This is a genomic window from Paenibacillus sp. Y301, assembly GCF_059445505.1.
The window spans coordinates 287,862-345,532 of the sequence record NZ_JCAIUL010000003.1 but is presented as its reverse complement, the minus strand read 5'-3'; the positions used below and the strand labels follow the sequence as shown (position 1 = coordinate 345,532).

50 protein-coding genes and 3 pseudogenes (1 of these 53 only partly in view) are annotated in these 57,671 nt (G+C 42.6%); 19 read left to right on the top strand and 34 right to left on the bottom strand.

Translation table 11 applies throughout. The features are described from left to right. From AC1D69_RS08055 to AC1D69_RS08030, 6 genes are all read right to left on the bottom strand, one after another. A protein-coding gene (locus AC1D69_RS08055; protein WP_495455607.1) for a LutB/LldF family L-lactate oxidation iron-sulfur protein crosses the window boundary here: on the bottom strand, nt 1–934 show its 5' portion. The gene continues 584 nt to the left of window position 1, outside the view; 934 of the gene's 1,518 nt are visible here — the first part of the coding sequence; its start codon is at nt 932–934; its stop codon lies beyond the left edge, outside the window. Next, a complete protein-coding gene (locus tag AC1D69_RS08050) occupies nt 931–1,659 on the bottom strand; it encodes a (Fe-S)-binding protein (protein ID WP_495455606.1) in 729 nt (242 codons plus the stop codon). The genes AC1D69_RS08055 and AC1D69_RS08050 overlap by 4 nt, the downstream gene beginning before the upstream one ends. 115 nt (nt 1,660–1,774) lie before the next feature. Further along, nucleotides 1,775–2,533 carry a DeoR/GlpR family DNA-binding transcription regulator gene (locus AC1D69_RS08045; protein WP_495455605.1) on the bottom strand — a complete coding sequence of 253 codons (759 nt, stop codon included), beginning with the start codon at nt 2,531–2,533 and terminating at the stop codon, nt 1,775–1,777. A 21-nt stretch (nt 2,534–2,554) separates the two neighbouring features. Next, nucleotides 2,555–4,030: a rhamnulokinase gene (locus tag AC1D69_RS08040; RefSeq protein WP_495455604.1), complete on the bottom strand. Its 1,476-nt coding sequence runs from the start codon at nt 4,028–4,030 to the stop codon at nt 2,555–2,557. Further along, on the bottom strand, nt 4,027–5,247 hold the full coding sequence (gene rhaI / locus AC1D69_RS08035) for an L-rhamnose isomerase (protein ID WP_495455603.1): 1,221 nt from the start codon (nt 5,245–5,247) through the stop codon (nt 4,027–4,029). The genes AC1D69_RS08040 and rhaI overlap by 4 nt, the downstream gene beginning before the upstream one ends. A 36-nt stretch (nt 5,248–5,283) precedes the next feature. Beyond that, a complete protein-coding gene (locus tag AC1D69_RS08030) occupies nt 5,284–7,353 on the bottom strand; it encodes a bifunctional aldolase/short-chain dehydrogenase (RefSeq protein ID WP_495455602.1) in 2,070 nt (689 codons plus the stop codon). Nucleotides 7,354–7,569: 216 nt separating this feature from the next. Here AC1D69_RS08030 and AC1D69_RS08025 point away from each other — a divergent pair, with 216 nt between their 5' ends. Next, nucleotides 7,570–8,820 carry a methyl-accepting chemotaxis protein gene (locus tag AC1D69_RS08025; protein ID WP_495455601.1) on the top strand — a complete coding sequence of 417 codons (1,251 nt, stop codon included), beginning with the start codon at nt 7,570–7,572 and terminating at the stop codon, nt 8,818–8,820. Between the two features lie 75 nt (nt 8,821–8,895). On the opposite strand, the gene AC1D69_RS08020 is transcribed toward AC1D69_RS08025, so the two are convergent. Next, nucleotides 8,896–9,951, bottom strand: coding sequence for a DUF4349 domain-containing protein (locus tag AC1D69_RS08020; RefSeq protein WP_495455600.1), 1,056 nt, complete (start codon nt 9,949–9,951; stop codon nt 8,896–8,898). A 276-nt stretch (nt 9,952–10,227) separates the two neighbouring features. Between AC1D69_RS08020 and AC1D69_RS08015 the strand changes: the two genes are divergently transcribed. Continuing rightward, on the top strand, nt 10,228–10,872 hold the full coding sequence (locus AC1D69_RS08015; RefSeq protein WP_495455599.1) for a metal-dependent hydrolase: 645 nt from the start codon (nt 10,228–10,230) through the stop codon (nt 10,870–10,872). Between the two features lie 132 nt (nt 10,873–11,004). Here AC1D69_RS08015 and AC1D69_RS08010 read toward each other — a convergent pair whose 3' ends face one another. Next, nucleotides 11,005–12,774 carry a flavocytochrome c gene (locus tag AC1D69_RS08010; RefSeq protein WP_495455598.1) on the bottom strand — a complete coding sequence of 590 codons (1,770 nt, stop codon included), beginning with the start codon at nt 12,772–12,774 and terminating at the stop codon, nt 11,005–11,007. 174 nt (nt 12,775–12,948) lie between these two features. On the opposite strand from AC1D69_RS08010, the gene AC1D69_RS08005 reads away from it, so the two are divergent. The 3 genes from AC1D69_RS08005 to AC1D69_RS07995 all read left to right on the top strand — a co-directional run bounded on the left by AC1D69_RS08005 (nt 12,949) and on the right by AC1D69_RS07995 (nt 16,722). After that, nucleotides 12,949–14,574, top strand: coding sequence for a sensor histidine kinase (locus AC1D69_RS08005; protein ID WP_495455597.1), 1,626 nt, complete (start codon nt 12,949–12,951; stop codon nt 14,572–14,574). Further along, nucleotides 14,549–15,346 (top strand): response regulator transcription factor, encoded by a 798-nt coding sequence (locus tag AC1D69_RS08000; protein WP_495455596.1) that lies wholly within the window; start codon nt 14,549–14,551, stop codon nt 15,344–15,346. The genes AC1D69_RS08005 and AC1D69_RS08000 overlap by 26 nt, the downstream gene beginning before the upstream one ends. A 392-nt stretch (nt 15,347–15,738) precedes the next feature. Then, the gene (locus AC1D69_RS07995) at nt 15,739–16,722 is read left to right on the top strand and encodes an aldo/keto reductase (protein WP_495455595.1); all 984 of its coding nucleotides are present in this window, start codon (nt 15,739–15,741) and stop codon (nt 16,720–16,722) included. A gap of 335 nt (nt 16,723–17,057) precedes the next feature. On the opposite strand, the pseudogene AC1D69_RS07990 reads toward AC1D69_RS07995, so the two are convergent. Further along, a pseudogene (locus tag AC1D69_RS07990) lies at nt 17,058–17,267 on the bottom strand (transposase); the annotation flags it as partial. A 258-nt stretch (nt 17,268–17,525) separates the two neighbouring features. On the opposite strand from AC1D69_RS07990, the gene AC1D69_RS07985 reads away from it, so the two are divergent. The 4 genes and pseudogenes from AC1D69_RS07985 to AC1D69_RS07970 form a co-directional block, all read left to right on the top strand. Next, nucleotides 17,526–18,302: an ABC transporter permease gene (locus tag AC1D69_RS07985; protein WP_495455594.1), complete on the top strand. Its 777-nt coding sequence runs from the start codon at nt 17,526–17,528 to the stop codon at nt 18,300–18,302. Further along, a complete protein-coding gene (locus AC1D69_RS07980) occupies nt 18,299–19,099 on the top strand; it encodes an ABC transporter permease (RefSeq protein WP_495455593.1) in 801 nt (266 codons plus the stop codon). Before AC1D69_RS07985 ends, AC1D69_RS07980 begins: the two co-directional genes overlap by 4 nt. Nucleotides 19,100–19,130: 31 nt before the next feature. Beyond that, on the top strand, nt 19,131–20,135 hold the full coding sequence (locus AC1D69_RS07975; protein WP_495455696.1) for an ABC transporter ATP-binding protein: 1,005 nt from the start codon (nt 19,131–19,133) through the stop codon (nt 20,133–20,135). Nucleotides 20,136–20,331: 196 nt separating this feature from the next. Then, a pseudogene (locus AC1D69_RS07970) lies at nt 20,332–20,523 on the top strand (helix-turn-helix domain-containing protein); the annotation flags it as partial. Nucleotides 20,524–20,644: 121 nt separating this feature from the next. On the opposite strand, the gene AC1D69_RS07965 reads toward AC1D69_RS07970, so the two are convergent. Both AC1D69_RS07965 and lacZ read right to left on the bottom strand, forming a co-directional pair. Next, nucleotides 20,645–21,526 carry a sugar phosphate isomerase/epimerase family protein gene (locus AC1D69_RS07965; RefSeq protein ID WP_495455592.1) on the bottom strand — a complete coding sequence of 294 codons (882 nt, stop codon included), beginning with the start codon at nt 21,524–21,526 and terminating at the stop codon, nt 20,645–20,647. An 81-nt stretch (nt 21,527–21,607) separates the two neighbouring features. Beyond that, on the bottom strand, nt 21,608–24,775 hold the full coding sequence (lacZ, locus tag AC1D69_RS07960) for a beta-galactosidase, LacZ type (RefSeq protein ID WP_495455695.1): 3,168 nt from the start codon (nt 24,773–24,775) through the stop codon (nt 21,608–21,610). Nucleotides 24,776–24,865: 90 nt separating this feature from the next. On the opposite strand from lacZ, the gene AC1D69_RS07955 reads away from it, so the two are divergent. Further along, nucleotides 24,866–25,699, top strand: a complete 834-nt coding sequence (locus AC1D69_RS07955; RefSeq protein ID WP_495455694.1) for a helix-turn-helix transcriptional regulator — start codon at nt 24,866–24,868, stop codon at nt 25,697–25,699. A gap of 95 nt (nt 25,700–25,794) precedes the next feature. Here AC1D69_RS07955 and AC1D69_RS07950 read toward each other — a convergent pair whose 3' ends face one another. The 5 genes and pseudogenes from AC1D69_RS07950 to AC1D69_RS07930 all read right to left on the bottom strand — a co-directional run bounded on the left by AC1D69_RS07950 (nt 25,795) and on the right by AC1D69_RS07930 (nt 30,783). Beyond that, nucleotides 25,795–26,823, bottom strand: a complete 1,029-nt coding sequence (locus AC1D69_RS07950) for a Gfo/Idh/MocA family protein (RefSeq protein ID WP_495455591.1) — start codon at nt 26,821–26,823, stop codon at nt 25,795–25,797. 66 nt (nt 26,824–26,889) lie between these two features. Continuing rightward, nucleotides 26,890–27,456, bottom strand: a pseudogene (locus AC1D69_RS07945) (SGNH/GDSL hydrolase family protein). A gap of 171 nt (nt 27,457–27,627) precedes the next feature. Further along, the gene (locus AC1D69_RS07940) at nt 27,628–27,885 is read right to left on the bottom strand and encodes a hypothetical protein (RefSeq protein WP_495455590.1); all 258 of its coding nucleotides are present in this window, start codon (nt 27,883–27,885) and stop codon (nt 27,628–27,630) included. Then, entirely contained in the window at nt 27,882–28,916 is a 1,035-nt protein-coding gene (locus tag AC1D69_RS07935) for a TIR domain-containing protein (protein ID WP_495455589.1), read from the bottom strand. The genes AC1D69_RS07940 and AC1D69_RS07935 overlap by 4 nt, the downstream gene beginning before the upstream one ends. Nucleotides 28,917–29,151: 235 nt before the next feature. Next, nucleotides 29,152–30,783, bottom strand: coding sequence for a catalase (locus tag AC1D69_RS07930; protein ID WP_495455693.1), 1,632 nt, complete (start codon nt 30,781–30,783; stop codon nt 29,152–29,154). Nucleotides 30,784–31,040: 257 nt separating this feature from the next. Here AC1D69_RS07930 and AC1D69_RS07925 point away from each other — a divergent pair, with 257 nt between their 5' ends. Beyond that, nucleotides 31,041–31,367 (top strand): iron-sulfur cluster biosynthesis family protein, encoded by a 327-nt coding sequence (locus AC1D69_RS07925; protein WP_495455588.1) that lies wholly within the window; start codon nt 31,041–31,043, stop codon nt 31,365–31,367. Between the two features lie 15 nt (nt 31,368–31,382). Here the strand turns inward: AC1D69_RS07925 and AC1D69_RS07920 are convergent, their stop codons facing one another. From AC1D69_RS07920 to AC1D69_RS07910, 3 genes are all read right to left on the bottom strand, one after another. Beyond that, nucleotides 31,383–32,180 carry a Nif3-like dinuclear metal center hexameric protein gene (locus AC1D69_RS07920; protein ID WP_495455587.1) on the bottom strand — a complete coding sequence of 266 codons (798 nt, stop codon included), beginning with the start codon at nt 32,178–32,180 and terminating at the stop codon, nt 31,383–31,385. Between the two features lie 240 nt (nt 32,181–32,420). Beyond that, nucleotides 32,421–33,110: an LrgB family protein gene (locus AC1D69_RS07915; protein ID WP_495455586.1), complete on the bottom strand. Its 690-nt coding sequence runs from the start codon at nt 33,108–33,110 to the stop codon at nt 32,421–32,423. Then, nucleotides 33,107–33,511: a CidA/LrgA family protein gene (locus AC1D69_RS07910; RefSeq protein WP_495455585.1), complete on the bottom strand. Its 405-nt coding sequence runs from the start codon at nt 33,509–33,511 to the stop codon at nt 33,107–33,109. The genes AC1D69_RS07915 and AC1D69_RS07910 overlap by 4 nt, the downstream gene beginning before the upstream one ends. 254 nt (nt 33,512–33,765) lie before the next feature. Between AC1D69_RS07910 and thiD the strand changes: the two genes are divergently transcribed. Further along, the gene (thiD, locus tag AC1D69_RS07905) at nt 33,766–34,578 is read left to right on the top strand and encodes a bifunctional hydroxymethylpyrimidine kinase/phosphomethylpyrimidine kinase (protein ID WP_495455584.1); all 813 of its coding nucleotides are present in this window, start codon (nt 33,766–33,768) and stop codon (nt 34,576–34,578) included. 180 nt (nt 34,579–34,758) lie between these two features. Here the strand turns inward: thiD and AC1D69_RS07900 are convergent, their stop codons facing one another. Both AC1D69_RS07900 and AC1D69_RS07895 read right to left on the bottom strand, forming a co-directional pair. Next, entirely contained in the window at nt 34,759–36,492 is a 1,734-nt protein-coding gene (locus AC1D69_RS07900; RefSeq protein ID WP_495455583.1) for an ATP-binding cassette domain-containing protein, read from the bottom strand. Further along, nucleotides 36,482–37,333, bottom strand: coding sequence for an ATP-binding cassette domain-containing protein (locus tag AC1D69_RS07895; protein ID WP_495455582.1), 852 nt, complete (start codon nt 37,331–37,333; stop codon nt 36,482–36,484). The genes AC1D69_RS07900 and AC1D69_RS07895 overlap by 11 nt, the downstream gene beginning before the upstream one ends. A gap of 120 nt (nt 37,334–37,453) precedes the next feature. Here AC1D69_RS07895 and AC1D69_RS07890 point away from each other — a divergent pair, with 120 nt between their 5' ends. Beyond that, nucleotides 37,454–38,074, top strand: a complete 621-nt coding sequence (locus tag AC1D69_RS07890; protein WP_495455581.1) for a biotin transporter BioY — start codon at nt 37,454–37,456, stop codon at nt 38,072–38,074. A gap of 112 nt (nt 38,075–38,186) precedes the next feature. Further along, nucleotides 38,187–38,948 carry a hypothetical protein gene (locus tag AC1D69_RS07885; RefSeq protein WP_495455580.1) on the top strand — a complete coding sequence of 254 codons (762 nt, stop codon included), beginning with the start codon at nt 38,187–38,189 and terminating at the stop codon, nt 38,946–38,948. 106 nt (nt 38,949–39,054) lie between these two features. Here AC1D69_RS07885 and AC1D69_RS07880 read toward each other — a convergent pair whose 3' ends face one another. The 5 genes from AC1D69_RS07880 to AC1D69_RS07860 form a co-directional block, all read right to left on the bottom strand. Further along, nucleotides 39,055–42,525, bottom strand: a complete 3,471-nt coding sequence (locus tag AC1D69_RS07880) for a glycoside hydrolase family 2 TIM barrel-domain containing protein (RefSeq protein WP_495455579.1) — start codon at nt 42,523–42,525, stop codon at nt 39,055–39,057. Between the two features lie 173 nt (nt 42,526–42,698). Further along, complete coding sequence (locus AC1D69_RS07875; protein WP_495455578.1) at nt 42,699–43,700, bottom strand: SPFH domain-containing protein; 1,002 nt, start codon at nt 43,698–43,700, stop codon at nt 42,699–42,701. Nucleotides 43,701–43,721: 21 nt separating this feature from the next. Further along, nucleotides 43,722–44,513: a TPM domain-containing protein gene (locus tag AC1D69_RS07870; protein WP_495455577.1), complete on the bottom strand. Its 792-nt coding sequence runs from the start codon at nt 44,511–44,513 to the stop codon at nt 43,722–43,724. Next, on the bottom strand, nt 44,510–45,541 hold the full coding sequence (locus AC1D69_RS07865; RefSeq protein WP_495455576.1) for a TFIIB-type zinc ribbon-containing protein: 1,032 nt from the start codon (nt 45,539–45,541) through the stop codon (nt 44,510–44,512). Before AC1D69_RS07865 ends, AC1D69_RS07870 begins: the two co-directional genes overlap by 4 nt. Before the next feature lie 27 nt (nt 45,542–45,568). Next, nucleotides 45,569–46,270: a PspA/IM30 family protein gene (locus AC1D69_RS07860; protein ID WP_495455575.1), complete on the bottom strand. Its 702-nt coding sequence runs from the start codon at nt 46,268–46,270 to the stop codon at nt 45,569–45,571. 170 nt (nt 46,271–46,440) lie between these two features. On the opposite strand from AC1D69_RS07860, the gene AC1D69_RS07855 reads away from it, so the two are divergent. Then, nucleotides 46,441–46,806 (top strand): hypothetical protein, encoded by a 366-nt coding sequence (locus AC1D69_RS07855; protein ID WP_495455574.1) that lies wholly within the window; start codon nt 46,441–46,443, stop codon nt 46,804–46,806. A gap of 66 nt (nt 46,807–46,872) precedes the next feature. On the opposite strand, the gene AC1D69_RS07850 is transcribed toward AC1D69_RS07855, so the two are convergent. Further along, on the bottom strand, nt 46,873–47,943 hold the full coding sequence (locus AC1D69_RS07850; RefSeq protein WP_495455573.1) for an SGNH/GDSL hydrolase family protein: 1,071 nt from the start codon (nt 47,941–47,943) through the stop codon (nt 46,873–46,875). Between the two features lie 72 nt (nt 47,944–48,015). Continuing rightward, nucleotides 48,016–48,927, bottom strand: coding sequence for an ArsR/SmtB family transcription factor (locus AC1D69_RS07845; protein ID WP_495455572.1), 912 nt, complete (start codon nt 48,925–48,927; stop codon nt 48,016–48,018). 167 nt (nt 48,928–49,094) lie between these two features. Between AC1D69_RS07845 and AC1D69_RS07840 the strand changes: the two genes are divergently transcribed. Next, a complete protein-coding gene (locus AC1D69_RS07840; RefSeq protein WP_495455571.1) occupies nt 49,095–50,585 on the top strand; it encodes a glycoside hydrolase family 43 protein in 1,491 nt (496 codons plus the stop codon). Nucleotides 50,586–50,857: 272 nt separating this feature from the next. Here the strand turns inward: AC1D69_RS07840 and AC1D69_RS07835 are convergent, their stop codons facing one another. Next, nucleotides 50,858–51,022, bottom strand: a complete 165-nt coding sequence (locus AC1D69_RS07835) for a helix-turn-helix domain-containing protein (protein WP_495455570.1) — start codon at nt 51,020–51,022, stop codon at nt 50,858–50,860. Here AC1D69_RS07835 and AC1D69_RS07830 point away from each other — a divergent pair. The 3 genes from AC1D69_RS07830 (at nt 50,991) to AC1D69_RS07820 (ending at nt 52,977) form a co-directional block, all read left to right on the top strand. Then, the gene (locus AC1D69_RS07830; protein WP_495455569.1) at nt 50,991–51,209 is read left to right on the top strand and encodes an MFS transporter; all 219 of its coding nucleotides are present in this window, start codon (nt 50,991–50,993) and stop codon (nt 51,207–51,209) included. The two genes, AC1D69_RS07835 and AC1D69_RS07830, sit on opposite strands and share 32 nt — an antisense overlap. A 225-nt stretch (nt 51,210–51,434) precedes the next feature. Next, nucleotides 51,435–52,328: an SDR family NAD(P)-dependent oxidoreductase gene (locus AC1D69_RS07825; protein WP_495455568.1), complete on the top strand. Its 894-nt coding sequence runs from the start codon at nt 51,435–51,437 to the stop codon at nt 52,326–52,328. A gap of 55 nt (nt 52,329–52,383) precedes the next feature. Beyond that, complete coding sequence (locus AC1D69_RS07820) at nt 52,384–52,977, top strand: TetR/AcrR family transcriptional regulator (RefSeq protein ID WP_495455567.1); 594 nt, start codon at nt 52,384–52,386, stop codon at nt 52,975–52,977. Nucleotides 52,978–53,122: 145 nt separating this feature from the next. Here AC1D69_RS07820 and AC1D69_RS07815 read toward each other — a convergent pair whose 3' ends face one another. From AC1D69_RS07815 to AC1D69_RS07795, 5 genes are all read right to left on the bottom strand, one after another. Continuing rightward, the gene (locus tag AC1D69_RS07815; RefSeq protein ID WP_495455566.1) at nt 53,123–53,359 is read right to left on the bottom strand and encodes a hypothetical protein; all 237 of its coding nucleotides are present in this window, start codon (nt 53,357–53,359) and stop codon (nt 53,123–53,125) included. 6 nt (nt 53,360–53,365) lie between these two features. Then, complete coding sequence (locus AC1D69_RS07810; protein ID WP_495455565.1) at nt 53,366–53,836, bottom strand: hypothetical protein; 471 nt, start codon at nt 53,834–53,836, stop codon at nt 53,366–53,368. A gap of 194 nt (nt 53,837–54,030) precedes the next feature. Next, a complete protein-coding gene (locus tag AC1D69_RS07805) occupies nt 54,031–55,194 on the bottom strand; it encodes a pyridoxal phosphate-dependent aminotransferase (RefSeq protein WP_495455564.1) in 1,164 nt (387 codons plus the stop codon). Beyond that, on the bottom strand, nt 55,188–56,126 hold the full coding sequence (locus tag AC1D69_RS07800) for a D-alanine--D-alanine ligase (protein ID WP_495455692.1): 939 nt from the start codon (nt 56,124–56,126) through the stop codon (nt 55,188–55,190). Before AC1D69_RS07800 ends, AC1D69_RS07805 begins: the two co-directional genes overlap by 7 nt. A gap of 13 nt (nt 56,127–56,139) precedes the next feature. Continuing rightward, the gene (locus AC1D69_RS07795) at nt 56,140–57,591 is read right to left on the bottom strand and encodes an aminotransferase-like domain-containing protein (RefSeq protein WP_495455563.1); all 1,452 of its coding nucleotides are present in this window, start codon (nt 57,589–57,591) and stop codon (nt 56,140–56,142) included. Nucleotides 57,592–57,671 lie beyond the last annotated feature (80 nt).

The following is a 57,671-nucleotide window of genomic DNA, read 5'->3' as shown; positions in this document are numbered from 1 at the left end:
TCAGTAGTTCTTGGAATTCCGGATCACCCAGTTGTAAGGAACGTCCATTATCCAGAATAATAATATGCATTTCATCGGGTCCATCCGCATCTTCTTTCCTTCGTGGCCCCGTTATGCCAGACATATACACCGTTAATTTCTGCCCCGTAGCCGATCGTGGGAGTAATGTTGCCATCACTTCTAGATCACTCCATGACGGAATAATCCGCTCCATCCCCATCAATGTAATCTGTGTTGAAGGAACGGTCGACACCATGCGCGCATTGCCTTCATTCTCGAATAATACGATTGACCCTGTCTCTGCAATAGCGAAGTTACATCCTGTCATCCCGATGTCTGCTTCAAGAAATTTCTCTCGTAATTTCTTCCGTACGAATCCAGCAAGAATGGATGTGTCCGGTAGAAGCGTCTCTCCGGCTTCTTTCGACAATAGGTCTGCAATCTGATATCTATTCTTGTGAATGGCTGGAATAATGATATGTGATGGCGTCTCTCCGGCTAACTGGATAATATATTCACCAAGATCACTCTCAACCACATCTACTCCGATGGATTCAAGAGCATGATTCAAATGAAGTTCTTCTGTCACCATAGATTTGGACTTCACGACGCTTGCGGCCTGTTTGTGTTCAGCAATCGCTAACGTAATCTTCACAGCTTCTTCAGCCGTATCTGCAAAATGAACATGAACCCCATTCGCTCGAGCTTGATTCACAAATTGATTCAAATAATAATCCAGATGAGCAATCGTATGTAAGCGAATTTGTCGCCCGCGTTCCCGCCACTCTTCCCAGTTCCCTTGTTCCTCTGAAGCCCTTTTTTTGCCATCCCGTAGTCGCTCTGTTGTGAATTTGACTGCCTTCCTTAGAAAGTCGTCATTTAAAGCGAGTCCAGCACGCCCTTTGACTGTAGATGTAGATGCTGCCTTGTTCATGCATGCTTCACCCCTTCATATAGCAACTCCGCTAAATGCATGACACGAATCGGTCTATTCCGATAACGTAAATGACCAGCAATGTTCATAAGACAGGCCATATCAAGGCCGACTAATACTTCCGCTTCACTTTCCAACACATGATCACCTTTCTCCATAACCATCGCACCGGATATCTCAGACATCTTCACTGCAAAGGTTCCTCCGAATCCACAACAGTCTTCAGCGAAGGGTAGGGGAACGAGCTCCATCCCTTTGACATGATGCATTAAGCTCATCGGCTCTTCCTTAATGCCGAGCAACCGACTCCCATGACAAGAAGGATGATATGTTACTTTATGTGGGAAAGTAGCCCCCACATCAGTAACCCCTAGTACCTGCACGAGGAATTGGGTAAACTCATAGGATTTGTCCTGTAAACTCCTAGCCTTCTGTAGAAGTATGGGGTCTTCTTCAAATAACTTAGGATAATGATGAATCATTCCTATACACGATCCTGAAGGTGCGATAACGAAATCACTATCATCAAAAGCCGCAAGAATCGTCTTAGCCGAATCACGTGCTTCCTTCCAATAACCGCTGTTGAATGCAGGTTGACCACAACATGTCTGAATAGAGGGAAATTCAAGTAGGACACCGTATCTCGCTAATAATCGAGCTATAGCTTCCCCTATTTGAGGATACACAGCATCACTTATACAGGTTATAAACATACTCACTTTCATCGTCGCACCTCACTTTCATGCCATCAATCTAGATGCTGAACCCTTATGATGTTATGGATCTTTATAGATCATGGATTCCCAAGCCATGTGCTGCAGGTGTTGTCAATCCATCATATTAAACGGTTGTCACCAGGATAGAACGTTCATTTAACTGCTGAAGAAGTGTTCGATCTAATCTCATATCTGTAATCATCTCACTAACTCCATCAAGATCTACTACATGGGTGAACGATTGTAATCCGAACTTACTAGAATCCGCCATCAGATAGACCTGATCTGAGATACTAATCATTCGTTGTTTCACCTGTGCTTGTAATTCATTCGACTCACTAATTCCCCGTTCTAAATGAACCCCTTTGCAGGAAAAGAAACATTTATCCACATGATAGACCTCTAGTGAACGCTCAGCCGACGGACCTACAAATGATAGGGACCTTTGAGCAAGCAATCCACCTGTAGAAATGACTTGGATCTTTTCTTTACCGCTCAGCTCCATCACGACTTTGATTGAATTAGTTAGAACAGTGAGAGGGATATCCGGTAGATTGGCAGCCATATACCACGCCGTAGTACTCGCATCAAGAAGGATTCGATCATTTGGCTCTATTCGATTAACGGCTTCCTGGGCGATTCTCCTCTTCTCGTCAGCATGCATAATCTCTCGTTCCCCATAGGGCGTCTCGGGGTGATGATCCTTGATATTTACTGCCCCACCATGAGAACGACGTAACCGACCTGACTTCTCTAATCGATCAAGATCTCGACGGATCGTCTCCTCTGTCACTCGGCATAACTCACTGAGTTCCGATACACGGATGCTCCCTCTATCATTCACCAAACCAACAATTTTCTCATATCGTTCTGCAACTAGCATAACTTACCTCTTTCTACTACTTTATTTAGGACACATCAGCGTTAATTGTCGAAAAGTACCATATGCCTCTTCCCATAGATCAGACTGTTCAGGCTCATAAATAGCGATCGGGAAAGAATCTCTGATCACGCGTCGGGCTTCCCATACATCGTTTAGATCCCCCTGAGCAATCCATTGCACTGCCATATTGCCAATAGCACTTCCTTCGGTCGGTCCTGCCCATACTGGCTTCCCTATTGCATTCGCCGTCCATTGACACAACAATGTATTATGAATGCCGCCTCCAACCATATGAAGTCCCTGAAAAGTGTTTCCGGACAAGCGTTCCGTTAATTCCAATACATATCGATATTTTAATGCAAGACTCTCCAAAATGCATCTCACCACGGCGCCAATTCCATCTGGACGACGCTGACCCGTCTGCACAGCGTATGTGCGAATTCGTTCAGGCATGTCTCCTGGAGACAAGAACCGTGCATCATCCGGATCAATCATCGTCAAGAATGAGGGCTCCTGTTGTGCGAGCAATACAAGTTCAGGGAAAGAATAAGAATAACCCTCTTGTTCCCATTTCCTTCTGCATTCTTGCAGAATCCACAGCCCCATAATGTTCTTTAACAATCGATAGGTACCGTAAGCGCCCCCTTCATTCGTGAAATTCAACTCAAGTGCCGTATCACTTAGTACAGGTTCCTGCACTTCCGTACCCATAAGTGACCATGTTCCACATATTAAATAAGCAAATGAATGTTCTAAAGTAGGGACAGCTACAACGGCAGAAGCTGTATCATGTTCAGCCGCAGTAAAGATAGGAATCGAGGACATCCCAAGCTCATCTTGTATGCTAGATCGTAACCCCCCCACATTCGTACCTGGCTGAACAACATCGCTGAACCATGACTCTTCAAATCCCAGTTGTTGAATCAGCGCATTGTCCCACTTTCCTATCCCTGGATTATAGAGTTGCGTAGTCGTAGCGTTGGTAAATTCATTGAAGATCTCGCCACTTAAGAAATACCGAAGTAAATCAGGAATCATTAACAGGTGTTTACCATCTCTTAGAATGGAAGAACCTGCTTGCTTAAGGGCTACTAACTGATACAGCGTATTAAAAGACAAGAACTGAACACCGGTCCGTCCAAATATCTCCTTCGCTGAAATCTGAGTCAATAGTCGTTCCATTGTTCCATTCGTATGGAGATCACGATAGTGGTAAGGATTACTGATAAGTTCTCCATGATGTCCGATCATCCCGAAATCTACAGCCCATGAATCAATTGCCAAGCTCTTGATCGTAATCCCCTGATGTTTCGCCTTCACCAATCCTTGCTTGATCTCATGGAATAAACGTAAGATATCCCAGTGGAGTCGTTCTCCTACCTGTACAGGGTCATTCGAGAAGCGATGAATTTCCTCAACTTCGATCAAGGTATCACTCAAACTGCCACTCATTGCTCTTCCACTACTGGCTCCAAGATCGTAAGCTAGCACTCTCACCAGCTTGCACCACCCTTACCCCTTACCTGAATGTCTTGTTCATAACTACTCTCCATATAAGCCTTCATCGGATTCAATGGTAGACTCTGCTCTTCCCGAATGGCATGAAGTAATGGAGTTACGTCGATTTCATATGCTGAGCGAACGGCATCTTCTGCCGCTAGAACGTCATTACGAGATTGGGCTTCCTCTATTTCATCATGATTGATTAGAAGTGCCTTCGCGAACTGAGTCTGTACATTCAGTACTGAACGAATCATTGCCGGAATCTTCTGTTCAATATTGTGACTCTGATCAATCATATATGCGATGTTATTCACAGTCTGAACAATACCAGCATCTTGCTCCTCTGACGCGCTAATAATTTGATAGAATATAAGGAATAACTCATAAGGATTAACCGAACCGACGATCAGATCATCATCTGCATATTTACGACTATTAAAATGAAATCCACCCAACCTTTTCTCATCAATAAGATACGCCACAATGTGCTCTATATTTGTCCCTTGTGCATGATGGCCTGTATCTACCAGTACTTCTGCTTGCGGGCCAAGCTTCATAGCCATATTGTATGCCATTCCCCAGTCCGCTAGATCGGTGTGGTAGAAGGCAGGTTCGAATGATTTATATTCAATGAGCATCCGCATATGAGGTGTTAATTTCTTATAAAGTTCTGACAAAGCCTCATATATCCACGCTTTACGCTTACGGATATGACCCTGTCCCGGATAGTTAGTGCCATCTGCGAACCATAGACTAATGTCTTTCGACCCTGTCTCCTTAGCGATATCAACACACTCTAATAAGTGATCTGTCGCTTTTCTTCGAATCTTAGCATCGGAATTTGTAACACTGCCAAGCATGTAATCTTCTTCTTGAAAAAGATTCGGGTTCACTGCTCCGATGCTAAGACCCAAGCCCTCTGCATAAGCTCGCAATTGGCTGTAATCGTCTACCTTATCCCAAGGGATATGTATAGCAACCGAAGGAGCAAGCCCGGTGAAAGCATGAACTTGCGCTGCATCCTCCAACTTTTCAAAAGGACTTCGAGGAACACCCTGTTTCGGATACACCTTAAAACGTGTTCCTGAATCCCCATATCCCCAAGAAGGTGTCTCTATACGAAGCGCTTTCAACTTACGTTTCACTTGATCAAGGTTAATCCCTCTAGCATGTTGCTGTTCCTCAAACAATACATACGCGCGGTCCATCATACTCTTCCTTCCTCTCTTTGATTCACTAGATATAATCTACCTTGTAAAAGCTGCAGGAACTCCGCCATCCACCGTTAACATACATCCCGTTGTTTTCTCAGACAGGGATGATGCAAAGAATGCAATTCCTTCTGCGATATCTTTCGGATAAATATTAACCAATAGCGTCGTACGTTTACGATAATAATCTTCTAACTCATTCGGTCCAATCCCATAAGCAGCTGCACGTTCATTACGCCAGTTGGAGTTCCAAATAGCTGATCCTTGTAGAATGGCATCGGGCAAAATAGTATTAACACGAATACCGAATTCCCCACCTTCCGCTGCGATACAGCGGGCTAAATGGGCTTCAAGTGCCTTAGCTGAACTATACGCGGATGCATTTTTGCCAGCATATATTGAATTCTTAGATCCAACAAATACCATGCTTCCTCCAATGTCCTGCTCTTTCATCAATTTAAAAGCTTCACGAGCCACTAAAAAGTACCCCGTGCCGAGCACTGAAATATTAAGATTCCATTCGCTCAAAGTTGTCTCATCAAATGGACTCGATGTGGCTAGACCCGCATTGTTCACAATAATATCTACTCCACCATACACCAACGCTACTTCAGCGAAAGCATTCAAAATATCTTCTTCCTTGGTTACATCCATTGGCACAGCGATGGCTCTGTTCTCACCATATTGCACGTTAATCTCCGCCGCTACCTTATGCGCACCTTCCAAATTGAGATCCGCTAGTACAACATGTGCGCCCTCAGATACTAATCTGCGGGCAGTTTCGCTCCCAATTCCACCCGCTCCCCCTGTGATAAAGGCTACTTTCCGCGAGAATTCCATCTCTGCTGGTGCTAGCGATAATTTATACAATTCAAGAGGCCAGTATTCTACATTGTAAGATTCACTCTCGCTAAGAGAGACAAATTGTCCAAGTGTTGTAGCTCCTCTCATAACAGCAATAGCTCGGTGATATAGAGCACCACTCACTTTTGAATTGGACCAGCTCTTACCTGTATTCATCATACCGAGTCCGGGAATAAGAATGACTCTAGGTGAGGAGTCGAACATAACATCACCTTCATGCTTGTTCTGTATGAAGTAAGATGTATATTGATCTCTATACTTGTTGATGCCTTCTATTAATTTCTCTTTTAATCCTTCCAAGTCATGTTCATTGGGAGACCAATCGATGAATAGCGGCACGACTTTTGTATGAACCAGATGATCGGGACACGCTGCACCGATTTGAGATAATCTAGCAGAGTCAAGACTGTTAACAAATTGCAGCACGTCCTCTGCATCATCGAATGTCAGAATCATTTTTTCCTCACGACTTACTAAGCCTCTTATAAGAGGTGCAATCTTAGAAATGATATTTTTACGTTCTATTTCAGGAAGTGCTTCCGTAACCCGTCCACCAAATATCTTGTCTTGGTTCACATGCTTCTCAATGTATGCTTCAGCTTCATTAATAACTTCAATCGTTTTGGCATAACAAGCTTCCGACGTATCTCCCCAAGTCACCAGACCATGTTTCTCCATCAGTACCAATTCAGCCTGTGGGTTGGCTAATACACCTTTCGCAATCATTTGAGACAATTCAAATCCAGGTCGAATGTAAGGAACCCAGACGAAGCGATCTCCATAGATTTGCCGTGCAATTTCTTTCCCGTTATCTGAACAACATATACTAATTATAGCGTCTGGATGTGTATGATCGACATGTTGATATGGCAAAAAGGCATGGAGCAATGTCTCAATAGAAGCCCTTGGGTGTTTCGAATCCAGCATACAATGGGTCAAATATTGCACCATTTCATCATCGCTCATATCTGTCTTTTCAAACAAAGGACGGATATCATCCAAGCGTAATCCCGTGAAATTCTGTGCTCTCATCGTTGCGAGATCTGAACCACTCCCCTTCACCCACATCACTTCAACTTCACGACCTCTGAAATCTGTGGTTATCGTCTTCATAGACGTATTACCACCACCCCAATTACACACTTGTCGATCTTCTCCGATGATATTCGAGCGATAGACGAGTTCATCTAACCCTGCATTTAAATTAACCGCTTTCATTTCATTCCACTTATTTAATACCACGGACAAATCACCTCCAAAGTTAAATGATGTTTTTTTATATTGTATTACATTTGTTTGTATTTGAATAGATATTAAATCGGACAAAAACAAACATATTATAGACTGATGCAGGTCTTTTATCCTATATTAAAGAGGAATAGACCTAATTATATAGACTGTTTATCCCATATGATGGTATTATATGAAAAACTAGTTATACATAGGAGGATGCTTATCATGTCTTGGTTATTAAAACTTCCACTTTCTCGACAAATTATTATTGGATGTTATCTCGTTGCGGCATTATTTTCACTTCCTGTCCTTGCAACTTTTATTGTGATTGGAGAAATACTCATTGGGATTATACTACTCATAGTATTGCTAGCTCTCACTTATCCTCTAGCTCTTTTTATTGAGAGAACGCTTTCATCATCTTTCGATGAGATCTCTATGGTTACTTCACGTATTGCCCAAGGTGACTTCCGGGAACGAGCTAACGAAACAGGTTCTATGATTAAATTAAATCAGTCCTTCAACAGTATGATTGATAAACTCACAAAAATACTCAATGAAGCATCTGGTATTACGAAACAAGTTATGGCAACTAGTCGAGGTATAACCGATAAGAATCAAGATCTTAAACTAGCTATGACACAAGTAGCACATTCATCAAATGAACTGGCCATTGGTTCCAATGAAATATCACAAGATATCGCAGGTATGACAGAATCCATTCAAGATATCGAAGAAAAGGTAAGTAATTATACGAATTCAACCAAATCTATGAATGAACGTTCAATACATACGTTACACCTTGTAGAAAGTGGTCGTCATTCTGTTGCTCAACAATCTGAAGGTATGAAGAAGAATATTCATGCTACTCAACAGGTGGCCAATACCATTGATGCACTCTCCAGAAACGCAAAGCGGATCACTACGATTACCAAGTCCATATCCGATTTAGCAGAACAAACAAATCTATTATCATTGAACGCTTCCATTGAGGCAGCACGGGCCGGTGAACACGGTAGAGGATTTGCCGTTGTCGCTCAAGAAGTTCGTAAGTTAGCCGAAGAGTCAGCTTCTTCTACCCAAGGTGTATTCAGCCTAGTAAGAAGTATAGAACAAGATGTACAACAAGCTATTGAACATATAAATATTAACGAAGAAGTCGTACGTCAGCAGAATGAAATGATTCATGAAGCAGAACAAATTTTTACACAAATTGTCCAAAGTGTTCAATATATTTCCGAACAGATCGCTTCCTTTTCCAATGAGAGCGACATGATGTTGGAAAGTGCTCATAAGATTTCTTATTCCATTCAGAATATCTCAGCAATTACCGAACAATCGGCTGCCGGAACACAGCAGGTATCTGCAACCATGAATGATCAGATGTCTTCAATTCAAGCCGTTGCTGATGAAGCTGAAGCGATGAACAATGCTGTTTTCCAACTCCAAAGAACCATTCACATTTTCAAGTTCTAAATAAATAATGAAGAGGCCCATTTCATTAATGGGCCTCTTTTTCATGCTGTATAGCTTATATTAGATTAATAGTGATCACTTAAGATCATCAGACGGGTCCTGAAAATCATCCTTATGCTTCGGTTGCTTCTGAACTCTATTTCTACGTGTCAACCATATAGCTATCCACACAACAATCCCTACCAGTAAGACAGGTAAAGCACCAAACAGAATAACAACTAACCACTGGAACAAGAGTGTAAGCACATCTATCGTTCCCTTAAGAGCATCGTTCGCGCGTTCCAATAGCGGTTCCTTCTCCTCTTTCACTATGGCTGGGTCGACCTTACCTTCCGGTTGATACAATCGAATTTCTATCGTAGAGTACGATACGTTTTTGTTAATGTATCGCATTCTCCCCTTGATTTGTTCAATATCCTCTTGGATTGCACCTAACTCATTCGCGAAAGTTACCAATTCAGTTGTCTTTGTTGCTTTTTTCATAAACTCTGTATACTGCGTCTCCATGAGTTCCTTTACTTTCAGACGAGATTCCAGATCTACATATTCCTCTGATACATCTTGACCTTTGATACTTTGTTGTAGCGACTCATGTGTTAATTTCTCTATATTATTTAATAACGATGCAAATCCATTCGCTGGCACTTTAAGTATAAAGGAGCCTCCGACCTCTTGTGTAGACTGATTCTCTGTAAATTCTACAATATATCCCCCCGAGAGGGAGACCAAATTTCTCACTTCTGACTGTGTCGTTGCGTAGTCCTTGACCTGCATCACTAGATTAGCGGTATATATGAGTTTCTTGTTCAGTGCCTCTGCCGTTGAAGCACTACTATTAAACCCAGCTAGTTGATCAACAGGTACCGCAGGTGTAGATGTTGTACCCGTCTGTTGGCCTGTCACTACTTCGGATTCGGATACTTTCTTTGCCAGAGAGGCAGATTCTACAGCTACATCCTTAGCAGTGACTTGTGAGTTTGCAGAAGCTTCCGTACTACTGTCTGCTTTGAAATCCGTCTGTTCTGCAGCATCGTTTAAATTCCCCGCTCGATCCGAATTAGATGCAGAACCACAGCTAGTTAGTAACAACATAGATAATAACAGAATGCAAATAAACCCCCGTTTACGCATGTGTTTTCTCCTCCCACTTCTCTTCAATTAACGCTACCAATTCCGATCAAGATCTTCTTAAATCTGTGATTCAGAGTCAGACGCGCTTTCTTAAAAGACGCTTACAATACTTGGAAGGTTGCACATCCTAATAAAGAATCATCTAGCTTTCTGAAATGAATGGATTCTCTTTAGAAATGATCTTGTTTCTATATAGGATCTGTGTGTATAATAATACAGCAAACATACGTTTGCATCTCAGATTTCAATTCAATTTTGTCAGTCACAGGAGGTTCTATGAAAGGTACCACACATCTTGCTATTGGAACAGTTATCGGTGTTGCTGCCGCCATGTATTATCCATTTACGGTCCAGAATGCAGCTATTTATATTGCAGTATCGGCTTTTTCAGCTTTGAGTGCAGATCTTGATGGACCCAGTATTCTAAGCTCGAGAATTGGCAAAGTCTCCAAACAACTTCGTCAACTCCTTGTCTGGGGCGGTGTCATATCCGTATCCGTGCTAACCTTTTTATTTCTATCTGAACAGTCATTTTATCCGGAGTATTCTATCGTGTGTTTAATTGCTTTACTATTTGGCTTCATTACCAAAGAGGGATTGATTCGTAATGCTCTGGTCAGTCTGATCGGTGGTTTAATCATGTATGGTGGTTGGTATTTTAATATGATGTGGTTAATCGGTCTTGGCCTATTTATTGCATGGGCACCTTGGTTGAGACATCGAGGAATGACCCACACCGTGTGGGCAGTATGTATATGGGGAATCATCAGTTATGGCATGGAACAGCAACTACAAGTTAAAGGCTTAATGGCTGTAGCGACCACTAGTTATCTTTCTCATTTACTTGCAGATACGTTAACACCACAAGGTGTGAAATGGTTGTCTCCCATTTATAAAGGATCTATAAAGTTGCACCTCTAATACTAGATATTCCTCGAAGCAGCTACTATTTCTTATGTGCTCTCTGTAGCAACAGGAGAACACACACAAATGGACTGGATAAGGAAATTCCCTTACCCAGTCCATTTTCAAATAAATGACGCTATATTTTATTTACTTTGCGACCTCTTGACCCGCAATTCGGCCAAAAGTAACAATGTCAGATATGGCATTTCCACCTAATCGGTTACCCCCATGAACCACACCAGTAACTTCTCCAGCGGCGAATAGCCCAGGAATAACAGTCCCTTCTTTCGTCAGAACATGGGCCTTCGTATCAATGACCAATCCACCCATCGTATGATGAACCGAAGGAATTGCTTTTTGAATATAATAAGGACCGCTTTCTAGTGAAATGAGCCCACCGCGATGATTGTAATCAAGATCTTTACCCGTCTTCGCATACTCATTAACCTTGCTCACAGTCTCCTGTAGCGTCTTTACATCTACATCGAAGAATTTTGCTGCGTCCTCAATGGTATCTGCCTTGTAGAGTAGACCATCCTTGATTAATTGTTCATACTCATCTTGATGCACTTCAATCGTTTTTCCGATATCAGCAATCTGCTGATTCCAGAATTGGTAAGCGTAGCGACCTTCTTGTGCCAGAATGGCCTGCGAAATCACATCGCGTCGTTCCAATTCTTCCACGAACCGCTTTCCACCTTGGTTAATCAGTATCGCGCCATCGAACCGGGAATCAGCCACAAGTGAAATTACACCTGTGATGGGATTACAGACTGGATAAGTTTGAATATTCTCCATATTCGTAATATCTGCATTGATTTTCTGAGCCATAATAATTCCGTCTCCAGTCGTCCCTGGCGTGTCTGTAGACATATAGGTTTCATCCATTTCCGGATTATATTTTTTACGCATCTCTATATTAGAACCAAATCCACCTGTCGCTATAATAACGCCTTTATTTGCATGAAAGGTTATCTTTTGATCGTTAGTTGTTGCTATGACTCCATCTACTTTACCACTCTCATCCGTCAGCAATTGCTCTGCCTTCATGTTCGTCTTGATCGCAATTCCTAGCTCATCCGCCTTGGTTTTAAGTTTGGTAATCATTTCCGTTCCCGTGTGACCGACAGGGATAAGTGCACGTTTGCGCGAATGTCCCCCGAACTGGAATAATTGATCCGGTAAGAACTCAACTTTTACCACATCATGTAACCATTCAGCTGATCCAAGCGCTTTCTCGGACAGAATCCTCACAATCTCGGGTTGGCCCAGGTTATCGCCACCCTTCATTGTATCCTCATAAAATAATTCAACACTATCATCGGTAATACCGAGCGCTTGTTGAACCCAGTTATTGGGGGCATTCATCTCCCCACCGGAGATCAGTGTATTACCGCCAATGGTTGGCATTTTTTCCAAGACAACGACACTTTTTCCGGCCTCTCCCGCTTCTAGTGCTGCACTTAACCCAGCACCGCCTGCACCGATAATAACTACATCATAGGTTTGTTCAGACTCACCAAGCTCCTTAGCACCTGTTGCTGTGCTACCTGTCGCTAACACAATGCCAGATTTAGCAATTGCATCCGCAATCGCATCTAAATACCCCTTACTTGTCTCACTAGATCCACTGATCACGTCGACTTCAACACTATTTGACTGCATCACATTTTCTTTCAATTGGGTGTATACAGGTTCTGACAGAACTTTGTTCTCCTTCTGCTCTAGCACCTTCACTTCGGTAATTCCTCCATTTACAAAGGTTACCTCCACTTTAATGTCACCATGCTTTCCATTACCAACTCCAATAGCAGTAGTCGTATCATCTGATGCATTCTTTGATCCACAAGCGACCATCGTGAATACAAGCACCAGCACCATCATAATTGAACATATTCTCCCCGTGTGTCTTCTCATAACTTCTCCCCTAATCCTGTTTATATTGAACGTTATACATTGTGAAAAATAGTACAAATATCATTTTAGGATATACCTTGCCAAATGTATTTACACATTTCGGCTTTTCTTATCCATTTCGGACAAGTGATTCTTCTCACTTCACATTGGGTGCCAATATGCTGTAATAATGGGATGAAATCTATACAACGAAAAATTACGTATTATACTGGAGGATGCTTTCTCTTATTATTTCTGGCGTTATTGGGTACCATTTGCTTGGAAATGGAACGAACGGTCGTGCCGCTCAACGAATCCCTAACCCAGCAGATCGTCAATGCCCGGAGCGAACAAATATCCTATTGGTTTCAGCAGAGGACCGGAGAAATCGAAATGCTCGCGACCCTCGCGGCGGATCACCAATGGACTCGGGATGAACTGTTACTCGAAAGTCGCAAGCTAGAACAACGACGTAGTCATGATTACGAGTCTATTCGGATCGTAAATCACAATGGCGTATCCTGGACGTCAGATAGCAAGTCCTTCTCCATCTTAAACCGAGACTATTATACAGAACTTATCTCTTCGGATGCCCCCTACATTGTTAGCAACGTAATTACTTCCAAGGCGGCCAATGAAGCAGATATCGTCGTAATCCTATATCGCGTTAAACCGCTTTTAAATCAAGATGTTGCTTACATTTCAGCCGCAGTTCCCATCGATAAAATGAAAGAAATCGCACAAGAGATTATGGTTTATGACGGACGTGGATCACTTATTGTGAATTCAGAATCTTCACAGTCCCAATCAGAGTCAGAGTATTCCGGAGAACCACTGTCCACCTTTACAGCTTCCATCGCTGCTGTTCCAGGTTGGAGACTCATCTTTCAAGTACCGGAATCCCAACTCTCCCAAGGTATCATAAAGACTCAGCGGTCGGCCCTTATGGTCGGAATCGTAGTTGGAGTTTTCTTTTTGATTCTTGTTATATTACTAGGCTCCTCCATAGTTAAGCCATTACATGCATTACGTCAATTGATGAGACAAGTAGAGATTGGGGATTGGAGCGTGCGATCCAACGATCAACGCCGCGATGAGATTGGTGAGTTGGGGCGTGGCTTCAATCAAATGCTTATTAAGCTGTATCAATCTCAGCAAGAGAAGAAAGAAATGGAGCTACAAATGATTCACGAAAGGATTAAGCCACATTTTTTATATAATACACTGGATACCATTCAATGGATGGCTGCGAGTCATGAAGCAAATGATGTCGTGGAAATCGTTGAATCTCTAGGTACCTATTTCCGGCTTGGGCTGGGTTGTGGCAGTCAATCTGTAATATTGGAAAAAGAGTTTCAACATGTCGAGAGCTACATGAACATTCAATGTGTTCGATATGAGGATATTCTAGAGTACGAACTGCGCTATGATGAACATTTAGAACAACAGCATATCATTCGCTTCATACTTCAACCGCTCGTTGAAAATGCCATCTATCACGGAATCAAAAGGCTAACTGACCAAAAAAGTAAAATTTCGATCAACGCATATGAACAAGAAGGTCAATTGTTAGTCACCGTTGAGAATAACGGAGTTGATATCCCAGAATCAAGATTGGCATCGCTTCAGGAAATGTTGCATAACGGAAAAGATAGAAATGGTGAGATTGGTTTCGGTCTATACAGTGTGAATAAACGCATTAAGTTGGCTTATGGCGATCTCTACGGTTTACAGATAAGCAGTGGAAAAGGAATCACGCGTATGACGTTAAACTTACCGCTTGGAGGTGACAAAGATGTGGAAAGTCCTGATCATGGATGATGAGAAGATTATTCGTAAAGGATTACGCCAATTTATTCAAGAAAGCCGGCTACCTTTTGAAGCATCAGCAGAAGCAAGAAACGCGGACGAGGCTCTATCTCTAATTGAACAATCTACACCGGATGTATTATTTGCGGATATTAATATGCCGGGAATGAAAGGCCTCGATCTAGTCCAATTCGTGAAGAATCGATATCCTCACATGGTGGTAGTGATTATAAGCGGATACGATCATTTCGAATATGCACGAAGAGCTGTTCAATTGCATGCTTATGATTATTTGTTGAAGCCCGTGCCCAAGAGTGATCTCAATCTTTTGCTGGCAAAGATATGCAACCACTTGCACGACCTTCATCCTGATGTGGTCATTGAACAAGAAAAGGATATTGTGCAGCACCCGCCGATACTACAATCCCCTGAACTCTCTCCGATAATGGAGAAGATAATAGATTATATTAACCAGCATTACAATGATCCACAACTGTCGGTACCTAATGTAGCAGCCTTATTTCACATCAACTCTACGTATTTGAGTAAGCGAATGAAACATGAGGTTGGAGCATCTTTTCTGGAATACCTGACGGAGCTTCGCATCTCGAAAGCAAAGGAAATTATGGATGACTCCATGCATAACATTAAAATTGGTGATCTAGCGATCAAAATTGGTTATACAAATCAATATTATTTCAGTCGCGTATTCAAAAGCCGAGTCGGGATCAGTCCAGTAGATTATAAGAATCAAAGAAGGATAACATTCTTAACCATGGATTAGAGAATCTTTCTTCATTTCGATTTCATATTCATTCAAAACGATAAGCAAGCCGAAATTGCTGTGGTGGCTTGGTACCATGATGATTTCTATGCAGGAAAACCTGCTATTACCGTTAAAAGCTTCGCAAAGGGAACGTACTGCATGGACTAGAATAATGTCTCCTTTTCTCACAAGTTTATAGGATTACAAGCGAGATGATAATTTCCTTTTCTTCTGTATATCTCTGCAAAATTCAGCCCAATCGCTTCATCTGTACGATAATTCCTTCATCACCCATCTTAAGTTCAACAATGTCGATTGGACGAAGCAACAATTAACATGCTTGCAAACGATTTCATTATTGTTTAATGTTGATAGATAGATCGAACTATAGTTATTGAGGAGGAGAATATATGAAATATCGTATACTAGGCAATACTGAACTGAAGGTTAGTGAGGTTAGCTTTGGAACGTGGGCTATTGGAGGAGATTGGGGAAATTCTAATGATCAAGAAGCTATTGCCGGTCTTCAACATGCTATGGATGAAGGTGTTAATTTCTTTGACACGGCAGATGTTTACGGTTCGGGGCATGCAGAGGAGTTACTAGCTACAGCCACGAAAGGTAAAGAAGATACTGTACATATTGCTACGAAATTTTGCCGTGCAGGTGATATTCAGGACCCCGCCAATTACTCAGAAGAAGCCATTCGTCAGTATTGTGAGAATAGTCTAAAGCGATTGCAACGTGAAAGAATTGATTTGTATCAGATACACTGTCCGCCACTTGCCATTCTGAAGGATGGTCGAGTCTTTGAAGTACTAGAGAAGTTACAACAGGAAGGAAAGATCCGTCATTTCGGCGTCAGTGTAGAGACGATCGAGGAGGGATTATTCTGCTTGGACGTTCCGGGTCTAAAAGCACTTCAAGTCATATTTAACCTCCTTCGCCAAAAGCCAGCTAATGAGCTATTTCCGAAGGCACATGCTGCGGGCGTAGGAATTCTAGTCAGATTACCTCTGGCAAGCGGACTACTTACAGGTAAATTCAATGAGAACAGTACATTTGCTACAGATGACCATCGTAACTTTAATGCCAATGGTGAACAATTCAATGTTGGTGAGACCTTCGGGGGATTACCTTTCTCCAAAGGCGTAGAACTTGCTAGAGAGTTAGCATGGATCGCGGAGGGCCGAGTGGATATGGCACGTGCTTCGATGCGTTGGATCCTTGAGAAGCCGAATGTAACATGTGTTATTCCTGGCTTCAAAAATGTCCAACAGGTAGAAGACAATCTTGGTACCGTTGATGTTGCATCATATACGCCTGAGGAATTGGATCGACTGCGTTCATTCTATGACCAGCATGTAGAAGCCCACATCCGAGGAGCTTATTAACATTTCCCCTATAATATTTATGGCTCAGCAGGATTTAGTGCATATTTATTATCATCTTTCGTAATAATTTGATCTTACGTTCGCTTTGCAATGGGATAACCTCTAGACTCCACTATCTAGAGGTTATCCCTCTTTGTCTGGAGGCCACTGAAAAACGTACGTTTTTCATTTGTTGAAGACATGTTTAAAATCAAAAAGGCGATTTTCCGTTCATATTCAAACGCCACATCGCCTTTCTTTTTATTTTTTTCACTTTGATTCTTTTATGAGTGTAATAATTCGCTTGAGATTAACAGACAGAAAATATTGCCATGGCACCTTGCATTTGCATGTCAGATTGATTTCAATAGTAAATATTTGAACATACGAATAGGAGGAACTGCATTGCGACCATTATCGAGGCAATATTTATTTTGTAATTCTTGTTGAACAAAAGAAGAGTCAATGAGGTCATTTATCTGACGTAGCATATTATCTTTAGGGACGACGATATCGTAAATGGCTATGTATGGACTTAGAATAAGAGATGGTTGTTCAACCGCTATTGAGGATATATAATCAAGAAATCTGAGAGCAACAACGATCGTAAGGACAGTTCGTTATCGTAGCGACCTCCTACACAATGTGTATGGACTTTTTTCAGTGGTCTCCTTTGTCTGTAGTGACATCTTCCCTCGTACGTATCCACTAAAATTAACCTTGCCTCAATAACCATATTTTGGTATGATAAATCCCTTCTCTCATTTCGCCTTGACTGAAGTTGACGAATCTCATCGTCACACTAAACTTATCGGAGGTGTTGCATGCTTTATTTCACTTTGGCTTCAAAGGCTTATTCACGGAATCTTCAATACCGTGGTGCACACATGCTACATAATGTGGCTAGTATGCTGTTTGGCTATATTTACGCCTATGTCTGGATCGGCATAGGTCAGGATCGCTCGTTAGGAGAATATGGGGTACATGGCATGGTCGGCTATATTGCTTTTACTCAAGCATCCCTCTGGGTCTCTGGATTTACAACAAATGGTCTAGGCATCCCACAATCAGTGCGTACCGGTCAGATTTCACTAGATCTCATGCGCCCGATTCACTTATTCACACATCTGATGTGTCGTGAGTGGGGTCAAATCGCCTATCAATTCCTGTTTAAGTCCATCCCTATTTATGTGATGTATATTCTGCTGTTTTCTCTTCGGCTACCTCATCAAGGATCGACCCTTATGTATTCCTTTTTAGCCTTATTATGCGCTGCTTACCTATCAATCTGTATGAACTATCTTATCGGAGCAACCGCACTTTGGACTACTGAATCAAGTTGGCTCTACTGGGCCAATCACGCCATGATTAATCTCCTTGCTGGCTTCTTTATTCCTATAGAGTGGCTACCTGAATGGCTACAAGCAATCGCTTGGATCTCACCATATCCCTTCCTATTGTATGTTCCAACCCGTATTTATCTTGGTTTTGAGAATGGCTTCTTACTCTTTGGCTCAATTCCATGGTGTATTCTACTGACACTGCTCTGTCTAGCCTTCACCAAGGTTCTGCGCAAGAAAGTAGAGGTGCAAGGCGGATGAGGTATCCTGACTGGTTAAAGATATATAGCATCCTAATTAAATCGTCTATTCGAAGCCGCATGCAGTACAAGCTCAACTTTATGTTAGCATCCATTCTTGCTGCAGTGATTCAGATCGCTGAATTTCTAATGATTGCTATCGTTCTATATAAATTCGGTAATATCAAGGGATGGTCTCTATATGAAGTTGGTTATCTATTCGGTGCGATGACGCTCTCCAAAACGTTATATCGGACGCTTGCGAACGACGTTCATCACCTTGAGAATTACTTAGTTAGCGGTGAATTAGATCAACTGTTAACCCGTCCAATCCCCATATTGTTAGCTTTAATGTCTCAGAATTCCAGACTTATGCTCGGTGAACTTCTCCAAGGTGGGTTCATCCTTTGTTGGGCTATGAATGGCATGATCCATTCAGGTCAAATCACATGGATCGCAATTCCCTATACTCTTATCACGATTGGAACAGGTGCCATCATCTTATTCTCAATTGGACTAGCAACAGCGACGGTAGGTTTCTGGATTACACGTATATCTGAATTACAGACGTTAACCGAAGATGCTTCACATACTGCCGCTAGATACCCCTTAGTTCTTTATCCAACTTGGTTACAATCGATCCTTCTCATCATCATTCCGGTGGGTCTTGTAAACTACATCCCTGCCCTCTTTATTTTACGTGGGCAATGGGGTTCCTGGGTTCTGTTCGGTGTTGCTGTAGCGGCATTATTTAGTCTAGCCTGTAGCTTACGATTCTGGAAGTTTGGATTATCGAAATACCAAAGTACAGGTAGTTAAAAAGGAGAGGACTATGCTATATCATACGCCTATAATTGAAGTGACAAATATATGTAAACATTTCCGTACCCCCGTTGTAAAAGAAGGCCGTTTCTCTGGATTGCGTACCTTATTCTCCAAAGAATATCGTACAAAGGAGGCGGTCAAAGACGTCAGTTTCACCATTCATCAAGGTGACTTTATTGGTTACATTGGTCCAAACGGAGCTGGTAAATCAACTACGATTAAAATGCTGACAGGTATTCTTCATCCAACTTCCGGAGAAGTCCTGATACATGGTATTAATCCGCACAAAGATCGACGAACCGTCGCGAAAAATTTGGGTGTCGTATTCGGGCAACGTAGTCAGTTGTGGTGGGATTTGCCCGTGAAGGATTCCTACGATATTCTAGCGCACATGTACAAAGTTGATCCGAAGGATGCAGCAAAACGCCTAGATGAACTATCTGAATTACTTGATTTACATGAATTCTGGATGACACCTGTCCGCAAATTATCACTTGGCCAACGAATGCGTGCGGATCTCGCAGCATCCATGCTACATGATCCAGATATTCTTTTTCTAGATGAACCTACCATTGGTTTAGATGTCACCGCTAAACGTAATATTCGAACATTTCTGAAGACCATAAATAAGGATTTTGGTAAAACCATTCTACTCACCACCCACGATATGGATGATATTGAGCAGCTTTGTGAACGAGTGATGGTTATTAACCACGGTGAGTTAAGCTATGATGGAACCATTCAACGCCTCCGAGACAAGATTGGACTACCTACTATATTTCAAATCACATTCAATGGTAATTTTAGTGTTCCTATACCCGATCATTCCCAGTTACCCGCTACATTATTGCTGTCAGAGACTGAAACGATTCGAATAAAGGAGATCCACGATCATTCCGTCATCATAGAAGCTAACCGACAGAAGCTGAAAGCAATGGATATTCTAAAGGTTATGAGCCATTGGGGAGAAATCGAGGATATTCATATGGATGAACCTTTGTTTGAGGATATTATTCATCGTGTATATTAGACCTTCTCTAACCATTAAAGAAACGCTCCATTTTTAAGACCTTTTTAAGTTTTATCTCGAACTAAGATGTACATATAGAAGATTTGACGTTATAATGATACATAATGTATCTAATTATAATTTGACAACGATACATTTAGTATCATTATAACGTCTATTTACTTCTTTTTGGTTGCGAGCTTAGGGAGGAAGATGTATGAAGATTGGGAATCGAATTGCAGAACTGCGCGAACAGAAAGGATGGACGCAAGAAGAGTTGTCTACGCTCATTGGGATTAGTCGAGGTGCCTTGTCCCATTATGAGCAAAGCCGGAGAAAACCAGACTTTGAAACCCTTACAAAACTGGCCGATATACTTCAAGTTTCCATTGATTATTTGATTGGTAGAAAAACTCTCGCTCAGAGCATGAATGAGCCTAACTTGTAGACAAATATAGAATGGTTATCTCGCAACAAAATAATAAGCTGTCGCTGAAATAGCGACAGCTTATTCAAATTATCTAATGCCATCACGAAGGATTCGGAACAAACGTACCTCCACGACACTGCTTCAAGTAATTCAATGCGTGTACTTGTCCGGTCATTTCCCAATCATCCCGATATACGGGATCATGCCATCCTTCGATATCTATAGTTCCGTTGTATCCACCTTGACGAAGAATGGATATAATATCAGTCCAGTTCGTATCTCCAAAACCAGGGGTGCGGTGCCATACATATTCCTTAGGACCGTGAATCCCATACTCACGTATGACATCCCAAGCAATCGTTGCATCTTTACTATGTACATTAAAGATCTTGTTCACCCATTTGCGCAGCTGAGGAATAGGGTCGATTAATGCAAGCATTTGATGACAGGGTTCCCATTGAAGCCCTATATTATCGGATGGAACTGCGTTGAATATCATTTCCCAAGCTGCAGGATGATGCGCAATATTCCAATCACCATCCTGCCAATTTCCACCCTTAGAGCAGTTCTCAAAAGCCAAGCGAACGCCACGATCCTCCGCACGTTTACTTAATTCTCCGAACACTTCTGCGAATTTATGAATGGAACTATCGATTGCTCCAGGCAATCGGCCCGTAAATCCTGCAATAACATCCGTTCCGAATTCATGAGCATGATCAATAAGCTGCTCCCAGCTCGCTAACGTGTCTACATGATCACCCGCACCTGTTAAGGGATTCCCAAATACCCCAATACTGGATATCACAATATCCTTCTCCGCTATAATCTCTTTTAGTTGTTTGGATAATTCGGATAAATTCTCGCCCTTCGTAGACTGTCCGAATGTCAGAGCAAAGGATTCGAACCCGTAGGGAATAATCTGTGGAAGTACATTTATGGCATCCTCGGCTCTCACTAATGTCCCTATACGCATTTGTTTCATGTGATATTCTCCTTTCATCCAATAACCCTCGGATCTACAATGCTTTGGTGTTTCAAAGTATTGTAACCTAACTTTAGCAATTTAATGATGATATCCCTTCAAGGAAAGACTAAAGCTATAGGAGCGGTTTCCAAATAATCGATACTCCGGATGAGGTCTAGAACCCCAGCTATCGTCCCCACCAACACCCATTTGTTTATAATTCATTCGAACAACCGTTTTGTTGGACTTCGGTAACTTATAGGCATGATCATGTGCTTCAATCTCTTTCGGTGAATAAGGAAGAACATTCAGTTCGAAGCGCGGAGCCCCTTTAATAAGGAGACCTACTCGTTCAGTATTTACTATGGAAGCATGTCGAACTTCCGTCTTGTTTCCACATTCCTGTGGTCGTAAGTAAGGAACCCATTGCTCACTCACTACTCCGGAATATAATCCCACAGCTGCCCCAGTATTGCGATCCCATTGGTTCTCATGTGGTCCTTTTCCATACCAAGATAATTGATCAAAAGAAGAGTCCATCGTAAATAGCAACCCAATCTCAGGGATATCCGGCGACCCTTCCCCTGGCACTAGCTGCATATCCAGAATCACTTCACCATTCCCATGAACCACGTAAGAGATCTGACATAATGACACCGCTGTGGTTGGGAGGGAGTAACTCACCTCGAACTTCACCCAATGATCTTGTATTTCATAAGTAACATGATCAAGTCTTCTATCCACTCCTGCATTACGCCACGTACCACTACGTTCCTCATGGCCATTCCCTCTATCATTATCTGTAAGCGCACGCCAGAAGTTTGGAATTGGTGCTTGTTGAATCAACTCTATCCCCTTATATTGATACGATGACATTTCTCCTGTGAACTTATTGAATTGTATGATGAATGACTCCCCACTTACAATCAATACCTGTTCTTGATCCTTAATCTGCAATACAGGAAGATCATCCACCTTGGTTACAGACACAACCCGACCTGAAGAAGCAGGTACAATAAACTGTTCAAAGGCAATTTCATGTCCCTGTTTCGCCCAATCCGTATCCTCTTTCAACACAAAACGTAGGGTCAGAATATACTCTGACTCTGATTCAACCTGATCCTTGTCGGGAATTGCCTCTTTCAGATGAACTACCGCAGAAGTGCTAGGCTCCACAGATATTGTCTTCCGTCCTTCTTTTTCAACGATTCCATTGTTCGTTAACTGCCATAATAACTCAAAATCAGATAAGTTCGTAAACAAATACTGATTTGTTATCTTAATTCGTCCTTGCAGTATATCTTCACTTGTGAATTTCACGTTCTGATAGCACTTCTTTGTTTCTAGCAACTTAGGAGAGACTGTCCGATCGGCAAAAATTAACCCATCGCCACAAAATGTTCCATCATGCGGGGATTCACCAAAGTCACCACCGTAAGCTAAATAAGACACACCATCTTCCGTTGTCGTCAAGATCGATTGGTCAATCCAGTCCCAAATAAAACCACCTTGTAGAACTTCATATCGATCAAATAACTCCCAATATTCCTTCAATCCACCGCAAGAATTACCCATCGCATGGCTATATTCACACAGGATAAACGGTTTCTGTGGTTGATTACGTGCATACTCCTCAATATGATGAACATGAGAGTACATCTGACTCTCTATATCTGACGCAGCGTCGGATGGGCGGTAATGAAACACCCCTTCATAGTGGACAATCCGATTAGGGTCTACTTCTCTCAGAAAGTCATGCATAGCCATGAAATTGTCACCGCCAAAAGATTCATTACCTAGGGACCAAATAACAATGGAAGGATGATTCTTATCTCTTTGAAACATCGTGTTACAGCGATCAAGTACATTGGCCCGCCATTCGGGTTTACTACCCGGGATAGCATTTCCCAGCTCCTTTTGACCATAACTCCAACTGCCATGTGTCTCGAGATTCGTCTCATCGATCACGTACAACCCATACTCGTTACAGAGTTCATACCACTTCGTATGATTCGGATAATGAGAGGTTCGAACGGCATTAATGTTATGAGCTTTCATCAATTTAATATCCGTGATCATATCCTCAATACGAATTGCTCTACCGGTCAACGAAGAGAATTCGTGACGGTTCACACCTTTAAACACCACGACTTCCCCATTAATCTTCATCAATCCATCTTCTATTCCAAATTTACGAAAGCCAACCTTACAGCTTACGAACTGAAGTGTGTTCCCCTCAGCATCCTTCAATTGAATAACCAGCGTATATAAATGTGGTTTCTCCGCACTCCACTTCTCAGGATGATCAACACGAATTGAGCCATTGAGCTGTATGGACGGATTCACATCCATTGTTGATGTTAAATTGAATGGTTGCTGTAATACGGGCTGTTGTTGTTGATCATACAAGGCAACCTCGATGCTTATCTTACCTACATTCATTTCTAGATAATTATTGACGGTTGCTGTAATCGAAAGCTGCCCATTCTGATAATCATCCTCTAGATCAGCCTGCGCGAAGAAATCATAGATATGGACATTCGGTGCTGTAAACAAATATACATCCCGAAAAATACCACTCATACGCCAGAAATCTTGATCCTCCAGCCAGCTAGCATCACTCCAGCGATATACCTCAACAGCTAATTTATTCTCACCTGAGACGAGATAAGGCGTCAGATCAAATTCTGCAGGTGTGAAGGAATCCTCACTATACCCGACTAATTCACCATTAAGCCATACGTAGAAAGCGGATTCAACTCCCTGGAAACTAATAAACACAGGACGATCTCCCCATGCTTCAGGAACAGTAAATGTTCGCACATATGATCCTACTGGGTTATATTCTGTTGGAGCATAAGGCGGTTTGATGTCTTCTCTTTCGGACCACGGATAACGAACATTCGTATACTGAGGATAATCATATCCTTGGAGCTGCCAATGTGAAGGCACTAAGATATTATCCCACTCGCTGCAATCTACTTCTTGTTTATAGAAATCAACAATACGTTTGTCTGGATTACTTGCCCAAGCGAACTTCCAGGTTCCATTCAAGGAATGTACACTTGCAGATTCATCTGCTTTCCCCATTAAGGCCTCTTCCAAGGAATGAAATGTTGTTAAAGTCGCATGTGAATCCATCCGATTTAATTGAAATGTTTCCGGATTATTGTTCCACTCTGGAAAACCATTTGCAGGTGGCGAATAAACATATTTCTGTTTCGTCACGACAATCGCTCCATTCTTAGGATTGAGATATAATATCATTATATTCATATTATAATAACGATAATGGTATATATCTATTTAAGAATTTTCACATGGTTATCACAATATGAAAGTGGATGGTGATGCAACATAGACTCGATTACATTCCCAATCATAACCTCTTCTGATGCTAAGCTGCCCATCTTTCTGACAAGTGCAGGACACTGGGATCATCAAAGCCCCACTTCTCGTCCTCAAGGGTTCTATCACTACCAGTGGCTTCAGGTCATCTCTGGTGAGGGGATCCTCAGATTAGAGGGACACACTTATCATGTCACCCATGGACAAGGCATTTGCTTGTACCCTCATATTCCCCATCACTATCAAGCGATCTCAGCAGCTTGGGAATTGAACTTTATTTCTTTTGACGGCAGCCTTTGCAACAACCTTTTACACCAAGCAGGTATTCATCAATCGGGCGTTTATTCACTTACTGATAGTAAGGCAACAATGGCACATTTAACTCATTTACTGACCATTGCTAACTCTGAACGGCCTTATGTCAGTGTAGAATGTTCCAAAGTCTTATATACCCTTTTACTTGATTTAACTAAATATGTATATACAAGCAATGATACCTCTCAACAAAATGTTCTTCGTTTGCAACCTATCATGCAATATATGAAAGAGAACTGTCATCAGTCGATTACGATTGATCAGATTGCAACATTCGCGGGCATTTCGCCACAATATCTTTGCTACCTATTCAAAAAAACATTACAGATTCGTCCCATGGAATATATCAATCGGGAACGGATTACGAGAAGTAAACAGCTTATGCTCCTGAACCCATCTACAAAAATGCAACTTATCGCCAAAGAAGCCGGTTATGAGCATCCCAGTTATTTCTGTACTGTTTTTAAGCGGTTAGAGGGAATGACCCCTGAGCAGTTCAAGAAATCTCATGGATTACACTCATCATGATCATGATCTTTCAACAACGGCTTGTAAACAAACAAGGAACCATCCTTAAATAGGATGACTCCTTGTACTATTTCAAAAATTATGAGGTGCTTGTGTTACAAATAAACACGCTTATTTTCTTTTCCTGATTGGTAAATTCCAGCGACCATTTCCTGCGTCTTGAGTGCTTCCTTACCGTCGATATAAGGAACCTTCCCATTCTGAAGCGCTTCATAGTAATCACGGATTTGTTTCATATGACTGACGCCCCAGTATATTTTCACGCCTTCTCCATAATCGACCACTTCGTTAGGATCCTTATCCCTCGAAATCTCGGTTCCATCGTTATATTTAATAGTCGCCTTTTCTGCAACCATTTTAGCTATACCCTTCACACAATGAACCTCAATCTCTACAGGAGCATCGTAGCTGTAGTAATTGATAGCGAAGAAGCCACCAAATATACCGTTATTAAATTTGATTACACCTTCAACACTATCTTCCACTTCGATAATTTCATGTGCACGATTACCAATCTGAGCATCGACATATTCGATTTCCTCACCGACGAACCAACGCATCAGATCCATCGTATGAATGGCTTGATCAATTAAGACGCCGCCGCCTTCTTTCTCCCAAGTCCCTTTCCAATCGCTTTTACTATAATACTCATCCGAACGATTCCATGTCACTGAACATTTAGCCCCAAGGACTTGACCAAGACTACCGTCCAGAATAGCATCTTTAATCAATTGAGAACCTGGGTTATAGCGATTTTGAAAAATAACCCCTAGTGTGACCCCATTACTCTCACAGATATCCACCATGTTACGCGCATCTTCCGTACTTATACTCATTGGCTTCTCGGTCAGGATATGTTTCCCTTTGCTCGCCGCGTAAGCCGTCATAGGTGCATGTAAATAATGTGGTGTACAGATATGAACAACATCAATATCTTCTTTATCCAACATTTCTTCATAACTAGTATAGAAATTACAATTATATTTCTCTGCCGCCTGTTTCGCCCGATCTTCCTTGTTATCACATACAGCCACTAGTTCTGCAACACCAGATAATTGAATAGAACTCGCATGCATAGGGAAAATGTTACCGCAACCAATTATACCTACTTTAAATTTACTCATATGCTGAATCTCTCCTTAGTATCGTTGTTAGTAACTCATGATCATACAATTAGGTTAAGAATCATTTTATGCCTGTACTGCTTCTAACCAAGCCTTTGTGATCAACGAGTGACCCGCCGGTGTTGGATGTACGCTGTCTTCAGCCCAATACGCTGGATCAATCTGTGTACTTGCTGAGGTGAACAACCCATCTAGTGGAACATAAAGAGTTTGGAATTCACGTGCTAACTCACGAATCGCCTGGATCTTGGGATCCAGATCTTCTCTCCAAGTCTTGCGATCTTCTGGAACAGGTAAACAAAATGGCTCCACCAAGATTGTTCAACCGAAGTCGCATCATTATCACCATATCGACACCATACATCGTTGATCCCTATATATAGAGATACCCAAGTTGGATTTAACTGTAAACAATCTTCTTCCCATCTATGATTGAGATCCATGACGCGGTTCCCATTTACTCCACGATTAATAAAGTGAATGTTCTTTTCTGGATATTTACGGCCTATTTCAGCAGCGACCAGAAGAGCATTAACCGGAGCCTAGACTCGCTGTGTTAGAATAATCTCTCCCACAATCCGTAATACTATCTCCTTGAAAAAGAATAGTTGCATTATTCTCAATTTCATTCATCTTCATCCCAACTCCCTCATCATTATGTATGCATTAAGACTCCTATTCTATTCTACTCTATCTAAACTGTCTATAAAAGTAGTCCTTGTTGAAAGTGAAATATTACAAATCTTTATCCATACAAAAAAGGCCCATTGAGCAAATCCAATAGGCCACATATACATTATCTATTTAAGCAAACGAAGGTTTGTGGTCATTTACAGTTCCACTAAGCACTTTCACATATTCTTTATCGCTGCCTTCGACAGAAGGACCAACGAATAGTGCATTTCCTTTGAATTTACGAACGCTAGCACTCATTCGATTCGCTCGGGATGACGATCTTCCTCTAGTTATAGATACACTTTTAATTGTTTCATCCTTCGCTACCCAAGGTCCTTTGGCGGGTAATTGTTGATGAGCTTGACGAAAGTTGTCGTTATTATTCATTTGGATTCCCCTCCAACTAAATGCCTTATGGTACGAAGCAATTCATCATTATATAAGACGATATCTTCAAGATTACCCTCCGGTATCATTTCCACACCTGAAATGTGTACGGAGAGTACATGCTCTCTCCCTAAAGGATAGCACAGCACATATACGTCCGCAACTTCCTTGCGCTTGAAGAACGTCCACTTACCACTATTATATACATCAAGGACGTAAATCGGTTGTGACATTTCATCCAATTCTTGAACATTGAATGGATAAAATTTACCTCTCCCTACATTGCCACCTACTTGTCGAATCCCATCATTACCGTTCTTCTGCCAGAAGGCTGCTCCTGTGACTCTGCAATTGACTGGAGAGATGAACGAATTACGAACGGCTTCACTTAATGCATGATATTTCTGATCTTCTGAGACTGTTACATTTCGATTGAACTCCCAGAAAAAATGAAGAATACTCTGCTTCCTTTGTAATTCCTCCTCCTTCTTCTTAAGGAGCACATATGGATCCACATAATGCTTCTCACGTTCTATGATATCTAATATTTTTATACAAGCTGCGGTAACCGCTGCTTCATAATTACGATCATTTCGCAATTCATATTCCAAAATTGTTAAACCTGCAAGATCTGAGAGCAAATGAAATTCAGCAACATTAACGCCAGCAACTAAATCATCTCTTTGGGTTACTTCTTGTGGAACAATACAAAAGACACGGTTCCTTCTTAGTTTTCCCCAGAATAGTCCCATTTCAAAAATGGTGTTATCTCTTGTGATAAAAACATGTTTACCGCGAATAAGGGCAACGTCATCTGGGGAAAATACAAATATTCCATAATCACTTTGATCTAAAATACGTTCTAAGGATTCCATCGTATACTCATTGGCACCAAATGTTCCTGCAAACCACGGAGTAACTTGGACCAATCTACCGATTTGAGATTGAATTGCACTAGCATATCTAATCGATTCTCTTGCGGATCCAATGAATAAATTCGGCTTTATACTTATGGTAGTAGACAACGGCATGTTCTCCTTTATGAGGAATTCTAGAAAGTCACTATCACCCATTATACATTATTACCATTTTTTAGGGAAGTTTGTACTAGAAAGGTTTTTTCTTTTGTTTATGTATTACCCCAAATTCCAATTATGATGACATTAATAAAAATAGAGCCTGTCTACTCGCTCCAATTCGAGTTATGACTGGCTCTATTCTTCATTCCCAAACTAACAAGCCCACAATAAGGTTACTCTCCTCACACTAATAAGGGTCAGCCGAATGTCCCTTGTTCTCTGCTTCTTGAACCCCTTCGTTGGTATGGGTAGCCCCCATAGGTCTGCCCATTTCAGAGCGGGGTTCACTTCCCTTATTCCCCTCACCTCTATGCCCTAATCCCTCTGATACCCTGCGACCATAATCCACATCACACTTCGTGAATAAATCCACCATGCCTTGTTGAATATGTTGTGGCGCTGGTTTCAATGTATTTACGAGATTGAGAATAAGATCGTCTCGTTCCCAGTCTTCAAATTTTCGATATTGTTCACCCGCATATTTGAAATCATTTGTACGTTCAATGACTTGCCGCACTAAATTTCCGTCTACATGAGGTGTGTGCTCCTTACCTGTCTTCGTCGCTTCATGTAAGCCACCTAATGAGGATGGCTCATAGTTAATATGAGGATTCTGTCCTGGCGCTTTATCTACACGATAAGCCATTTGTCCACCCCGTTGGTTCGTAGCAACATGTTTTTTCGGTGCATTAATGGGCAATTGTAAGTAATTCGGCCCCACCCGGTATCTCTGCGTATCCGAATACGAAAGTGTACGACCTTGGAGCATTTTATCATCCGAGAAATCGAGTCCATCCACAAGAACTCCAGTACCGAAGGCTGCTTGTTCCACTTCAGTAAAGTAATCCTCCGGATTCCGGTTCAGAACCATCCGTCCGACTGGGAGAAATGGAAAGGCGTCTGTAGGCCACAACTTCGTATCATCTAGTGGATCGAAATCAAGTTCTGGATGCTCATCATCACTCATGATTTGGACACAAAGTTCCCATTCCGGGAAATTACCAGACTTAATTGCTTCATATAAATCTTGCGTGGCATGATTGAAATTCTTACCTTGAACTTCTTCAGCTTCTTGCTGTGTTAAATTCTTGATCCCTTGTTTAGGTTCCCAATGGTATTTCACCAGAACGGCTTCACCCTCTGCATTGACCCATTTATATGTATTCACTCCTGAGCCTTGCATTTGGCGGAAATTAGCTGGAATTCCCCAAGGCGAGAATAAGAATGTAATCATCATCATGGCTTCAGGTGTATTCATAATGAAATCGAATATACGTACCCCATCTTGAATGTTCGTCACGGGATCGGGTTTAAAAGCATGAATAAGATCCGGAAACTTGATCGCATCCCTGATAAAGAACACTTTCAAGTTGTTACCCACGAGATCCCAGTTGCCCTCATCCGTATAAAATTTAACCGCGAATCCTCTAGGATCACGTAACGTTTCAGGAGAGTGACTGCCATGTGTAACAGTGGAGAAACGGACGAACACAGGTGTCTGCTTCCCCTTCTCTTGAAAAAGATTGGCCCGGGTATACTTTGATATCGACTCATTACCCACGGATCCGTAAGCCTCAAAAAAGCCATGAGCACCTGCACCACGTGCATGAACTACCCTTTCAGGAATTCGTTCTCGGTCAAAATGAGTAATCTTCTCAATATAATGATAGTTCTCAAGTGTCGTAGGACCCCGACTACCCACCGTCCGCATACTCTGATTATTATGAATGGGATGTCCCTGACGGTCTGTAAGTGTGGTATCTTCTTCACCCGAGGCCATACGCTGATCCCTCGAGCTTCCCACATCTTGAATTGACATACCTAATGTCTCATGATTCTGCTTACCACTTCCATGTGTTTCCTCATTACTCACTTAGTATAACCTCCCTCAAATGTCATAATTATCATGCTTCCCAAGTCCACATAAATTATCCTTATGATTGAACTAATCATGGTGATATTCTGGGAAAGGAAGGATGACAATTGGACAGATAGGTGGTTATAGAGTGTATGCAGCAGCCAATTCAATAGGGTATAATAAATGCCAACATATCATCTATGAGGAGCTGATTACATATGCAAATTCAAATCACACCGTTAGCTGAACAGAAATTAAGAGAAGCACTTGGAGATCGTCCAGGTTACTTCAAGCTTTTTTATGATACAGTAGATTGTGGTTGTGACGGAATAACGGTATTACTGATTAGAAGCCAACCTGACACTGGGGATATCCAAATTGATGCTGGAACGCTTCCGTTTCTTATTAATCCTCAACAAGAAATATTTTATGAAGAGTTAATGTTACTTGATGTGGAAGCGAATTACCCTTCTTTTAAGTTATCCAGTCATTCGACAATATACAGTAGTAATGTTAAGACTCGAGATATCCGCGAAGAAGAGTAACTAGGATTAAAAAGATTAAATAAATTGGAAAATCGGCTTCTCCGAAATAAAGTGAACTGGAATGTTAGGATATTGCTCCTGAATCCAGTTCGCCATATATTTCATACCAGCCCCTTCACTCTCTGCATGCCCTAGAACCATTAGGGCTTTATTCTTTTTCTGAAATATGGCATCTCTAACATACTCTGGTGTCTCCCATTCGGGTCCTTCTCCATATATGATTAAATCGAGATTCTCTCGTTCGTACAAGGTAATAGCTTGTTCGCCTCCACCTCGATTACCTACCAACAATCCAATACGACGAACGGGCATATCCATATGTCCAACAATACGCACATGTGGAATATTCAGTTGTTGTTTCACATGATTAACAATTTCAAGAACCGTGTGTTCAGATGAAAGATCAAGGATCGTGGCGTATGGCATATGTTTTTTTACCAAACCCGTCCATTCTAATTCTTGTATTAAACCTAGCATAATACCATCAGGTTGATAACGATGAATGGTATCATGACAACGAAAGATAGCCATTCCACTCTCTTTAATTACTCGTTGTTTCTCTAGAATCACCGGTTCCTCTGCTGATAGCTCCTTATTGCCGAAATGGCTATAGAATAAGCCTTCATGTGTAATTAGCAGATTTACACCTAAAGCACTCGCTTTTTCAATGACATACTGACTTGCTATAAATGCTGTTGCAATACTGCTCACAGGTGTTTCTAATTCACCACAACATAGAACGTCCACGCCTGTCGCTACATTGCCCGCTGGCTCTTTCAACGCTTGTAGTACCTCTTGGATGCTGATAGTCATATCTATACCTCCGCTTCAATATACAATCAGATTAATTAAATCAGATTCTACTTACCCAATGTACCAACTTCATCCTATCATGTCCCAAGTAGAACTCACCATTGCCAAATCCATCTGATATTTACCCAAATCGATATTATATAAGATGCACAAAAAGGAGGATATCCTTCTCCATCATAATGGATTGAGGTTATCCTCTTGCTAATACTTTTTCAAACAGTGTCTCTCAACGCTCACAACTTACTGATACAAGAACCAGACAATCAATGGAGCCACAACTGAGCCTGCGATCGCGCAAACAGTCATCGCTACCGAACTCATCGAAACGGATTCCTCACCGTACTCTAGCGCCTTCGCAGTACCTAGCGCATGCGATGCCGTTCCGAGACCAATACCAATTCCAACTTGACCTTTTATTCTGAAAAGTTTTAGAATATAGGGTCCACCGATGGCTCCAGTAAAGCCTGCAATCATCACAAATATGGAAGTGAGTGACATGTCTCCACCTACGTTACTTGATATTTGAATCGCTACCGCTGTAGTAATGGATTTAGGTAGTAAGGAAAGAAGGTATAGCTTAGAGAATCCTAAGACCATCGCCATAAATAGCCCGCTCAACATCCCTACGAGCAACCCCGTAATTGTTCCTCCTAAGATAGCAGTAAGATTGCGACGAAGCACATAGCGTTGCTTATATAAAGGGTAAGCTAATGAGACAACAGCTGGACCCAGTAGTTGGTTAATCCATTGACCCCCAATCATATACTTGTCATAAGGAATCTGAAAGCATAGAAGTAGAATAACAACAACCGAAGTAGCCGTAAGCACAGGCATGAGAACGGGAATGTGAAAACGTCTGTAAATCATGGACATCACGATATAAATACATACTGTAACTAATATAATGACTACTGCTAATAGAACCGTCATTTCACTCCCCCCCCATCACTGCTCTCACTTATAACCTCTCTATCGTTCTTCCTCCACCCTGCCAGCCATTGACTTGAGTGTGCCGCTACTCCAATGGTCAATACTGAACTTAGAATGATTACACCGATCAATAATAATCCTCTTCCACTAAATATATCTAGGTGATTCATAATGCCTGCTGTCGAAGGAATAAAAAATAACGGAAGATATGATAAAATGGTATTCGAGCCATGCTCGACCCACCTTACAGGCACTATTTTGCATAGAAGCAACACAAAAAGTAACAGTAACCCTACAATACTTCCGGGGATAGGGAGATGAAATAGCTCTTGTAGATAATTACCCACCACATAAAACAAATATAACAATACGACCTGAACGATGATTCGAATGATTTTCATGATGTTATAGCCCCTTCATTGATTAAACTTATTCTTTATGAAAAAAAATAAATCGAACTCTAATAGATTAACAGAGTTTTCATAGTTTTTTCAATCGATTTTATGAAATGGTCTGAATTTACATCATCAAATCAATAAAAAAGGACATTTTGGTTATCGTAAGGGTTAAATAACTGCAAATCTTTGATATAATCAATTCAATCACACGTTATTACAAACACAGATTAAAGATATAGAAGAAGGGGACGTTAACATTGTCAAATATCATTAAGACTTTAACCATTGCCGGAAGTGACTCCAGTGGAGGCGCTGGCATACAAGCCGATTTAAAAACTTTTGAGGAATATGGCACTTATGGTTTCAGTGCTTTGACAACTATTGTCACTATGGATCCTGATAATGGCTGGCACCACAATGTATATCCAATAGATGCTTCTGTTGTTGCAGAGCAGTTGAAAACGATCTTCGCAGGCGGACCAATGCATGCTATGAAAACGGGTATGCTAGGTAGCGTGGAGATTGTGCGTGTAGCAGAACAAGCCATTAAAAATAATAACCAGACTAATGTTGTCATTGATCCGGTCATGGTATGTAAAGGCGAAAACGAAGTGTTGAACCCCGAGAGCGCTCATGCGATCCGTGATTTATTACTACCTCTAGCGACTGTGGTAACACCAAATCTATTTGAAGCAGGTGTATTGTCGGGTCTTGGCAAGCTTACTTCAATTGAAGATATGAAAGAAGCTGCTCGTCTTATTCACGACTTAGGAGCACAGAATGTCGTCGTTAAAGGTGGTAAATCGTTGGATGGTGATCAAGCTGTAGATGTTTTCTTCAACGGCACTGAATATACCGTGTTTACAGCAGACAAAATTGAACCTGCAACAAATCATGGGGCAGGCTGTACCTTTGCCGCAGCAATAGCTGGAGGCCTCGCTACTGGTCTATCGGTTGACGATGCAGTGGCGAAAGCGAAAGACTTCGTCTTGGCTGCCATTCGAAATGGTTATGCATTTAACGAATATGTAGGTCCAGTATTTCATGGTGGCTACCGCTTAGGGAAATAAAGCACAGTTGGAGAATTTAACAATGTGATGGGAACATGATCGTTGTTGACATTATCCATATATAACATAGAGAATGGCAGTCCAGAAGGTGAGCATACTTTCTGGACTGCCATTCTCTATTTGTAGGTGCTAGACCGGCTGAATTCAATATTCGATGCGAGTGCATAACCCATCTTCAAGTTACAACATGACGGGTAGTATCAAAAGAACTATCATGCAAGGGATGGCTATACTCATTAGAATAGCATCAGAACGACCGAACCGTAGACGGAAACCAAATGACGGCTTTCGCTTAGTGTAGCCAAAGCCCCGTGCTTCAAGGGCGTCAGCCATTTGCTCCGCTAATCGAAGAATTGAACGAACGTATGGGATGATGACTGATCTAATCATTCTGATCGGTACCGATCGAAGTGGCGTTACTGCCTTTCCCCGTGCATGAGCGAGCTTCGCATACCTCTCCCATTCCCCCGTTAACAGAGGAATAAACCGAAAAATAAGTGTGACAAGTAACGCAAACGAATATATAGGCACCTTTATACGGCTTAACCATCCAAATGTCTGCTCCAACGCGCGCTGCAACCTTAGTGGCGTCATTAACTTCAGCATGGGCATGCCCAGTAACATGACGAGTAATAGCTTGCTTAGACGGAGCGTCGTCGGGAGGGTCTTCTCCCAATCCATTTCTAATGGTTGAAAGGATATACCGGAGAAACCTGATAAAACGATAATGAGAATAATATAAGCACGAATGACTTTAATCCATGGTTGAACCAACGCTCGAAAGGGTATGGTTAGGGCTATAATAATTACCGCCGCAATCGCCAACTGAAGGAAGTTCTGTTGCGCTAACACACCTGCCGTAAGCAACAAATACATTACGATGAGCGCTCTTGGATCAAAGTGTTCAGCACGTTGTTGCTCATTCGCGAGAGGTGGTGGTGAGAAGACTGACTTGTCGAAACTAGACGGCTGTAGTTCATCTTCGGTTGACGCAACCGCTGCATTCATGGCTGCGGTTGGATGCCTGCGCTCGCTCGCTGACTTCGCGAGCTCAATGGCCAGTGCCGCGGCAACCTCACGCGGCTCCGGCCACGGCGGCGCACTGCCTGTCCGCTGCGCGACAGTCTGCGGGGACCCGCCCGCTGTCGCCGCGTCGCATAGCTCCGACAGCGCGCGAAGCGCCTGTGGCGCCGCAGCCTTGTGGGCTATCGCCGCTGAAGGCGCCGCTTCGCGGACAACGCCACCGCTGACGACGAGGACCGCGTCCGCGAGTGGCATTAGCGCATCGAGGTCGTGCGTTGCAACGACCACGCCGCGCCCCGCTGCCCTGTGCGCCTTAAGTACGGCGCACAAGCTGCTTATCCCGGCGGCATCCAGCCCCGCCGTCGGTTCATCCAGCAGCAGCCAATCTGGCTCGCATGCTAGCAAGCAAGCGAGCGATAACCTACGTTGTTGGCCGCCACTAAGCGTCCAAGGGTCGCGTGCAAGCAGCTCCTTCTCGAGACCGACCTTAGCGAGTGCCTCTTCCATTCGCATCTCAGCCGTATCCATCTGAATCCGATACGGCTTCAAGGAATACAGCATCTCTTCTCGAACGGTCGATGCGAACCATTGGGCTTCGGAATGTTGCATGGAAATGCCCAGCTTTAGGGTCACATCCAGATTAAGCTTAAGCTTAGCTTTACGACCACGCTGTAACCATAACGAACCTTCACCCAGCTCAATGTTCCCCTCTTGCATCGTGCGGATTCCAGCCATGGTCTCAAGTAGCGTTGACTTCCCTGCTCCATTATGACCTAACAACAGGGTGATCTCCCCCCCACGAAATGGCACATTCATATCGTGTAGCAGTACTCGCTTATCTGCTCCTTCAGCACATACCGTTACACCTTGAAGCTTCCAATCAGCGCTCATATAGTTTCACCGCCTCAGCAAGCATATCGGCAGTATACGGAAACGGTCGCAATCGAAAACCCAGCTGTTCCAACTCCCATGCCACTCGAGCCGAATACGGAGCTTCGAAACCAAGCTGTTCACATACGCTCTCTGAATTGCCATTGAACGAACGTGTAAACCATCCATCAGCAAGTCCATCATAAACAATCCTGCCCTCATTCATAGCAACAATCCGATCACCTTGCCGCAGTTCTTCCAGCTTTTGCGTGATCCAAATGACGGTCACTCCGCCCTTATGAATAGATCGAACCCGCTCAAGTACAATCTCAGCAGTCTCTGGATCAAGCATGGACGTTACTTCATCAAGCACGAGCAGCGGAGAATGTACCGCAAGACAACCCGCAATCGCAACCAGTTGCTTCTGCCCACCTGACAATGTTTCGATGGGTTGGTGCATTCGTTCACCCATACCGACTTGACGAAGTGCTTGTTCAGCCAAGGATACGATGTGACTCGCTTCTATTTCATTTTGCTCTAGCATGAGAACTACATCTTCCCAAGGTGTAGCTCCCACCATCGCTGCCTCAGGTTGTTGCATCACCATAGGAATTCGATTTCCGTATGCGGTAGTTTCTGCTCGGCGATCTATTTTTCCCGTTACACCTGTCGTCCATAAACCTGCGATCACCTTTGCCAACGTGCTCTTCCCGCTCCCGTTACGTCCTAAGAGCGTTATAAATTGTCCTTTATCGATACGAATACTTACATCATTCAAAATAGGCAGTACCTGCTGCCCTTCACCCCATAGGGTTGGCCTAACTGTTACCTGTTGTAATTCTAACAAACCATTCTCTTTCACCAAATTTCATCCGACCTCTTCCCGTGAACCATGGACTATGCTACAATTCAAATTGTTAACCAATTAAATATATATGGTTAACGATCATATTGCAATGAAATATAAAGGAGCTAACTCATTGTGCATACCCAGTCCAACAACACCATCCGGTCACTCGTATTTATCGCTTTATTCGCAGCCCTCTTTATTGTGATGAGCACGATCTCCATTCGATTAGGGGGTGGATTTGTACCATTCACGCTACAGACGTTTGCTGTTTTGTTATCGGGTCTCTTCCTTACTCCTCGCAATGCTTTTCTTAGCATCTTCATGGTCATCGTACTCAGCGCATTAGGTTTACCTCTATTTAGTGGTCAAGGCGGTTGGGCAACCTTAACTGGCTATACAGGTGGTTTTATATTCGCCTTTCCATTCTGCGCACTACTCGTTAGCCTTGTAACTGATCGATTGTTATCCAGCAAGAATATCCATAGGAATAAGGTCATCGCCTTCATATCATTCTTTATAATATTTGAACTATTCAGCTCATGGCTTGCTTATGTACCAGGTATTCCATGGTTTATGCACGTATTGAATATGTCATTGCAGAAAGCTTTGGTTACAGGTTGCTATCCGTTTCTAATTGGTGACGCGCTCAAATCGTTCATCGGAGCTATATTGGCAGTCTCCCTAACACCTTACATTGCCCATATTCGCACATCAACCGCTACCAAACGCAAGGAAAAAGCTATGTTTACCTAATAGGAAAAGCTAACAAAATCCGCAAATTGTCGCGTGATTCGTGTGTCATATTGACCCCACATCTAAAAGTTTCATAGATAAAAGCCGATATAAGTATTAAATAAGTAGGAAGGTGATTACTATAGCGACTTCAGCAATCAATGCAACGAACTCATTCGAATTATCACAGAAAAGATATGCGGATTCGATTAAAAACTATGTCACGAATTGGACCCAAAACTCAACATCGGCTATTTCATTTAGCAACGTACTTCAAGACGCAAGAAACGGATTAACCGAGGTTAGAAGTGACTCAGGTCATATTCAGATCCAACCCCTCGACACAACGTTATCGTCCGGAAGTATATCCATCCCTTTTCAAGCAAATAGCACGAGCTCAATGCCAGTCTCTAGTACAAGCAATTCGAGCTCTGTCACCCAGTCGAATACAACATCCAACTCTACTAGTAGCACAGAAGATTCCGTAACACAGAATACAGATCTTAAAGATCAAGCAACTGCTGTAACTAAAGTGGGAACTAGCACCAAAAATAATGCTATTACAGAAACCAATCTTTATTCCTACCTTACGGGAGAAAAGTCTCCTAGCAAGGAGGACAAGGTTAAAGTGGACTCGATTCTAAATCGCCTGTCTACACTAACCTCAACCCAAGGCAATTCGTTTACGCCGTCCAATATACTTTCGAGCCTTCAAGGTATAACAGGCAGTGCAGGATTAAGTGATAATTCACTATCCACTTTAACTGCTTTAAATTCGGGAGTGAGTGGCAATTCGCTATCCTCATTAGCTGCCTTAAATGGAGAGTCCTCCATACAGGCCCTTCTTAAATCAGTCTATGGAAATTCTGCATATAATAACTCTTTGAACCTTTAATGTCAGTTAGATTACTTCATGATGGGTCTTGAGACAAAAAGAAGCATGTCATTAAAATGACATGCTTCTTTTTCGTTAAATCCGTATTCAATATCCGTATTCAATATTACTCGATATGAAATTGAAATGATCTGAAATCAAACTGACTACCCGGAAGAAAGACGAATGTAACGGTTTGTAGTCCTTTGACTTGTTCGATCACATATTCGCGTTCGCAGTATCCTTCAGAGAAGCTGAATTCAACTAATTGTTTACTATCACCCTGCTCACCATTAAACAGGACATGGATCGTGTTATGGTCAATAGGTGAATGCCCTTCAATTACCAACTTGCGCGTACCTTCTTCACCGAAATCCATATCCTCAAAGACTAGTGAGACATTGTTTCCTATCTGCTCAATAGCATCTGAAGTAATGGTGAAGGAATCTCCATAGATCATATTGTTATCCAGTGTGCTTAATTGTTCAAATCCTTTTAACCGTTTCTTGAACTGAAAACCCTTGAGGTGGATTTTACTACGTAGCAAGAAATAGATTGATGTCACACCGATTAATGTCTTCGGTAACGTGTACGTTTCTTCCTGATAGGTATTCCATATGGATGGTTTGTGGTAAGAGACAACGGTTAGCTTCTCAGCATGCTCTTCTCCAGGAGCACCTTCCCAGATCTCAATATCTAATTGTAGATCATCCAAGGAGAAGATCGGAAGCGTAATTTCGTTCGAGCCATATGGGCCAAAGTCAATTCGCTCAAATCCAATAAGACTCTCGCCATCTCTGGATGAGGCCATACCCCGATCATTACCGTTCGTTAGATTATAGCTCTTATCACTATGATAAGCTGCTGATACGAATTCATATGGATGAATAAAGGCTGCACCCATATTTTGAATCTCCATTTCTAATAAGGAGTAAAGCCTAACTTTATCGGATCCGTTCTTCGTTGCACATCGAATATAGATTTTTCCATCACCTAGTGCAGTAATCGTAGCCTCATGCCCATTCGCTTGGATGGTAGCGTTATTTGATTCTACCCCGGATACATTTGTAACTCTCCATTCAACATCTTGATACGTAGCGTCACTTGGATGAATGTTGACACGAACCGAAAGAGACTTCTGCTCAGGTGAGAATTGGTTACCCTCTGGGCAAACAATCTCTAGCTTGCGTACAGGAATTTCTTCTGCCGATTGTTCCAATGCAGGATGTGATAGCAGCGCCTCATGCATAGCTGAATAACTATATAATGCTGCGGTCTCCTTAGTATCTTCACTACTATTTGAAGAAGCAACGGAAGACAGGGTAATCTTACTGTCAGGGAGTCCCTTCGAACTCGCGGTTACGACAATGGTACCTGGTTCATTCGTGCTGGCAAGGATGGCGAGTAGCTTCCCACTAAACATTCTACGATTATTTCCTTTATAAGAGTCATAATCGGTGCTATCCCCGTTATCCAAACCAATCAGACGTGCAGGCCCATCAACCGTAATATGTACACGGTTACTAGCGTTGGCTACATGGTTACCATTTACATCAAGACTTGAAATTTCAATAAAAATTAAGTCTGAGCCGTCTGCTTGCATGGTCATTTGATCCGGAGTTTGAATAATGGTCGTTGCATCACCGAAAGAACATTGACGATCCGTCGCAATGACTTGATCGTTCTCATCATAAGCAACGGCTTCTAACGTGCCTTCTGTATATGGAAGCTGCCACTCTCCAACAAGCTTCTGTCCGTGAGCGTGGTCAATGTGAAATACACCCTGTGATTGTTCATTGAAGAACAACTCAATCTTCGGAGCATTGGAACATACACGGATATCGATCATTTGACCTTCAGAGAAATCCCAATACGGGAAAATATGCACCATTGGCGCTTTCTTATAATCTGTCCATTCCGCTTGATAGATATAGTAGGAATCTTTCTTAAATCCCGCTGTATCTAATTGGCCGAAGTAAGAATTCTTGGTAGAGTATGGTGTTGGTTCTCCGATATAGTCGAAGCCGGTCCATATGAATTGACCTAACGAGAAGGTGGCATCGCGATCTGCGATAATACAACTCTCTGTACTTTTAGCTCCCCAACTTGTCGAGCTGTTACCAAGAGATGAACACTGCTCGTCATCGTCAGATAGAACGGACTGTTTTAGCGGGAAGTGATATATCCCCCTGCTCTGTACTGTAGAGGATGTTTCGCTACCGTAAATAAACCAATCTGGATGTTCTTCATGATGGCTATCATAATATTTCTCAGCATAATTATATCCAGCGAATTTCACGATATCCGCGCATTTCTGAGCATTCTCCCATGGCATATAATTCGATCCAATCGTCACAACCGCGTTCTCTCTCGGGTCATGACGTTGAACGCCAGCTAACAACTCCCTTGTTACTTCTTGTCCGCGTTCATCAGCATGTGTATCGTATATTTCATTTCCAATACTCCACATTAACATGCTTGGATGATTCCGATCTCTGCGCACCCAGCTTGCAACATCTCTCTCCCACCATTCTGGGAAGAATCGAGCATGATCGTATGGATTCTTCGGTCGTTCCCACATATCAAATCCTTCAGATACAATCAGTAGTCCCATTTCATCTGCGAGATCCATAAGCTCTACCGCGGGCATATTGTGGGCGGTCCGAATCGCATTAACTCCCATGTCTTGAAGAAGCGCCAATTGACGCTTCAACGCCACTTTATTGACGGCTGCGCCAAGACTTCCCAAGTCATGATGCTGACAGACCCCATTTAGTCTGACATGCCGTCCGTTAAGAAAGAATCCTTCTTGTGTATCAAAGGAGATCGTCCGGAAACCGAAAGTTAGTTGCTCATCATCGATTACCGTATCATTAATAATTAATTCCGTTTGTAAGGTATATAGATTCGGATCAATAATATCCCATGCCCGCGGGTTACTGACGATTAAATTAGCCGTTATCTGTCTAGCTTCCTTATCGAATGGAACCTCTGATTGTGTAACTATGATATTTTTATCATCCACAATGCTATGTCTAAGCTTGTATGTAGATGAGGAGTTCAGCGCTTCATCGATGATAATCTCTGTATCAACCTCTACATGCCAATCCTTCTCATCTCTCCTAGTCGTTACATAGATACCTTGCGGTACAATATGAGAAGTAGGGTACGTCTTCAACCATACCGAACGATAGATGCCAGCGCCAGAATACCAACGTGAATTAGGCGATTCATGAATAACATGAACATAAATCTCGTTATTCCCCTCAATCAGATAAGAAGTAATATCCATTTCATAACTAGCATAGCCATTCTTCCATGTTCCCACATCATGATCATTCACATAAAGCGTTGAATTCATGTATACGCCTTCAAAGTATAGAGTGTAGATGGTATCAGGACATATCTCCGTTAGCTCTATCGTCTTTTTATACCAACCATCGCCATCTTCATATAGATCATTTGAATTGTAAATTAACCAATCATGAGGGAGCGTTACAGCATACCCCTGATCACTTTGAGATACCGTCTCGTAACTCGTATGTAGTGGCTGTTTTGAAAAGAACCAATCGTTGTTTATTCTCTGTTTCTTACTCATGTGCTGTTGTCTCCTTTATTGACATCGTTATTGTCAACCAATAATACAACTCTAGTTGATCCTTACAGCGTATCTTATCATTGATTAAATTTCTGGGCTATAGTGGAGTTCGATCATTGAAAAAACCCGCTCAGGTGAGCGGGTCATATCAAACCTTATCGTTACCCATCTAATTACAGCTTCTGACCACAGTTCGGACAGAAATTGGATCCTTCGGTTTTGGCTCCACAGTTCGGGCAAAAGTTTGGCTTTTTGTTACCTTCCGAAGATGGTGGAGCAGCAGGGGTAGACTCCTGATGATGAGCCGGAGGCTTCGGGCTTTGCTGTTGGTTCTGATCCATATTCTTCATCATTTCTTTGGCCATGTTCATTCCCATCATCATACCCGCCATGTCCGAAGCAGCACCGCCGCCTTGTACTTTACCCGATGATATACCGTCCGTCATGCTAACCTGTTGATATTTCTGAAGGTTGCCAATCATCTCATGGGAAGCCGTCTTCGTAATCATATCTTGAACTTCTTTAGGATAGTTAAAGCTCATCACTTGAAAGCCTGTAATTGTCATCCCGTTGTCCATAATTTGCATATCCAAATCTTCGCGAATCCCATTGGCAATATCCGAAGCGTTCGCCTGTAGATTAAACATATCTTTACCTTCTCTGCTAATCCACTTCATTAACAACTGATCTAACACAGAAGTAATCCTAATCTTAATATCCTCAACTAGATAACTATTTCTCACTCCAGCAATCTTATCGATCAGCGTAACGTAGTCATTCACTTTGAAATTAAACGTACCGTTTGCACGAATAGGCATACCACCTGGAAGCTGCGGAGTCGGGATCAGAATTGGATTCTGTGTTCCCCATTTAACAGTGAATTCTTTCGTATTAACGAATAAGACTTCTACCCTCATCCCACTGTTAAAACCAAATTTAAACCCTTTTAACGTGGACAGGAATGGGATAATATCCGAATCAATGCTGAATTCCCCTTCATCTTCGAAGATCCCCTCGATCTTCCCGTTATTAACAAATACTGCGTCCTGACCGGAGCGGATGATTAACTTACTTCCTTTTTTAATTTCACGATTATTCCACTTCCAGAAGATCATATCATCTCTAAACTCTTCCCATTCCACAACGTTCGCAAATTGATTTTTGAAAAATCCCATTAATATATTCTTCCCTTCTATTTAAAATGATCCCCTGCTACCACTGTGCGAATGGCCACCACCGGTGGTCCCTCCACCGCCTCTGCCACCAGAGCCGCCGCCATTATTCTTTTCGATCTTGCGTTTCGTTGTCGTTGTTCGCGTGTACTGGTCCTGACTGTCCAGAATCCCTGAAGTACTAGCATCCTCGTAGGTCTGCCGATTTACCGTCACACGACCACCCGAACGATAAGCCATCATCGTTACGACAATTCCACCGATCCCTAGTGAAACAGCTAATTGAAACCAACCATTAAATAAAATATTGTCCGGGTTCACCCCAGGCTCAAAGCCCATATATTTATGTGCTGTTTTAATATATTTTTCAAAGGCTAGCTTATAATCATCATTCGTTAAATCCGGAGTTATCTTTTCTCGTATCTTATCAACCCGCTCGTTATCCAGGTACTCCTCAGCTTTATAGAATCCAGCTAAATAGAAATCTCTATTTCTCATGTCCATCGTCAGAATGGCTGCATTAACCTGAAGCTTATCAGATCCGGATACCTGCTCATCGTAAAAATCATCCGTCAATTTCACAACGTCCATATTTTCCTCGTTGTTAGAAGTATAAATGATAATATCCGTTTCTCTTTCGGCTCCATATTCATTAGCCATCAGATTCAACTCATGATACTCATCCTGATTCAGAAGACCCGCTTCATCATAAATGAGTGTTTTCATTTCAGCTTCAGCTACCGTTATCCTCATTGGAATTGCTAGATATACAGCTATGAAGAACAGGATAGCTAAGATCGTTCTAATCTTTCTCACCAGAATCCTCCCCCCATCATCAACGAAATCAACTTCAGGGAAAGTAAGGATACACTCGAAATGCCAGCGAACCATGCAGTCACTTTCGCCTTACTGATCGGAGGTTTACCAACAACTTTACCCGTCTGACCATTCATCGCAAACGTATGCTCCGTCTTATTATAATCGTAATGTACCATCCATACGGGAAGCAGTACATAATTCGCATGTTGTAATCTCGTATCAATTTGTTTGCTAGTGTAACTCATCGTGGTATACCCTGTTACCGCAGACTTAATATAAGAATCAATGTATGCACTCACCTTTTCTTTCGCCCGCGGGAAGAGTTCCTCGTCGTTATAACTGTATTTCTCCGCGATGTAACCTGCGAGATAAGGTGTTTTAAAAACTTTAAGCTGATCATAAGGGAAAGGCTCTAATTTATCCATTAGTTCATCATTCATTTTCTCTGCAGCATCAATCGGTAAATCCACATAGTTCAGACGAATCTTTCGGTAAACATCAAAATGCTGTGTTTCTGTAATCTGATAGTCGCCTCTTCTGTAGGTTCTGACCTTCGTACCTTGACCATGAACCTCCACATGATTATGTAATTCATATAACCAAAAAGGAACATATAACCCTGTAATCCCCTTAACTCGGTCGGCCGTCATGAACCCATTTGGTGTTAACCGACCATTCCTACACCATTTTCGAAAAGCAATCATAGCTTCTTCCTTACTAATGGAAAAAGGAATGACCATGGATGGAGCAAGCGTTCCCGTCAAACGATCGCCAAGTACAACAGCTGCACCACAGAAACTACAGACCGTTGCACTCGTCTCTGCTTCAGTCATAATGACTGCTCCGCAACTGTTACAATGATATTCTTTAACCTCATCTTCTGAAAAAACATTCTTTCCCAGAGGATCAGGAAGTTGTTCAATATTGTCTTGCCTTCCACAGCTAAGACAAGATAACATTCCTGTCTCGCTGTCAAAGACCATACCACTCCCACAGTTTGGACATTTATAATCAATAACTGACATGTATTCACCTCTATCGCAAGGAAATAACTATTCCTTATTCTTCATTTGATCTTTGATTGCTGCCAACTCATCTTCTGGATTGGAATTGAGATTAGAATTCGTCGAATCACTACTCGTATTCTTCTCCAATTGCGCAATTAAATCATCTAGATCGTCTTTCGGTTCTGCCCTTAGCTCTGCTAGAGCCATAGCTTCGTCATAAGCCCGATCAACCTTCTCTTCCATAGCATCAAATATGGAACCACTTGATCCTAAAGAATAGCTACTAGAATTCAATCGTTGCTGTGCTTTAGTAGCCGCCCATTTCTCCTTCAGTTGAGATCGCCGTTCTTCCAACTGACCCATATCAGACAAGATTTTATCCTGCATTTGTTTCATTGATAACGCCTTTGCTGAAGCAACATCGTAGGCGGCTTGTAATTGGTTATGTTTCTCTACATAGGTTGCCTTTCGCTCAAGGAACTTTAGAGCGTCCTCATCATTGCCAGCTTCCACCGCCTTCTCAGCATAACGAAGGAGCTTAGCTATCTCAGTTCGGCATTCATCGAGTACTCTCTTCGCTCTTCTCTCATCCGAGAGCACCGAAGCTGTCTCTGCTTTGATCTTACCCAAATCACTATTCAAGTTACGCATATAATCATCAATCATCTTCTCTGAATCTTCTGCTTTATCCAATAAAGCGTTCATATTACTTGCCATGATATCTTTAAATCTTGATAAGATTCCCATGATGAGCCTCCTCGACAAGAGTTACTTTACACTTATAATACATCAATTGACGACATTAGGTTTCAATCACCTTCATATCAAGACCTTTTTTGAATTTAAGGATAACCGCACAGGTACCTTCTGATGACCTGAATATGATAGAGTAAAAGGGACAATGAGGTGATTCATTGATGTCAAGTTCAGCAAAAGTCCGAAGTCGGGCCAAACAACTAAAAGGTCGACCGGTTTGCATTACTCTGCATGATGGACGTTCATATATGGGGTGGATAACTGGCATTGACAAAGAAGGGCTAACTCTCTCTGGACAACGTACACACAGAACATCCAAAAAGAACTCTCGCTCTCGTTCGAAAAAAGCCACTGTATCTGGATTAATGCCGTTATTCGGATCTCTCCTTGGAAATGCTGGCGGTCTTTCTGGTTTCGGCGGTTTTCTAGGGATGATGCAGAAAGCTGTTCCGGTTATGCAAATGGGTTATAAAATGATTAAAACGATTATGCCCCTAATGGGTGGAATCAAAGGTTTAATGGCTTAACCATAGAATGAGATTCACCTAAATTAAAAGACACCCCTCAAGGTGTCTTTTTTTTTATTAATAGTATCACCACTTCAGCAGTTCCTTAATATGAGAAGTCAGTTTATCCGCCGCTTTATTATGCGTGATTTGGGAAGGATGATAATCAGCCGCGTATCCATCCGTTTCCAACTGTACATCAAACTTCATTGCCGTGATATTGCTATCACCTGTTTCTAGTGAATATTTCTTTACCGCTTGTTCGACAAAAGGAAATAACCTGTCTCCCATGATTCCCAACGTGCATAGAATTGGAGCATGGGTATTATGACTTCTAACCAATTTTAGAAATTTAACGTACTCCTCCACATATTCCGTCTGCTTGCCAATATCATCTTTTGTGTAAGTATCATCATTCGTTCCAAGATTAATGACAATCAGATCAGGTACAAACTTATTGAAATCCCAACGTACGGATTGAGGTAGCAGCGTGTCATCAAATTTCCCTTCAGACTTACCTACCTTTTCATAGTAATCTGGCAGTAGATGCGTGGTAAGCTTTTGATCATTATCCGTGTAGCCCGTAATAATACCATATCCACTGTACGATACCACACTGTAGTCCGACTGAAGATTCTGAGCTGTTTGGTAAGCATAGGTTTTCGTAACATCTTCCGTAGCTGTGGAGAACGAATGCAGCTCATGCTCATCGTCAATCCCATAACCGCAAGTAATGGAATCGCCGATAAATTCAATTTTATGTACGCTGTCTGGTGTTGGCTTAATTCCGCCTGTAGCTTCGACTGTGATTTCTTGAATTCCGACCGTTGACATAGCTGCTTCAGATAGTTTAGTGACCCTAATTGTAACATCCTGCTCGGTATCGCTTTCAAAAACGGTGTAAGCTTTCATTGGTTGATCCACTTGATCATCAATAACCCGCGTTCCGTTTACGCTAATGCCAATCCGAGTCAGATTCTGATCTCCTGTTGCAATCGAATCACCCTTTAAGGTTATTTCGGCTCTCTTACCATAGAATGAGAAATCCACACCGCTGCCTGACAGAGCCAACCACAGTGCTTCGTTATAATAATGAGTCCGCCCGATTACTTTTACATGTTTCTCCATTGCTTTAAATACTTGAATGTTGTTTGGCATATGAGAACCTTCCTTTACGGCTACTATACCAGTAACAGTAACAAAGGTTCCCTCCATTTTCAATGATATATTCTATCTGTCGCTATAGTGCACGCAAATCACAATATCCTGATCATGATTGCCAAATCCAGCACCGTAAAGCGTCAATCCACCTACGTTCACAGCATGCTCGTCAACCGTGAATCGAAGAACCCAGAATGGTTCCCGCTGCTTGATATCCTTGATCGTAACGTCCGACAACCGCTCTCCATCCATAAATGTACCCGTGGTGTCAATCCGTAATGTCTTCAATAATCCATACTGATTTACGTTTCGATGCCACCATTCCGGCGTATATTTGCCCGTAGCAGCTCTTCCGAAGTCAGCTGGGCTTGTCCAGGTTCCAAGTGAATTACCGTTAAATGTGAATCGAATATCTGAAGGCCAGTGGTCTCTCAATCCTGGGGCTTCAGATGCCAATTCCATTGAAATTTCTATGGCATCCACCGTTTGATCAACAGTCACATCATTTGGCGTTTTGTATTCGACATAACCCCTTCCAAACCATAGAATCGCAGCGTGAACCCGTTCGGGGTCTAGAAAGTAGCGGGGGTCGTCCCAAACTCCAATTTCTTTCTCTCGCGTTGCAAGCCCGCAGGTAGGATGAACTTCAAAAGCATGGTAATGGCCCACTGAAATCGATTGCTCTCTGATCCTAGCGACACGGCTAGCGGATGGCAGCTCAATTTCGACTTTTTCTTGTGTGAGGAAACACATTTTGTGTGTCCCCCCGTTTAAGCGTATCCTACGGCTTCCGATGAGCCCAGCTTGTTCAAGTTTTCTGATGTGCATGGTGACGATCGAAGGGCTAAGCTCTAACATAACCGCAATATCCTTCACGTTCATTTCTCTATCCGCAATCATACTCATAATTCTCCATCGTACTTCACTCGCCAAAGCTTCGTATAATCGCATGAATTGGGGTTCCCCATTCGCATTGATCATTGTGATCGTCTCCTGATCCCATTTATTGAATTCGCATATTTATTAATTTAACATGAATCTTCCTACCTAATCCATTGCAAGAATGTAAACAATGATGTTTAATTTTCTAAGCTACTAATCACATTTAGATTCAAATATACGTGTGAAATTATAAAAGAGGTGGAACTATGAAATATATTAACCCAGTCATCAAAGGATTTTATCCTGACCCGAGTGTATGTAAGGTAGAGGATACTTATTATCTAATATGTAGTTCGTTTCAGTATTTCCCTGGTGTTCCGATTTTTGAAAGCAAAGACCTGCTCAATTGGACACAAATCGGGCATTGCTTAACCCGCAAGAGCCAAATTCAACTGGAAACTGTAGATAGTTCTGGCGGAGTATTCGCACCAACTATCCGTCATCATAATGGGAGATTCTACATGGTCACGACCAACGCCACCACACAACAGAATTTCTATGTATGGACTGACGATATTTATGGTGAATGGTCTGAAGCGGTCAATGTAGATCAAGGGGGTATCGATCCCGATCTGTATTTTGAAGACGGAAAAACCTTCTTTATGAGCAACGGGCAAGACGATAATGGTATTGGCGGTGTTGTTCAGTGTGAAATTGACATTGCAACGGGAACCAAGCTGTCGCCAAGCCGTTGCCTATGGCAAGGAACAGGCGGACGCTATTTGGAAAGCCCACATATGTATAAAATAAAAGACCGATATTACCTAATGGCCGCTGAAGGCGGAACGGAATATGGCCATATGGTTATTTATGCACGAGGAGATTCTCTTTCTGGCCCATTTGAATCTTATCCGAACAATCCTGTACTGACTAACCGTAATCTGGGTGGTTATGAGCTACAGGGGGTTGGTCATGGTGATCTAATTAAAGACCACGATGGCAACTGGTGGATGCTTCATCTAGGATTCCGTCAAAGCGGCCAATGGCTTGCATTCCATCACTTGGGACGCGAAGTATTCCTTACGCCAGTTACGTTTGACGAGGATGGCTGGTTTACAGCAGGACATAACGGCACCACGCTATCGAGTTTTGAAACAGATAGGATCTCGGATAACGTTATTCAACGGGAGAAAAAGATTTTCACATTCGAGAACACGGATTGGAATCTAGATTGGTGTCATCTCCGTCATCCAGTTACAGCGCATTATCAGTTAGAATCCGATAAGGTAACCCTTAAAGGAACTGAAGTGACGCTGGATGTTCCGGCATCTCCAACATTTATAGGTATTCGTCAAAAAGACTTTGACGCTTGTATTTCATGCGACATCACCCTAACTAACGGCGAAGCCGGTATTACGCTCTATATGGATGAATACCACCATTATGACTTGGCTATCCGCAAAGATGAGTCTGGGTATAAGGTGATTGAACGTCTAAATATCGGTGATATTAAATCGATCGAACATGAAGTGAATCTAGAAAGTGAAGACCATGCTACATTGATAATACGTGCAAGTCATGAACGCTATAGCTTCTTTATTCAGAGAGACGGCGCGGAGAGCCTATTGGGTACCGCACATACCAAATACCTATCTTCCGAAGTTGCCGGCGGATTCACAGGCGTACTCATCGGGTTATATGCATACGGAGAAGGCTCCTCAGCTGAGTTCTCCAAGTTCAAGTGCGAGTATCTTTGATTTCGAGTGACAGGCCACGATGCCACGATCCTCTTGTTTTGAGTAACTCATCGTCAAGCATAAACGGCTTCGCCGTCCTTTAGCGGCGATGAAATGTTTAGCGTTGAAATATAATCCTATTTATAAGCAGAAATACTTATAAATTCAAATTCTTATATTTTCAAAAAGACACCCTTCAAGGGTGTCTTTTGTTTTACTACATATGGGTAACCATACCACTACCGATCTACAACCGAATAAGGCGTGGATTCTTGCAGTCTCTATTTAACCCTCTACTTTTTGCCTATATGCTTCTTTCGATATTGAATGGGCGAAATATCATATTTTTGTTTAAATGATCTAGAGAAATATGGCACCCAATGATAACCACAGAGTTCAGCTATTTTCTGTATAGGATAATCTGTTTTGAGTAATAGATTTCTCGCCTGTCTGGTCACTTATATTTTAGCAGGTGTGATTTACACGGGGATTAGTGCTTCCATGTCGTCTGCACTTCCAAATCTGACTTACGATTCCGATGAAAGAGTCACCTTAAATTCTTGGAGAAGTAACGGGGGAATGATCGGGTATCTAATAACGGCTTCACTTACAATCTGGGACATAAGAATTGGGTCACTATTCTAAATGGTCTTGTGGTTGTCCAAATGGTTTCTATCACATTATTACCATTTTTTTGCCAATTACGCGGGTAAGAACACAATAATCACCGTATACGAGCACAGCAACATTTGAAAAATAAATTGTTATGAAAAACTGGGCTAATAGACATTGACTTCTTCCTTTTATTGGATTACCATTATAAGTAAGTGAATGAACCATTCATTCAATATATAGGAGGGAATTGAAAATATGGAGCAAATGAATACGAAGTGGACAGTAAAAGGAAAATACGTCATTATTACTGGAGTCACCAGTGGTATCGGGCTAGCCGCTGCAAAGGAGCTTGCGATCCGGGGAGCAAACCTAGGAATCGTAGCGCGTAATCAAACAAAAGCGAATGAAGTAGCAGTTCAACTCAAGGCCATAGCCGGGGACAACATTATGGTGGACATTTTTGCAGCGGATATGTCTTCTCAACATTCCATACGCGGAGCAGCTGCGGATATTTTGAAAAGATGGCCTAGAATCGACATCCTGATCAATAATGCCGGAGCTATGTTTGTAACGCGGAAGTTAACTCTCGATGACATCGAGGAGACTTGGGCGGTTAATCACCTGGCTCCTTTCTTGCTTACGAAACTGCTCCTTGAACGCTTAAAGGAAAATGAACATGCACGCATAATTATGACCGCTTCTCATGGTCACAAAATGGCCAAAAAGGGAATTCGCTTTGATGACCTCAACGCCAAGGGGTTCTATAAATTACCGCAAAGTCTGCTGGGAGGCGCTAATTTTCGCTATGGCGAAACCAAGCTCGCAAACATCATGTTTACAGCCGAATTAGGCAGGCGGCTGGAAGGAACCGGGGTCACGGCTTCATGCTTCGATCCCGGCTTGGTAGCAACGAACTTTAACCAGGACAACGGGTGGTTAGCTCGATTGACTATGGCGGTGATGAAAAGATTCTCCCGAACTCCTGAGAAAGGTGCTGAAACCTTGGTCTGGTTAGCTGACTCTAACGAAATAGCTGTTTCCAATGGGAGTTATTATAAAGATATGCAAAGCATCCTCCCATCCGAGCCCGCCCAGAATAAAGACGCCGCCAAACGTTTATGGGAGGTATGCGAGAAACAGATCCGTTAAATAAGTTTTAAATGAGAGCAATCCTAAACAATTGCATGATGGAGAGTGATTACAGTTGAAGAAAGAAAATGTATCTAGATTCGACCTCCCCTTGGATGACCGCAGAGAACAAATAAAGAAAGCAGCGCTTAAAGTATTTGCTCGGAGAGGAAACGACAGAACGAAAATGAGCATCATCGCAGCTGAAGCCGGCATCAGCCAAGGCCTATCATACCGTTATTTCAGTTCAAAAGAGGAAATCTTCACTCTACTTGTGCAGGAAGCGACAGACGAAGCTCAGGTTGCGATTAGAAATGTTCGATATTTACCCGGTTCACCTAAGGAACAACTGAAAGCATTTACCCGAAATATGATGGATGAAAGTCACAAATATTATTTTTTGTTGCTTCAACAAGCGCAAACTTCGGAAGAGGTACCGGCACAGGTTAAGCAAATCATCGAGCAATATTCTCCGAGCGAAACCATAGAGCAACTTGTTCCACTATTCATCAAGGGACAGCAGATGGGAGAATTCCGCGAAGGCGATCCCCACAGACTTTTATTCCTCTTCTTCTCTGTCATAACTGGCCTTATGCTTCAGAACATTCCAATCGCCCAAGGCTATTGGCTACAAGAGGTGGATAACCTATTGAAAATAATATCGAACTAATGCTTTAGCTATAGAGAGTATGTTTTTAAAATAGAGGTTTTCATTGACCGTAGCTTAGTTATCATCGATACAGTGGATCTCATTTGCTAAAAATCAGGTTGATTCAAATGCTACAAAGCTTTCTGTTTGCTTAACATTCGCAATTTCATTTCACTTGGATTTCAATCGGGTGAATAGAGAGACTGCTCTTTTCAAGTTCAAGATTATGTCCAGCCTTATTCTCGTTTAGGACCCTTTCGTTCCCAACACCTTCTATATGAGCACCGTTAACTTCAAGTGTGGTCGTTCTAACCGTAAGTTTGTGCTTCCCTGTTTCAGTTACTTTAAATTCATCCTCAACATTGAACGTATGACCTGGTTTTAATTTAGTTACATGACCCAAGTCTTTTTAAGCGCGGCTCTCATTACTACCTGTAAAGGAAAAGCGAATGATGGGTCCCCCATGAGATAAATTCACATTTTCATCACCTATATACTTTAGGATTCCTTTTACTTTTAGTGTCCCACCCTTTCTGATCACCGTAGGTGTTATCACTTCAAGAACAAAATCTGATGCTTCTACAATTTGAGTTACTACATTCGCCGCTTCCCCATCTTTTAGTTGGCTCGGAACTTCCTCTACGATTATCTCTTCTGAGTATCCTTTTTCTATGGAGGGGGGATCGATGAGATCTTCTTTAATTTCATTAGCACTTGTGTGTAAACCTTCATAAATATTCAATTCTATTCTATTGTTGTTATCCTGAAGCGAAGTACAACCTGTTAAGGAAAAAATCACTGTTATTGCTCCTAATAAAAATAGTCTACTCATCCAAATCACCTCAAATTCCAGACGAAGAGAATAGGAAAAATGTTCCACAATATTTAATCCTCTATTGACTATTCCACTATCGTTCTCCCTTTAGTTCAACCATCTGTCAAACTATCGGTAAAGCCTGTCCTGTTCGAGGCACATCATTGGATAAAACTGTTATCGACTTAAATGACACTTACTTTAACAAACAAAAAAAGAGCTATGGCAAACCATGCTCTTCAATATAAAACATCTTACGACTATATTTTCACCTTCATGAAACTCTCCAACCGCTCCAGCGCCTGTAATAATTCCTGTGTAGATACCGAGTAGGAACAGCGGATATGCCCCGCTCCCCCTGCACCAAAAACATGTCCGGGCACGGTCGCAACACCTGACTCCTTCAATAACTTCAAAGCAAACATCTCGGAGTCGAGCCCCGTGTGCGCGATACTCGGAAACGCATAGAATGCTCCTTCCGGTATGTGGCAAGGCATCCCGATCGATCGGAATCCGTTCACCAGTAGCTCTCTGCGCTGCCGATATACTTCTCTCATCTCATTCATTGCCTCCAGACCATGCCGTAGGGATTCGATTGCAGCGATCTGTCCCAGTACCGGGGCACACATCGCAGTATATTGGTGAATCTTCAACATCGCTGCCAGCAACTCGCGGTGACCGCAGGCATAGCCGATTCTCCAGCCGGTCATTGCAAATGCTTTGGAGAAGCCACTGAGTACAATGGTTCTCTCCTGCATCCCCGGTAGCGAGGCAATACTGACATGCTTCCGGTCATAGGTCAGCTCAGCATATACTTCATCAGAGATGACTAGCAGATTGTTCTCCTTAACGATATCTGCAATCGGTTGCCAGTCCTCCGCAGTCATGATCGCTCCCGTTGGGTTGTTCGGATAATTCAGCATCAACAGCTTCGATCGCGGGGTTATCGCCTGTCGTAAAAACTCAGCGGTCAGCTTGAAACCATCTTCCGCTCTCGTTGCCACCTCCACTACTGTACCTCCGTTCAAATAGCCGATCGGTGAGTAAGCAATATAACTAGGAGAAGGAAGGAGAATTTCATCACCCGGAGCTGTGAACGCCCGAAGCGCTAGGTCCAACGCTTCGCTGCTGCCTACAGTAACCAGCACCTCGCTGGCAGGATCGTAGCGTAGATTAAAGTTATTATTCAAATAGTTGGCAATTTCCTCTCTAAGTTCGAGTAAACCTGCATTCGGGGTATATCTTGTTGCACCCTGGCTAAGCGCCTTCATGCACGCTTCCTTGATGTGTTCCGGGGTGCCACAATCTGGCTCTCCTACACCAAGTGAGATGATATCTTGACTATCGGCACTGAGGTCGAAGAAAGCGCGTATCCCAGAAGGTGGGATGTCCCGAACGCGTGGGGCAATCCAATCATTCAACATGAACCGACCACCCCCTTGTTTTTACTGTATTCTGTCAAGGAGCAGCTGATAATCCGATCGAGTAATGCGCTGAACGATAGTCCGGCTGCGGCAGCATTTTTGGGAAGAAGACTCGTTGTAGTCATCCCAGGTAGCGTATTGACCTCCAATACATACGGCTCACCATCCAACAACAAGATATCGACACGGGCATAAATACTGCACTTCAATGCATTGTAACAGGTCATTGCCGCCTTGCGTACAGACTGATCCAGCTCCGGCGATAGGGTCAACACCACCTCATCCGCACCACCTTCCTCATACTTAGCACTGTAATCGAACCATTCCGAAGATGCCGAGGTGATCCCTACCACGGGCAGGAGTTCTCCATCCAGAATGGAGCAGGTGATTTCCTGGCCCGCGGTATACCGTTCAATCAAGATCGACTGATCACTGTCACTCGCAAAAGCCTTCATGACCGCGCTATGCAGCCCCTGTTGATCGTTCACCTTTTCCATCCCGATGCTGGAACCTCCTGAATTCGGCTTCACCATCACCGGATACCCAAGCCGTTCAACGTCTTTCGGCGAATAGTCTTCCAAGCTGTCCCAACACAGCCAGTCGGGTGTGCTCACCCCTTCAAAACGGATGATTTTTTTGGCCAAATCCTTATTCATGCACAAACTACTCGCCAGCACACCACTTCCTGTATACGGTATACCCAATGTTTCCAATGTCCCCTGTATCGTCCCGTCCTCTCCGTAAGCTCCATGTAGAGCCAAGAGAGCAATATCAAGTCCCTTAACCTTCTCCACAAGTTCTTCTGGCTTACTGAATTCAATGGGAAGCACCTCATATTTATTACGGTCCAGATGATTCATCATCTCTCTGCCCGTGTTCAGCGACACATCCATTTCGGAAGAAATACCTCCCATAATGACCCCAACCTTCATCATCAGCACTCCTTCATCCCATTAGTTTACGCGCTGTTTCCCCAATAATCTCAATCCCCTTACGGATATCCTCATCCGCCACTCGGGAGAATCCCAGCCGCATCGTGTTTTGCCCTACTCCATCCGTATAGAACATATCTCCTGCCGTAAAAATAACCCCTTGATCACGACACGCCTCAAGTAACGCTCTCGTGTGAAAGCCCTCTGCAAATGCCACGAACAAATGTAGTCCGCCATCGCCCGTCAATGTTTCGTATGGAACATGCTGCTTGCAGCATGCCAGAGTCAGCTCATATTTCCGTTTATATTCCGCTCTCGCCTTTTTCAAATATTTCTCCAGATTGCCATTGTATAAATATTGATAAAGAATCGATTGATCTAAGGTTGACGTATGAATCGTCTGCGCCCGCTTGATACTCTCTAGGTAATAGTTCAATTCCTGATCAGCAAGTACCCAGCCTACCCGAAGACCCGGGAACAGGACTTTGGAGAAACTCCCAAGATAAATAACACTATTACCTGCACCGGCCGTTGCAATCAGTGGCGATACATGCGACCCCGAGTAACGAAGCTCTTCATTGAAACCATCCTCGATGACCGGAATATCGTATCCCGCCATCAGCTTCATCAGGCCCTGTCTTTTCTCGGGGGACATCACAATCCCTGTTGGATTATGGTACGAAGGTACGAAGTATGCACAATCGTACTCTCCCTCATCCAAGACCCTCTCCAATTCTCCCAGGTGAATGCCATCCCGCTCCATCGGAATGCCCTTGATCCCAAATCCTTGCAGCTTGAGATTCTTAATTGCCGTATGATGGGTAGGATTCTCGGTCAGAACATAACCACTCTTACGCTTCATTGCGGACAGCACAATATTAAAGCCCTCCGTAAAGCCATTGGTGATCAGGATATCTTTCCCCTTCATATCCACGCCTTTATGCTCCATATATTGATGTAAATAATGAATCAACGGCTTGTAGCCCTTGGCATAGCCGTAGTTCAGGAGAACATTTCCTTCCACTGCCATTCGGTCCATGAAGGCCCGTTTTACATTATCCAGATCGAACAGTCCTTCATCAGGCGCTATACTGGTAAAAGAAATCGTCCCCTTCTCCGCATGGATACCACGCTTCATAATATCCAGCTCGTCGGCAAGTATGGCATGGCTGTTCAAATGAGCTTTCCAATCCATGATTCGAGACGAAACCTTAACCGTGCCAGGTGCAGAAGGAGCCACATAGTTCCCTTGCCCTTTAACGGCGTAGACAAACCCTTCGTCCTCCAGCCCCTCATAAGCGGCGATGACCGAGTTACGGCTAGCATGCAACAGAACACCCATTTCGCGTGTGGACGGAAGTTTCTGATCCCCTTGCAATGCACCTTTTATAATTAAATGCTTCATATAGTCTTTGATTTGTATATATACCGGTCGTCCGGCAATGAGCTTGAAATCCTTAAACATCCATCATCGCCTCCGTAACTATCATGGCACAGTCAGCAAGGTAAAAAAAGAACCACGGCACCGGACTTTTCATCCAGTCG

Excerpts from the sequence above, each read along its gene's own strand:
- AC1D69_RS08025 (WP_495455601.1), top strand. The coding sequence starts at position 7,570 with ATGTCTTGGTTATTAAAACTTCCACTTTCTCGACAAATTATTATTGGA.
- AC1D69_RS07860 (WP_495455575.1), bottom strand. The coding sequence starts at position 46,270 with ATGGGAATCTTATCAAGATTTAAAGATATCATGGCAAGTAATATGAAC.
- AC1D69_RS08045 (WP_495455605.1), bottom strand. The coding sequence starts at position 2,533 with ATGCTAGTTGCAGAACGATATGAGAAAATTGTTGGTTTGGTGAATGAT.
- AC1D69_RS07985 (WP_495455594.1), top strand. The coding sequence starts at position 17,526 with ATGCTTTATTTCACTTTGGCTTCAAAGGCTTATTCACGGAATCTTCAA.
- AC1D69_RS08010 (WP_495455598.1), bottom strand. The coding sequence starts at position 12,774 with ATGAGAAGACACACGGGGAGAATATGTTCAATTATGATGGTGCTGGTG.
- AC1D69_RS08015 (WP_495455599.1), top strand. The coding sequence starts at position 10,228 with ATGAAAGGTACCACACATCTTGCTATTGGAACAGTTATCGGTGTTGCT.
- AC1D69_RS07875 (WP_495455578.1), bottom strand. The coding sequence starts at position 43,700 with ATGGGATTTTTCAAAAATCAATTTGCGAACGTTGTGGAATGGGAAGAG.
- AC1D69_RS07880 (WP_495455579.1), bottom strand. The coding sequence starts at position 42,525 with ATGAGTAAGAAACAGAGAATAAACAACGATTGGTTCTTTTCAAAACAG.
- AC1D69_RS07800 (WP_495455692.1), bottom strand. The coding sequence starts at position 56,126 with ATGAAGGTTGGGGTCATTATGGGAGGTATTTCTTCCGAAATGGATGTG.
- AC1D69_RS07855 (WP_495455574.1), top strand. The coding sequence starts at position 46,441 with ATGTCAAGTTCAGCAAAAGTCCGAAGTCGGGCCAAACAACTAAAAGGT.
- AC1D69_RS07825 (WP_495455568.1), top strand. The coding sequence starts at position 51,435 with ATGGAGCAAATGAATACGAAGTGGACAGTAAAAGGAAAATACGTCATT.
- AC1D69_RS07845 (WP_495455572.1), bottom strand. The coding sequence starts at position 48,927 with ATGATCAATGCGAATGGGGAACCCCAATTCATGCGATTATACGAAGCT.
- AC1D69_RS07865 (WP_495455576.1), bottom strand. The coding sequence starts at position 45,541 with ATGTCAGTTATTGATTATAAATGTCCAAACTGTGGGAGTGGTATGGTC.
- AC1D69_RS08000 (WP_495455596.1), top strand. The coding sequence starts at position 14,549 with ATGTGGAAAGTCCTGATCATGGATGATGAGAAGATTATTCGTAAAGGA.
- AC1D69_RS07950 (WP_495455591.1), bottom strand. The coding sequence starts at position 26,823 with ATGAGTAAATTTAAAGTAGGTATAATTGGTTGCGGTAACATTTTCCCT.
- AC1D69_RS08005 (WP_495455597.1), top strand. The coding sequence starts at position 12,949 with ATGAAATCTATACAACGAAAAATTACGTATTATACTGGAGGATGCTTT.
- AC1D69_RS07795 (WP_495455563.1), bottom strand. The coding sequence starts at position 57,591 with ATGTTTAAGGATTTCAAGCTCATTGCCGGACGACCGGTATATATACAA.
- AC1D69_RS07900 (WP_495455583.1), bottom strand. The coding sequence starts at position 36,492 with ATGAGCGCTGATTGGAAGCTTCAAGGTGTAACGGTATGTGCTGAAGGA.
- AC1D69_RS08020 (WP_495455600.1), bottom strand. The coding sequence starts at position 9,951 with ATGCGTAAACGGGGGTTTATTTGCATTCTGTTATTATCTATGTTGTTA.
- AC1D69_RS07915 (WP_495455586.1), bottom strand. The coding sequence starts at position 33,110 with ATGACGGTTCTATTAGCAGTAGTCATTATATTAGTTACAGTATGTATT.
- AC1D69_RS07930 (WP_495455693.1), bottom strand. The coding sequence starts at position 30,783 with ATGTCAATTCAAGATGTGGGAAGCTCGAGGGATCAGCGTATGGCCTCG.
- AC1D69_RS07935 (WP_495455589.1), bottom strand. The coding sequence starts at position 28,916 with ATGCCGTTGTCTACTACCATAAGTATAAAGCCGAATTTATTCATTGGA.
- AC1D69_RS07920 (WP_495455587.1), bottom strand. The coding sequence starts at position 32,180 with ATGACTATCAGCATCCAAGAGGTACTACAAGCGTTGAAAGAGCCAGCG.
- AC1D69_RS07980 (WP_495455593.1), top strand. The coding sequence starts at position 18,299 with ATGAGGTATCCTGACTGGTTAAAGATATATAGCATCCTAATTAAATCG.
- AC1D69_RS08050 (WP_495455606.1), bottom strand. The coding sequence starts at position 1,659 with ATGAAAGTGAGTATGTTTATAACCTGTATAAGTGATGCTGTGTATCCT.
- AC1D69_RS07995 (WP_495455595.1), top strand. The coding sequence starts at position 15,739 with ATGAAATATCGTATACTAGGCAATACTGAACTGAAGGTTAGTGAGGTT.
- AC1D69_RS07850 (WP_495455573.1), bottom strand. The coding sequence starts at position 47,943 with ATGCCAAACAACATTCAAGTATTTAAAGCAATGGAGAAACATGTAAAA.
- AC1D69_RS07910 (WP_495455585.1), bottom strand. The coding sequence starts at position 33,511 with ATGAAAATCATTCGAATCATCGTTCAGGTCGTATTGTTATATTTGTTT.
- AC1D69_RS07925 (WP_495455588.1), top strand. The coding sequence starts at position 31,041 with ATGCAAATTCAAATCACACCGTTAGCTGAACAGAAATTAAGAGAAGCA.
- lacZ (WP_495455695.1), bottom strand. The coding sequence starts at position 24,775 with ATGATATTATATCTCAATCCTAAGAATGGAGCGATTGTCGTGACGAAA.
- AC1D69_RS07965 (WP_495455592.1), bottom strand. The coding sequence starts at position 21,526 with ATGAAACAAATGCGTATAGGGACATTAGTGAGAGCCGAGGATGCCATA.
- AC1D69_RS07805 (WP_495455564.1), bottom strand. The coding sequence starts at position 55,194 with ATGTTGAATGATTGGATTGCCCCACGCGTTCGGGACATCCCACCTTCT.
- rhaI (WP_495455603.1), bottom strand. The coding sequence starts at position 5,247 with ATGATGGACCGCGCGTATGTATTGTTTGAGGAACAGCAACATGCTAGA.
- AC1D69_RS07840 (WP_495455571.1), top strand. The coding sequence starts at position 49,095 with ATGAAATATATTAACCCAGTCATCAAAGGATTTTATCCTGACCCGAGT.
- AC1D69_RS07940 (WP_495455590.1), bottom strand. The coding sequence starts at position 27,885 with ATGAATAATAACGACAACTTTCGTCAAGCTCATCAACAATTACCCGCC.